At 70.4% G+C, this 55,188-nt stretch carries 56 protein-coding genes, 5 tRNA genes and 1 other RNA gene (1 of these 62 only partly in view); 39 read left to right on the plus strand and 23 right to left on the minus strand.

Going from position 1 to position 55,188, the window contains the following annotated elements:
* The first annotated feature begins 511 nt into the window (after positions 1-511).
* Positions 512-721 (plus strand): DUF6274 family protein, encoded by a 210-nt coding sequence (locus tag ACWFR3_RS15280; protein WP_453735038.1) that lies wholly within the window; start codon positions 512-514, stop codon positions 719-721.
* A gap of 561 nt (positions 722-1,282) precedes the next feature.
* Here the strand turns inward: ACWFR3_RS15280 and bldC are convergent.
* Complete coding sequence (bldC, locus tag ACWFR3_RS15285; protein WP_003949541.1) at positions 1,283-1,489, minus strand: developmental transcriptional regulator BldC; 207 nt, start codon at positions 1,487-1,489, stop codon at positions 1,283-1,285.
* Positions 1,490-2,011: 522 nt separating this feature from the next.
* Positions 2,012-2,890 carry a hypothetical protein gene (locus ACWFR3_RS15290; protein WP_453735039.1) on the minus strand — a complete coding sequence of 293 codons (879 nt, stop codon included), beginning with the start codon at positions 2,888-2,890 and terminating at the stop codon, positions 2,012-2,014.
* 244 nt (positions 2,891-3,134) lie between these two features.
* Here ACWFR3_RS15290 and ACWFR3_RS15295 point away from each other — a divergent pair, with 244 nt between their 5' ends.
* Both ACWFR3_RS15295 and ACWFR3_RS15300 read left to right on the plus strand, forming a co-directional pair.
* On the plus strand, positions 3,135-4,217 hold the full coding sequence (locus ACWFR3_RS15295) for a Leu/Phe/Val dehydrogenase (protein ID WP_453735040.1): 1,083 nt from the start codon (positions 3,135-3,137) through the stop codon (positions 4,215-4,217).
* Positions 4,218-4,507: 290 nt separating this feature from the next.
* Entirely contained in the window at positions 4,508-4,768 is a 261-nt protein-coding gene (locus ACWFR3_RS15300; protein WP_393395924.1) for a DUF3073 domain-containing protein, read from the plus strand.
* Positions 4,769-4,890: 122 nt separating this feature from the next.
* Here the strand turns inward: ACWFR3_RS15300 and purM are convergent, their stop codons facing one another.
* Together purM and purF are read right to left on the minus strand one after the other, a co-directional pair.
* Positions 4,891-5,985: a phosphoribosylformylglycinamidine cyclo-ligase gene (gene purM / locus ACWFR3_RS15305; RefSeq protein ID WP_453735041.1), complete on the minus strand. Its 1,095-nt coding sequence runs from the start codon at positions 5,983-5,985 to the stop codon at positions 4,891-4,893.
* A 37-nt stretch (positions 5,986-6,022) separates the two neighbouring features.
* Positions 6,023-7,549, minus strand: coding sequence for an amidophosphoribosyltransferase (purF, locus tag ACWFR3_RS15310; protein ID WP_453735042.1), 1,527 nt, complete (start codon positions 7,547-7,549; stop codon positions 6,023-6,025).
* 163 nt (positions 7,550-7,712) lie between these two features.
* Between purF and ACWFR3_RS15315 the strand changes: the two genes are divergently transcribed.
* The 3 genes from ACWFR3_RS15315 to ACWFR3_RS15325 all read left to right on the plus strand — a co-directional run bounded on the left by ACWFR3_RS15315 (position 7,713) and on the right by ACWFR3_RS15325 (position 10,811).
* Positions 7,713-7,814, plus strand: a complete 102-nt coding sequence (locus ACWFR3_RS15315; RefSeq protein WP_453735043.1) for a putative leader peptide — start codon at positions 7,713-7,715, stop codon at positions 7,812-7,814.
* Between the two features lie 79 nt (positions 7,815-7,893).
* On the plus strand, positions 7,894-9,312 hold the full coding sequence (locus ACWFR3_RS15320; protein ID WP_453735044.1) for a sulfatase family protein: 1,419 nt from the start codon (positions 7,894-7,896) through the stop codon (positions 9,310-9,312).
* Positions 9,313-9,485: 173 nt separating this feature from the next.
* On the plus strand, positions 9,486-10,811 hold the full coding sequence (locus ACWFR3_RS15325) for an LPXTG cell wall anchor domain-containing protein (protein ID WP_453735045.1): 1,326 nt from the start codon (positions 9,486-9,488) through the stop codon (positions 10,809-10,811).
* Here the strand turns inward: ACWFR3_RS15325 and ACWFR3_RS15330 are convergent.
* From ACWFR3_RS15330 to ACWFR3_RS15345, 4 genes are all read right to left on the minus strand, one after another.
* Entirely contained in the window at positions 10,762-11,583 is an 822-nt protein-coding gene (locus ACWFR3_RS15330; RefSeq protein WP_453735046.1) for an META domain-containing protein, read from the minus strand. The genes ACWFR3_RS15325 and ACWFR3_RS15330 overlap by 50 nt on opposite strands.
* Before the next feature lie 70 nt (positions 11,584-11,653).
* Positions 11,654-12,448, minus strand: coding sequence for a sterol carrier family protein (locus ACWFR3_RS15335; protein WP_453735047.1), 795 nt, complete (start codon positions 12,446-12,448; stop codon positions 11,654-11,656).
* Between the two features lie 9 nt (positions 12,449-12,457).
* Positions 12,458-13,096 (minus strand): TetR/AcrR family transcriptional regulator, encoded by a 639-nt coding sequence (locus tag ACWFR3_RS15340; RefSeq protein ID WP_453735048.1) that lies wholly within the window; start codon positions 13,094-13,096, stop codon positions 12,458-12,460.
* A 5-nt stretch (positions 13,097-13,101) separates the two neighbouring features.
* Positions 13,102-13,938 (minus strand): M23 family metallopeptidase, encoded by an 837-nt coding sequence (locus ACWFR3_RS15345; RefSeq protein WP_453735049.1) that lies wholly within the window; start codon positions 13,936-13,938, stop codon positions 13,102-13,104.
* A gap of 95 nt (positions 13,939-14,033) precedes the next feature.
* On the opposite strand from ACWFR3_RS15345, the gene ACWFR3_RS15350 reads away from it, so the two are divergent.
* Entirely contained in the window at positions 14,034-14,630 is a 597-nt protein-coding gene (locus ACWFR3_RS15350; RefSeq protein WP_453735050.1) for a Uma2 family endonuclease, read from the plus strand.
* A 67-nt stretch (positions 14,631-14,697) separates the two neighbouring features.
* On the opposite strand, the gene purL is transcribed toward ACWFR3_RS15350, so the two are convergent.
* From purL to purS, 3 genes are read right to left on the minus strand one after another with little or no spacing between them, the layout of a single operon-like run.
* Positions 14,698-16,947 carry a phosphoribosylformylglycinamidine synthase subunit PurL gene (purL, locus tag ACWFR3_RS15355; RefSeq protein WP_453735051.1) on the minus strand — a complete coding sequence of 750 codons (2,250 nt, stop codon included), beginning with the start codon at positions 16,945-16,947 and terminating at the stop codon, positions 14,698-14,700.
* Positions 16,947-17,627, minus strand: coding sequence for a phosphoribosylformylglycinamidine synthase subunit PurQ (gene purQ, locus ACWFR3_RS15360; protein WP_453735052.1), 681 nt, complete (start codon positions 17,625-17,627; stop codon positions 16,947-16,949). Before purQ ends, purL begins: the two co-directional genes overlap by 1 nt.
* The gene (purS, locus tag ACWFR3_RS15365; RefSeq protein WP_135332092.1) at positions 17,624-17,875 is read right to left on the minus strand and encodes a phosphoribosylformylglycinamidine synthase subunit PurS; all 252 of its coding nucleotides are present in this window, start codon (positions 17,873-17,875) and stop codon (positions 17,624-17,626) included. Before purS ends, purQ begins: the two co-directional genes overlap by 4 nt.
* Before the next feature lie 346 nt (positions 17,876-18,221).
* Between purS and ACWFR3_RS15370 the strand changes: the two genes are divergently transcribed.
* The 8 genes from ACWFR3_RS15370 to ACWFR3_RS15405 all read left to right on the plus strand — a co-directional run bounded on the left by ACWFR3_RS15370 (position 18,222) and on the right by ACWFR3_RS15405 (position 22,779).
* Positions 18,222-18,539 (plus strand): histone-like nucleoid-structuring protein Lsr2, encoded by a 318-nt coding sequence (locus tag ACWFR3_RS15370; RefSeq protein WP_453735053.1) that lies wholly within the window; start codon positions 18,222-18,224, stop codon positions 18,537-18,539.
* 135 nt (positions 18,540-18,674) lie between these two features.
* Positions 18,675-18,746 (plus strand) — tRNA-Gly (locus ACWFR3_RS15375).
* A gap of 79 nt (positions 18,747-18,825) precedes the next feature.
* Positions 18,826-18,901, plus strand: a tRNA-Gly gene (locus ACWFR3_RS15380).
* Positions 18,902-19,038: 137 nt separating this feature from the next.
* Positions 19,039-20,001, plus strand: a complete 963-nt coding sequence (locus tag ACWFR3_RS15385) for an ABC transporter ATP-binding protein (protein WP_453735054.1) — start codon at positions 19,039-19,041, stop codon at positions 19,999-20,001.
* Positions 19,998-20,789, plus strand: coding sequence for an ABC transporter permease (locus ACWFR3_RS15390; RefSeq protein WP_453735055.1), 792 nt, complete (start codon positions 19,998-20,000; stop codon positions 20,787-20,789). The genes ACWFR3_RS15385 and ACWFR3_RS15390 overlap by 4 nt, the downstream gene beginning before the upstream one ends.
* A 14-nt stretch (positions 20,790-20,803) precedes the next feature.
* Positions 20,804-22,075 carry a sensor histidine kinase gene (locus ACWFR3_RS15395; protein ID WP_453735056.1) on the plus strand — a complete coding sequence of 424 codons (1,272 nt, stop codon included), beginning with the start codon at positions 20,804-20,806 and terminating at the stop codon, positions 22,073-22,075.
* Positions 22,072-22,680: a response regulator gene (locus ACWFR3_RS15400; RefSeq protein WP_453735057.1), complete on the plus strand. Its 609-nt coding sequence runs from the start codon at positions 22,072-22,074 to the stop codon at positions 22,678-22,680. The genes ACWFR3_RS15395 and ACWFR3_RS15400 overlap by 4 nt, the downstream gene beginning before the upstream one ends.
* Positions 22,681-22,703: 23 nt before the next feature.
* Positions 22,704-22,779, plus strand: a tRNA-Gly gene (locus ACWFR3_RS15405).
* A gap of 56 nt (positions 22,780-22,835) precedes the next feature.
* On the opposite strand, the gene ACWFR3_RS15410 is transcribed toward ACWFR3_RS15405, so the two are convergent.
* The 6 genes from ACWFR3_RS15410 to ffs form a co-directional block, all read right to left on the minus strand.
* Entirely contained in the window at positions 22,836-23,735 is a 900-nt protein-coding gene (locus ACWFR3_RS15410) for a phosphoribosylaminoimidazolesuccinocarboxamide synthase (protein WP_453735058.1), read from the minus strand.
* Positions 23,736-23,830: 95 nt separating this feature from the next.
* A complete protein-coding gene (locus tag ACWFR3_RS15415) occupies positions 23,831-25,324 on the minus strand; it encodes a N,N-dimethylformamidase beta subunit family domain-containing protein (protein WP_453735059.1) in 1,494 nt (497 codons plus the stop codon).
* Between the two features lie 287 nt (positions 25,325-25,611).
* Positions 25,612-27,450 (minus strand): hypothetical protein, encoded by a 1,839-nt coding sequence (locus ACWFR3_RS15420; RefSeq protein ID WP_453735060.1) that lies wholly within the window; start codon positions 27,448-27,450, stop codon positions 25,612-25,614.
* Between the two features lie 452 nt (positions 27,451-27,902).
* Positions 27,903-29,186 (minus strand): phosphoribosylamine--glycine ligase, encoded by a 1,284-nt coding sequence (gene purD / locus ACWFR3_RS15425; protein ID WP_453735061.1) that lies wholly within the window; start codon positions 29,184-29,186, stop codon positions 27,903-27,905.
* A 395-nt stretch (positions 29,187-29,581) separates the two neighbouring features.
* Positions 29,582-31,879 carry a DNA polymerase III subunit gamma and tau gene (locus tag ACWFR3_RS15430; RefSeq protein WP_453735062.1) on the minus strand — a complete coding sequence of 766 codons (2,298 nt, stop codon included), beginning with the start codon at positions 31,877-31,879 and terminating at the stop codon, positions 29,582-29,584.
* A 44-nt stretch (positions 31,880-31,923) separates the two neighbouring features.
* Positions 31,924-32,022, minus strand: an RNA gene (gene ffs, locus ACWFR3_RS15435) — signal recognition particle sRNA small type.
* A gap of 142 nt (positions 32,023-32,164) precedes the next feature.
* On the opposite strand from ffs, the gene ACWFR3_RS15440 reads away from it, so the two are divergent.
* Positions 32,165-32,252 (plus strand) — tRNA-Ser (locus tag ACWFR3_RS15440).
* A 96-nt stretch (positions 32,253-32,348) separates the two neighbouring features.
* Positions 32,349-33,701: a sensor histidine kinase gene (locus tag ACWFR3_RS15445; RefSeq protein ID WP_453735063.1), complete on the plus strand. Its 1,353-nt coding sequence runs from the start codon at positions 32,349-32,351 to the stop codon at positions 33,699-33,701.
* Here the strand turns inward: ACWFR3_RS15445 and ACWFR3_RS15450 are convergent.
* Positions 33,652-34,905: a PucR family transcriptional regulator gene (locus ACWFR3_RS15450; RefSeq protein ID WP_453735064.1), complete on the minus strand. Its 1,254-nt coding sequence runs from the start codon at positions 34,903-34,905 to the stop codon at positions 33,652-33,654. The two genes, ACWFR3_RS15445 and ACWFR3_RS15450, sit on opposite strands and share 50 nt — an antisense overlap.
* A 125-nt stretch (positions 34,906-35,030) precedes the next feature.
* On the opposite strand from ACWFR3_RS15450, the gene ACWFR3_RS15455 reads away from it, so the two are divergent.
* Both ACWFR3_RS15455 and ACWFR3_RS15460 read left to right on the plus strand, forming a co-directional pair.
* Complete coding sequence (locus ACWFR3_RS15455) at positions 35,031-35,912, plus strand: SGNH/GDSL hydrolase family protein (RefSeq protein ID WP_453735065.1); 882 nt, start codon at positions 35,031-35,033, stop codon at positions 35,910-35,912.
* Between the two features lie 40 nt (positions 35,913-35,952).
* Positions 35,953-36,891 (plus strand): LysR family transcriptional regulator, encoded by a 939-nt coding sequence (locus ACWFR3_RS15460; RefSeq protein ID WP_453735066.1) that lies wholly within the window; start codon positions 35,953-35,955, stop codon positions 36,889-36,891.
* Here ACWFR3_RS15460 and ACWFR3_RS15465 read toward each other — a convergent pair.
* Positions 36,840-37,394 (minus strand): GNAT family N-acetyltransferase, encoded by a 555-nt coding sequence (locus ACWFR3_RS15465; RefSeq protein ID WP_453735067.1) that lies wholly within the window; start codon positions 37,392-37,394, stop codon positions 36,840-36,842. The two genes, ACWFR3_RS15460 and ACWFR3_RS15465, sit on opposite strands and share 52 nt — an antisense overlap.
* 99 nt (positions 37,395-37,493) lie before the next feature.
* Between ACWFR3_RS15465 and ACWFR3_RS15470 the strand changes: the two genes are divergently transcribed.
* The 5 genes from ACWFR3_RS15470 to ACWFR3_RS15490 all read left to right on the plus strand — a co-directional run bounded on the left by ACWFR3_RS15470 (position 37,494) and on the right by ACWFR3_RS15490 (position 40,472).
* A complete protein-coding gene (locus ACWFR3_RS15470; protein ID WP_453735068.1) occupies positions 37,494-37,748 on the plus strand; it encodes a hypothetical protein in 255 nt (84 codons plus the stop codon).
* A gap of 11 nt (positions 37,749-37,759) precedes the next feature.
* The gene (locus ACWFR3_RS15475; protein ID WP_453735069.1) at positions 37,760-38,950 is read left to right on the plus strand and encodes an SPFH domain-containing protein; all 1,191 of its coding nucleotides are present in this window, start codon (positions 37,760-37,762) and stop codon (positions 38,948-38,950) included.
* A 96-nt stretch (positions 38,951-39,046) separates the two neighbouring features.
* Positions 39,047-39,631: an HhH-GPD-type base excision DNA repair protein gene (locus tag ACWFR3_RS15480; protein ID WP_453735070.1), complete on the plus strand. Its 585-nt coding sequence runs from the start codon at positions 39,047-39,049 to the stop codon at positions 39,629-39,631.
* Positions 39,632-39,942: 311 nt separating this feature from the next.
* The gene (locus ACWFR3_RS15485; RefSeq protein ID WP_453735071.1) at positions 39,943-40,260 is read left to right on the plus strand and encodes a hypothetical protein; all 318 of its coding nucleotides are present in this window, start codon (positions 39,943-39,945) and stop codon (positions 40,258-40,260) included.
* Positions 40,261-40,322: 62 nt separating this feature from the next.
* Positions 40,323-40,472 carry a hypothetical protein gene (locus ACWFR3_RS15490; protein ID WP_453735072.1) on the plus strand — a complete coding sequence of 50 codons (150 nt, stop codon included), beginning with the start codon at positions 40,323-40,325 and terminating at the stop codon, positions 40,470-40,472.
* A 34-nt stretch (positions 40,473-40,506) separates the two neighbouring features.
* Here ACWFR3_RS15490 and ACWFR3_RS15495 read toward each other — a convergent pair whose 3' ends face one another.
* On the minus strand, positions 40,507-42,021 hold the full coding sequence (locus ACWFR3_RS15495) for a helicase HerA-like domain-containing protein (protein ID WP_453735073.1): 1,515 nt from the start codon (positions 42,019-42,021) through the stop codon (positions 40,507-40,509).
* 267 nt (positions 42,022-42,288) lie between these two features.
* Here ACWFR3_RS15495 and ACWFR3_RS15500 point away from each other — a divergent pair, with 267 nt between their 5' ends.
* Both ACWFR3_RS15500 and ACWFR3_RS15505 read left to right on the plus strand, forming a co-directional pair.
* Complete coding sequence (locus ACWFR3_RS15500) at positions 42,289-42,585, plus strand: type II toxin-antitoxin system VapB family antitoxin (RefSeq protein WP_003955420.1); 297 nt, start codon at positions 42,289-42,291, stop codon at positions 42,583-42,585.
* A gap of 121 nt (positions 42,586-42,706) precedes the next feature.
* Complete coding sequence (locus tag ACWFR3_RS15505) at positions 42,707-43,363, plus strand: LytR C-terminal domain-containing protein (protein ID WP_453735074.1); 657 nt, start codon at positions 42,707-42,709, stop codon at positions 43,361-43,363.
* Positions 43,364-43,377: 14 nt separating this feature from the next.
* On the opposite strand, the gene upp is transcribed toward ACWFR3_RS15505, so the two are convergent.
* Entirely contained in the window at positions 43,378-44,013 is a 636-nt protein-coding gene (upp, locus tag ACWFR3_RS15510; RefSeq protein ID WP_160505979.1) for a uracil phosphoribosyltransferase, read from the minus strand.
* Positions 44,014-44,163: 150 nt separating this feature from the next.
* On the opposite strand from upp, the gene ACWFR3_RS15515 reads away from it, so the two are divergent.
* From ACWFR3_RS15515 to ACWFR3_RS15555, 9 genes are all read left to right on the plus strand, one after another.
* The gene (locus tag ACWFR3_RS15515) at positions 44,164-44,349 is read left to right on the plus strand and encodes a hypothetical protein (protein ID WP_453735075.1); all 186 of its coding nucleotides are present in this window, start codon (positions 44,164-44,166) and stop codon (positions 44,347-44,349) included.
* 205 nt (positions 44,350-44,554) lie between these two features.
* Entirely contained in the window at positions 44,555-45,124 is a 570-nt protein-coding gene (locus ACWFR3_RS15520) for a tRNA adenosine deaminase-associated protein (RefSeq protein WP_453735166.1), read from the plus strand.
* Between the two features lie 113 nt (positions 45,125-45,237).
* Positions 45,238-45,669: a tRNA adenosine(34) deaminase TadA gene (gene tadA, locus ACWFR3_RS15525; RefSeq protein ID WP_453735167.1), complete on the plus strand. Its 432-nt coding sequence runs from the start codon at positions 45,238-45,240 to the stop codon at positions 45,667-45,669.
* A 102-nt stretch (positions 45,670-45,771) separates the two neighbouring features.
* A tRNA-Ser gene (locus tag ACWFR3_RS15530) sits at positions 45,772-45,856 on the plus strand.
* Between the two features lie 423 nt (positions 45,857-46,279).
* On the plus strand, positions 46,280-46,459 hold the full coding sequence (locus ACWFR3_RS15535) for a hypothetical protein (protein WP_190082868.1): 180 nt from the start codon (positions 46,280-46,282) through the stop codon (positions 46,457-46,459).
* Between the two features lie 49 nt (positions 46,460-46,508).
* Positions 46,509-46,802 carry a Dabb family protein gene (locus ACWFR3_RS15540; protein ID WP_453735076.1) on the plus strand — a complete coding sequence of 98 codons (294 nt, stop codon included), beginning with the start codon at positions 46,509-46,511 and terminating at the stop codon, positions 46,800-46,802.
* A 256-nt stretch (positions 46,803-47,058) separates the two neighbouring features.
* Entirely contained in the window at positions 47,059-47,940 is an 882-nt protein-coding gene (locus ACWFR3_RS15545) for a SigB/SigF/SigG family RNA polymerase sigma factor (RefSeq protein ID WP_453735077.1), read from the plus strand.
* Positions 47,941-48,185: 245 nt separating this feature from the next.
* A complete protein-coding gene (locus ACWFR3_RS15550; protein ID WP_453735078.1) occupies positions 48,186-49,049 on the plus strand; it encodes an RNA polymerase sigma factor SigF in 864 nt (287 codons plus the stop codon).
* 90 nt (positions 49,050-49,139) lie between these two features.
* Positions 49,140-49,907 (plus strand): hypothetical protein, encoded by a 768-nt coding sequence (locus ACWFR3_RS15555; protein ID WP_453735079.1) that lies wholly within the window; start codon positions 49,140-49,142, stop codon positions 49,905-49,907.
* Between the two features lie 89 nt (positions 49,908-49,996).
* On the opposite strand, the gene ACWFR3_RS15560 is transcribed toward ACWFR3_RS15555, so the two are convergent.
* Positions 49,997-50,197 (minus strand): hypothetical protein, encoded by a 201-nt coding sequence (locus ACWFR3_RS15560; RefSeq protein WP_453735080.1) that lies wholly within the window; start codon positions 50,195-50,197, stop codon positions 49,997-49,999.
* A gap of 172 nt (positions 50,198-50,369) precedes the next feature.
* Here ACWFR3_RS15560 and ACWFR3_RS15565 point away from each other — a divergent pair, with 172 nt between their 5' ends.
* The 4 genes from ACWFR3_RS15565 (at position 50,370) to ACWFR3_RS15580 (ending at position 54,882) form a co-directional block, all read left to right on the plus strand.
* The gene (locus ACWFR3_RS15565) at positions 50,370-50,849 is read left to right on the plus strand and encodes a MarR family winged helix-turn-helix transcriptional regulator (RefSeq protein ID WP_453735081.1); all 480 of its coding nucleotides are present in this window, start codon (positions 50,370-50,372) and stop codon (positions 50,847-50,849) included.
* Positions 50,850-50,863: 14 nt separating this feature from the next.
* A complete protein-coding gene (locus tag ACWFR3_RS15570) occupies positions 50,864-53,401 on the plus strand; it encodes an MFS transporter (RefSeq protein WP_453735082.1) in 2,538 nt (845 codons plus the stop codon).
* Between the two features lie 173 nt (positions 53,402-53,574).
* On the plus strand, positions 53,575-54,393 hold the full coding sequence (locus tag ACWFR3_RS15575; protein ID WP_453735083.1) for a YceI family protein: 819 nt from the start codon (positions 53,575-53,577) through the stop codon (positions 54,391-54,393).
* 27 nt (positions 54,394-54,420) lie between these two features.
* Positions 54,421-54,882, plus strand: a complete 462-nt coding sequence (locus tag ACWFR3_RS15580; RefSeq protein WP_453735084.1) for a PPOX class F420-dependent oxidoreductase — start codon at positions 54,421-54,423, stop codon at positions 54,880-54,882.
* Between the two features lie 18 nt (positions 54,883-54,900).
* Here the strand turns inward: ACWFR3_RS15580 and ACWFR3_RS15585 are convergent, their stop codons facing one another.
* Positions 54,901-55,188, minus strand: partial view of a TetR/AcrR family transcriptional regulator gene (locus ACWFR3_RS15585; protein ID WP_453735085.1) — the 3' end only. It continues 495 nt past the right edge of the window; the window shows 288 of its 783 coding nt (coding positions 496-783); its start codon lies off the right edge, out of view; the stop codon is at positions 54,901-54,903.

A 55,188-nucleotide genomic window follows, 5' to 3' on the forward strand; every position in this document is an offset into this window, starting at 1 on the left:
CTCGAAAGAGTGCGGCCCCTCTTGCGTGGCACAGCCACTCCCGGAGGCCGCGCCCGCGGCGCAGCCGCAATCAGACACAGCAAATCCCGTCAGGACCGCAGCAGCACAAGGGCCGCACTCGCAAGAGTGCGGCCCCTCTTGCGTGGCACCTCCGGCTCCCCCGCCCGCCCGCCACCCTGTCGAGGCGGAGGCCGCGCCCGCGGCGAAGCCGCAATCAGACACAGCAAATCCCGCCAGGACCGCAGCAACACAAGGGCCGCACTCGCAAGAGTGCGGCCCTTCCCGCGTTGCCCTCCCCCGCCCGCCACCCCGTCGAGATGCTCGCCACCCCGTCAAGGTGGAGGCCGCGCCCGCGGCGAAGCCGCAAGTTTCTCCGCCCTGTCGAGTGCCGCTTCCGGCGTTCCACCCCCGCAGCCCCTTCCCCTGCCCCGCGTCTTGACTGCGTCACATTCCGCCGGTACCCAGACAGCAGGGAGCGGGGCGGGACCGGTTCCTCATCTGGAGGTGGCGTATGACGGCTTCGGCGGCATCCGCACGGCACGAGACACGCGCTCTGCTCCGCGCCCACCTCTCCGCGGCGACGAGCTACCGCCACCTGACCCGGCACTGCCCCATCTGCCACCGCCTGGAGCGCCTGGCCCTGGAGACCTCTCCGGGCGCTCAGAGCGGCTGTGAGGGCGACTGGGAGAGCGGCGAGGACGAAAGTCCCCCGAACGCGTGACCAAAGCCGACCCGGGGGCCACCTCGGTGGTGGCAGGGTGAGGGGTAGGCCCCCGGGCCTGCGGAGCCAACTCCCCCGCTTGGTCCGGAATCTCCTCTAACTCAGAGACATCGGGGGCAACAAGGTTCACGGCGTGTGACGGGTGTCACCGAACTTCTTTTGGAAACCCCGGAACTTACACCCGTCTTACAACCAGTCAATTTAATATGTGCAATTGCACCGCCCCGCAGCCGCCCCGCACAGCGTCCGCCCGGACGCGACAAGGCCGGCGCGGGGGTCGCGCCACAGCCTCCCCACAGCGTGACGACAGCACCCCCCAGAGACCAACAAGCCCGCTCACAGCGGCACTCACCAGCGCTCATCCGTGGGCGCACAAAAAAGATCGCGCTGGACCCGGCGGAGTCCAGCGCGATCTCGAACGACTCACCCATGAGGCTCAGGCGTGGGACCCGTTGGGGCGGGACCCGCGTCGCATGTAGCTAAAAATCGGACGTTGCGGCCGGATTGGGGGACCCAGCAGCGGTCGTGCGTTTCGTCCGGGTACTGCGGTTATGCGGTAGTTCAGGCCTCGCTGCGCTGCTGCGGGATACCCGCGAGCAGTGCGCGGACCTCAGCCTCGCGGTAACGGCGATGGCCGCCGAGCGTGCGAATCGACGTGAGCTTGCCAGCCTTGGCCCAGCGCGTCACCGTCTTGGGGTCGACGCGGAACATCGTGGCAACCTCAGCCGGGGTCAGCAGCGGCTCGGCATCAGGGGTGCGAGCGGTCATGAGCGGCCTCCTCGGAGAACCGAACCTTCTCGGTTCATTCCTCTAAATTCTGCACCTTGACCCGCGTTGCCCGAAATGGCGGACGCGAGTCGAGTCGGTTATAGGACGAACGGCTTGTCCTCGGCACTACAACTACACCATCCGTCCAGCCACGTCGGCCAAACCGATGGAATTGCCCTCCCAGGTGTCTATCAGCGACGGAAGCCGATGGACCATGCCATAGCGGACAGTCACGCCACAGTGACGATCAGTCACAGAGCGATCAGGAGTCAACAGACCCCCCATAGCGTGCAATGCTGAGTATTCCGCCCAGACATGGACGGAAGGAGCCCTCCCCGGACTCCTTGTCCTATTTTGGCACGAGGGTGGGTGTTGGGCGCAAGGGCGCAGTAAGTGCGGTCCGTCACGCTTGACACAAAAGCCCGGATCGGGACCAACGTCCCGTGTAGGCGCCGCGTATGGATGACGGGACGACCCACGGGATGCCGATCCAGGGGGAGCGACGAACGGCCCGGCTGACGCTCAGTTCGAGAACTGACGGTCCCGGACCGCCTTCCATCGCTCCATGAGCCTCGCATACGCCTCGCCGGCCCCCTCGCCGTCGCCGTCGCGCAGCGCCTCGATTCCTTCCGCGACATCCGCCGCCGAGTGGTCCTCGTCGAGCTGCTCCTCGGACAGGGCGTGCACGAGCCCGCCGTAGTCGAGCTCGACCAGGGAGCGCGGATGGAACTCCTCCAGCCACCGGCCCACGTCCATGAGCCCGTCGACGAGCGGCCCGTCGTCGATCGTGTCCCGCAGCGTCCTGAGCCCGCGGGCCACCCGGCGCCGCGCCTGCACCATCGGCGTGCGGTAGCGCAGGACGGGCGCGCAGGCCACCGTCTCGCCGTCCTCGCGCCCCTCCTCGTATCCCTCGTACCCCTTCTCGAACTGACGCTCCTCGTCCGAGACGAGCACGAACCAGTTCAGCGGCACCTGCCACGTGGACGTACGGATCCAGGGGCGCGCGTCGGGGTTGCGGGCAAGCCATTGTTCGTAGTCCGCGGCCGTCTGGCGGCGCACCACCGGCGGCAGGACCGCGTCGAGGACCGGCGGGGGCAGCTGCCCGGCCAGATCCCCCAGGGCCTGCCAGCCGCGCAGCCGGGTGCGCCAGGGGCAGACGCACACCACCCCGTCGGCCTCCACCACGAACGCGTCGCTGCTCTCGTGCACCGGCACGGGGACGGGCGGCGTGGGCAGCAAGTCCGCCAGGGAACGGCGGAGTTCGTCCTGGTACGAGGGGCGGTCGGCGCGACGCGCGTAGCGCGCCCAGTGGCCGCGCTCGGGCTCCGGGAAGGCGGCGAGCGGCTCATAGACGCGCAAGTAGGACGCGTACGGGACAACCAATGAAGACACCTTGGGCACGGCTGCTCCCTCCCCCGCCTACCGGCTGGAAAACACTGCAAATCGTGTCACGACCGAACCCGCGGCCGAACCCGTGCCCGAACCCATGGCCGAACTCCATCGTGCTTCCAGCGCGACAGGAGAGGGTGATCCTCGGCACTGCGCGGTCAGCGGGTTCTCCCAGGCTCTAGTCTCATGCCCAACGGGCCCCGCCACCCGCACGGGCGCCCGCCTAACCGCCGCCACTTGACCGGGAGTCACCACCGTGACCGAAGCAGACAACGGCGTCCTGCACACCCTGTTCCACTCGGACCAGGGAGGCCATGAGCAAGTAGTGCTCTGCCAGGACCGTGCCAGCGGCCTCAAGGCCGTCATCGCCATCCACTCCACCGCCCTGGGCCCCGCCCTCGGCGGCACCCGCTTCTATCCGTACGCGAGCGAGGAAGCCGCCGTCGCTGACGCGCTGAACCTCGCGCGCGGGATGTCGTACAAGAACGCCATGGCCGGTCTCGACCACGGCGGCGGCAAGGCCGTGATCATCGGCGATCCGGAGCAGATCAAGAGCGAGGAGCTCCTGCTCGCCTACGGCCGCTTCGTGGCCTCGGTCGGCGGTCGCTACGTGACGGCGTGCGACGTCGGTACGTACGTCGCGGACATGGACGTCGTCGCGCGCGAATGCCGCTGGACGACCGGACGCTCCCCCGAGAACGGCGGCGCGGGCGACTCGTCCGTGCTCACCGCCTTCGGTGTCTTCCAGGGCATGCGCGCATCGGCCGACCACCTGTGGGGCGACCCGTCGCTGCGCGGCCGCAAGGTCGGCGTCGCGGGCGTCGGCAAGGTCGGCCACCACCTCGTGGAGCACCTCCTGTCGGACGGCGCCGAGGTCGTGATCACGGATGTACGGGAGGAGTCCGTGCGCCGCGTCATCCACAAGCACCCGTCCGTGACGGCCGTCGCCGACACCGAGGCCCTGATCCGGGTCGAGGGCCTGGACGTGTACGCCCCCTGCGCGCTCGGCGGCGCCCTGAACGACGACTCCGTGCCGGTGCTCACCGCGAAGGTGGTCTGCGGCGCCGCCAACAACCAGCTCGCGCACCCGGGTGTGGAGAAGGACCTCGCCGACCGCGGGATCCTCTACGCGCCCGACTACGTGGTGAACGCCGGCGGCGTGATCCAGGTCGCCGACGAGCTGCACGGCTTCGACTTCGACCGGTGCAAGGCGAAGGCGTCAAAGATCTTCGACACCACTCTCGCCATATTCGCTCGCGCAAAGGTGGATGGCATTCCGCCGGCCGCCGCAGCCGACAGGATCGCCGAGCAGAGGATGGCGGAGGCCCGCCGCCCCTGACCCCGCGAGTGCCGCGAAAGGGCCCCGCCGACGTGCGCGAGAGACAAGACTCACCCCCGTCGGCGGGTCGCCCGGCAAGAAGAGGTTAAAATCGCAGTTGACCAGCGAGGACGGGGCTCCTCGCGGGTTGTGCGCCGAGGCGCGTCCTGCGGGCGACGTACCGTATGGCCGCAGGAGCAGGTACCGTGGAAGCCCTACGGACCGGCCTCTCCACGGAGAGCCCGTTCCTGATCATGAACGCGTGTCAAGACTCTGGGGTCACCAAGCCCCATATCCGAGGGGGTCGAGCCATGGGGCGCGGCCGGGCAAAGGCCAAGCAGACGAAGGTCGCCCGCCAGCTGAAGTACAGCAGCGGCGGGACTGACCTCTCGCGTCTGGCCAATGAGCTGGGCGCTTCGACTTCGCAACAGCCGCCGAACAGCGAGCCGTTCGAAGACGACGACGAGGAAGAAGACGACCCGTACGCCCAGTACGCGGATCGCTATAACGACGACGATGACGAGGACTCTTCCGACGAGTCCGGTTCTTCGCCGCAGCGCCGCGGCGCTTGACCTCGTTGCATTCGCAGCACTTGCAGTATTCGCAGTTCTCGTAGCAACTGCACTTCACCCGGTCCGGGGTGGTCGTCACGCCGGACCGGGTTTTGTGCTGCTCTCGCAAGCGGCTCACCGGCCTACTTGGAGTAGTCACCGATCAGTGCCGCGCCGTCGGTGTGGTCGCCGCGCTCGGTGATCTCACCGGCGATCCAGGCGTCCACGCCGCGGTCCGCGAGGGTCGTGAGGGCCGCGTCCGCGGACTCCTCGGGGACGATCGCCATCATGCCGACGCCCATGTTCAGCGTCTTCTCCAGCTCCAGACGCTCGACCTCACCGGCCTTGCCGACCACGTCGAAGATCGCGCCGGGCGTCCACGTCTCGCGGTCGACGATCGCGTGCAGGCCGTCCGGGATGACCCGGCCCAGGTTGGCCGCGAGGCCGCCGCCCGTGATGTGGCTGAAGGCGTGGACGTCCGTGGTGCGGGTGAGCGCCAGGCAGTCCAGGGAGTAGATCTTGGTGGGCTCCAGGAGCTCCTCGCCGAGCGTGCGGCCGAACTCCTCGACCTGACGGTCCAGGGACCATCCCGCGCGGTCGAAGACCACGTGCCGGACGAGCGAGTACCCGTTCGAGTGAAGACCGGAGGACGCCATGGCGATCACCGCGTCACCCTTACGAATGCGATCGGGGCCGAGCACACGGTCGGCCTCGACCGCGCCCGTGCCGGCGCCCGCGACGTCGAAGTCGTCCGGGCCGAGGAGGCCGGGGTGCTCGGCCGTCTCGCCGCCGATGAGGGCGCAGCCCGCGAGGACACAGCCCTCGGCGATGCCCTTCACGATGGCCGCGACGCGCTCGGGGTGGACCTTGCCGACGCAGATGTAGTCGGTCATGAAGAGCGGCTCGGCGCCGCACACCACGATGTCGTCCATGACCATCGCGACCAGGTCGTGCCCGATGGTGTCGTACACGCCGAGCTGGCGGGCGATGTCGACCTTCGTGCCGACACCGTCGGTGGCGGAGGCGAGCAGGGGGCGCTCGAAGCGCTTGAGGGCGGAGGCGTCGAAGAGTCCGGCGAAGCCGCCGATGCCGCCGAGGACCTCGGGGCGCTTCGTCTTCTTCACCCACTCCTTCATCAGCTCGACGGCGCGGTCGCCCGCTTCGATGTCTACGCCGGCGGCCGCGTAGCTGGCACCAGTGCCCGTGTGCGGAGCACGCTCAAAAGGCTCAGTAGGCATGGGGGATGAGAGCTTTCGTGTCGTTACTACGGGTGGCTTACGGGCGACGGATCGCGTCGGCCGCAGCGGTGGACGCCGGACCGGCGGCCAGCTCCGTCTCCAGGAGCTGCTTGCCGAGCAGCTCGGGGTCGGGGAGATCCATCGGGTACACGCCGTCGAAGCAGGCGCGGCAGAGGTTCGGCTTGTCGATGGTGGTGGCCTCGATCATGCCGTCGATGGAGATGTACGAGAGCGAGTCGGCGCCCATGGAGGTGGCGATCTCGTCGATCGTCATGCCGTTGGCGATCAGCTCGGCGCGGGTCGCGAAGTCGATGCCGAAGAAGCAGGGCCACTTAACGGGCGGGGACGAGATCCGGATGTGGATCTCGGCGGCGCCGGCCTCGCGGAGCATCTTGACCAGGGCGCGCTGGGTGTTGCCGCGCACGATCGAGTCGTCGACGACGACCAGACGCTTGCCCTTGATGACTTCCTTGAGGGGGTTCAGCTTCAGACGGATGCCGAGCTGGCGGATCGTCTGCGAGGGCTGGATGAACGTACGGCCGACGTAGGCGTTCTTCACCAGACCGGCGCCGAAGGGGATGCCGGAGGCTTCCGCGTAACCGATCGCGGCGGGCGTTCCGGACTCCGGGGTCGCTATGACGAGGTCGGCCTCGACGGGGGCTTCCTCGGCCAGTTTCCGGCCCATTTCGACCCGCGAGAGGTAGACGTTCCGGCCGGCGATGTCGGTGTCGGGGCGCGCCAGATAGACGTACTCGAAGACACAGCCCTTGGGCTTCGCTTCCGCGAATCGGGACGTTCGCAGTCCGTTCTCGTCGACCGCGATGAACTCGCCGGGCTCGACCTCGCGGACGAAGCTGGCGCCGCAGATGTCGAGCGCCGCGGACTCCGATGCGACGACCCAGCCGCGCTCCAGGCGGCCGAGGACCAGCGGGCGGATGCCCTGCGGGTCACGCGCCGCGTACAGCGTGTTCTCGTTCATGAAGACGAGGGAGAAGGCGCCCTGCACGTCCGGGAGGACCTTTATGGCGGCTTCTTCGATGGTCAGCGGCTTGCCGTCGTCGTCCACCTGGCCCGCGAGGAGAGCCGTCACCAGGTCGGTGTCGTTGGTCGCCGCGACCTGGGTCGCGCGGCCGTTCTCCTTGGGCAGCTCGGCGACCAGCTCGGCGAGCTGGGCCGTGTTGACGAGGTTGCCGTTGTGCCCGAGCGCGATGGAGCCGTGCGCGGTGGCACGGAACGTCGGCTGGGCGTTCTCCCAGACAGATGCCCCGGTGGTCGAGTAGCGGGCGTGACCGACCGCGATATGACCCTGGAGCGAGCTGAGGGAGGTTTCGTCGAAGACCTGGGAAACGAGCCCCATGTCCTTGAAGACAAGGATCTGGGAGCCGTTGCTGACCGCGATTCCCGCGGACTCCTGGCCTCGATGCTGTAGGGCGTACAGCCCGAAGTAAGTGAGCTTGGCGACCTCTTCACCCGGAGCCCAGACACCGAAGACGCCGCAAGCGTCCTGGGGGCCTTTCTCGCCGGGGAGCAGATCATGATTGAGTCGACCGTCACCACGTGGCACGACACCGAGTGTAGGCGAGATCGACCACTGGTCCGAATTGGGGATACGGGCCCCGCACGGAGCGTGATGACACCGCCGGGGCGTGCGTGGAGTGCTACGCCCTTGTGAACAGGTGAGCGGAAGCGTTGACAGGGGCGGACGGGTCCCGTGAAGCTCCTGGTCCATGCCCCTGCACCCCCTCGGTGACCCCTCGGTCACCCTTGTGGAGCGCCGCCACGTCGACCTCGTCCGTGTCGCGAGCGCGATCTGTCGCAGCGCTGTCTGAGCTCACTCTCCGTCCCACTTCTTTCCGACTCCGGGTATGTGTCGCTGCCGTGCGCCGTGCCCTTTTCAGGAGCGCCGCCATGTCCTCGTACGACCAGTCCGCTCTGTCCCGACGCGCCTTCGGGGGTGCCGTGGGAGCCGGTGCCGCCGCCGCGGTGGGGCTGCCCGCCACCGCCGAGGCCCGGGAGCGGCCCTTCCGCGCCGCCCCGCACCGCGGCGGCGCCAAGCGGCCCAACATCCTGTTCATCCTCGGCGACGACCTGGGCTGGGCCGATCTCTCCTCCTACGGGGCGCCGCACATCAAGACCCCGAACCTGGACCGCCTGGCCCGCCAGGGCGTGCGCTTCACCGACGCCTACTCCGGGTCCGCGACCTGCTCGCCGACCCGCTTCAGCCTCTACACGGGGCGCTTTCCGGGGCGTACGAAGGGCGGGCTCGCGGAGCCGATCGCGGACAAGTCCGCGGGCCTTGAGCCGACGCATCCCACGCTGGCCTCGCTCCTGAAGGGCGCCGGGTACTCGACCGCGCTCATCGGCAAGTGGCACTGCGGCCATCTGCCGGACTACTCGCCCACGAAGTCGGGCTGGGACGAGTTCTTCGGGAACTTCGGCGGGGCTCTGGAGTACTACTCGAAGCTGGGGCTCGGCGGTGAGTACGACCTCTACAAGGGCGATGTCCGGGAGGGCGACGCCGAGTACAAGGACCTGCGCTACTACACGCGGATCCTGACCGAGCGGGCGAGCGAGTACGTGCGGCGCGACCACGGCGACAAGCCCTGGCTGCTCAACCTGAACTTCACCACCCCGCACTGGCCGTGGATAGCCGACGGGGACACCGAGGAGAGCGCCGAGATCGTACGGAGGATCAGGGCGGGCGAGAAGGGCGCGCTCTGGCACCAGGACGGCGGCTCCGTCGAGAAGTACACGGAGATGGTGCAGGACCTGGATCGGTCGGTCGGCGAGGTGCTCAAGGCCCTGAAGAAGTCCGGGCAGGAGAAGGACACCCTGGTCTTCTTCGCCTCCGACAACGGCGGTGAGCGCTTCTCGTACAACTGGCCCCTCTCGGGCAACAAGGCCTCGCTCCAGGAGGGCGGCATCCGGGTGCCGACCATCGTCCGGTGGCCCGCGCGGCTCGACGGCGGGCAGGTCAGCCACGAGCCCGTGTTCACGCCGGACTGGACGGCGACGCTCCTGGAGATCGGCGGGGCCCGGCCCAGTCCCGCGTACAAGCTCGACGGGACCAGCCTCGCGCCCTACCTGCTCAAGGGCGAGGAGCTCGCGGAGCGGGAGCTGTTCTGGCGGGTGCGCGGGGAGCGTGCGCTGCGGCGCGGGGACTGGAAGTACTACCGGGGCAAGGGCGGCGACGACCAGCTGTTCAACCTGGCCGCGGACCAGCGGGAGCAGGCGGACCGGGCGGCGGGTGAGCCGGAGCTGCTGGCGGAGCTGAAGGCGGCGTGGGAGAAGACGGACAAGGGGTTGCTGCCGTATCCGACTGCCTGAGCTGTCGTACCCGACTGCCTGAGCTGTCGTACTCCGCTGCCTGAACTGAGCCTTAAGCGCGGCCTAAGAAGCCCTCCGAGGGGTTCGCGCGGGCCGATGTGATCGCTAGCGTGCCTCGCGCGCGCCCCAGTTGATCTCCAGGTCCGCGCGATCCCCCACCCGGAAGGTCCCCCATGAAGCCGTCCCCGCGCCTCTGCCTCATACCGGCCGCCGTGGCCGCCGCACTGACCGCTGCCGCCGCCGCTCCCGCGCCCGCCGCCGACGAGCCGGAGCGGCGCGTCCAGGTCGCCATGGTCAACTTCACGGACAGCCGGATCCCGGACGCGGGCAAGCTCGAAACCGCCCTGAAGGACAACTACTTCGGCGGCAAAAGCTCCCTCACCTCGTACTACAACGAGGTCACCGGCGGCGCGACCACCTTCAAGGCCGCCGGGGGCGACGGGGTCACCGGTCCCGTCGACATCGATCTCGCGGCCACCGGCTGCGACACCGGCAAGATCAACGACCTGACCCGCAAGGCGCTCGCCGCGAAGGGCGTCCCCGAGGACAGTTACGACCACCTGTCGCTCGTCTTCCCCTCGGAGAAGGCCGGCTGCGACTGGCTCGCGCTCGGCACCGTCGGCGGCGGCACCACCTGGATGCCCATCGGCGCCGACGCCGAGATGTCGATGACGGCCCTGGTCCACGAGTTCGGCCACAACTTCGGCTACAGCCACCACATGCGCCTGCGCTGCCCCGATGGCGACCTCGGCGAGGGCTGCAAGGAGGACGGCACCAGCCACAAGACCCCGATGGGCGGCGGCGGGTGGGAGGCCGGGCTCACCTCGCCCGAGCTGCTGCACAACAAGTGGCTGACGGGCGGGGAGGTCGCGAAGGTCGGCAAGTCCGCTACGTACGACCTGCGTCCGCTGTACGGGAGCGGCAGCGGGGTGCGTGCCATCGACATCCCGCTGGGCGACGACCGCCTGGTCGTGGAGCTGCGGCACAAGTCGGGCACCGTGGACGGCGAGATCCAGGGCGTGCACGCCTACCGGGTGCCGGACGGGGACTACGCGAAGTCGGCGCTCATCGACCCGACCCCGGACGCCGACGAGTCCACCGGCGGCGACGCCCCGGCCGACACGGACGCGCTCAAGACGGGGGCGACGCTGACGGACGAGGCCCGCGAGGTCGAGGTCGAGGTCGTGAAGGCGGGGGCCGATGCGGCGACGGTGAAGGTGAGCCTGGACGGGGTGGCGGCGCCGGCGGCCCCGGCGAAGGCGGCCGATCCCGTACAGAAGAAGCCCGCGGAAGAAGCCCCCAACGACGCACGCCCCGAAGGCAACGCCACCGAACTCGCCGAGACCGGCGGCGATTCCGACACCACGCTCGCCTACTCCATCGGCGGCGGCCTGATGCTCGCCTTCGGCGGCGCGTTCCTGCTGAAGTCCCGCACCCGCCGGACCGCCGCTACTTCTGCTTCGCCTGCTTCTCCTGCTTCAGGTCGGCATTCGCGCTGACGACCGTGCCGTCCTCGGCGGTGAGCGAGAGCCCGTCGTGGCTCAGCTGGTAGCTCACCTTGCCGTCGAACAGCTTGAGGAGCTTCTTCTCGGTCTCCCCCTCGGCTCCCTGGCACATCATCCGGGTGGTCCGGGGGGCGCCGAGGGTGATCTGCCCGTCCTTCACCTCGGCCTTGGCGGTGACGCTGTTGCAGCCGAGCTTGCCGCGGACCATGCCGTCCTTGCCGAAGGTCAGATGGGCCTTGCCGTCCACTTCCTTCGCCAGGGGTGCCGTGGCCTTGCGGTCGCCGATGGCGCTTACGTTCCACTTCGTGCCCGTCAGCGGGGCGTCCGGCTTCGAGGTGAGGGCCACGCGGTCTCCCTTGTCCGTGGTGAGCGTCAGCTTGTCGCCGTCGACCGCGGCCTTCAGCTCGCCCTTGCCGATGGCGCCCTTGAGCGCGTCCTCGAAGTCCAGCTTGTCGCAGCCCCTCTTCGTGGAAAGGGCATTGGCGAAGTCGACGGAGTCGCCGTCGAGGGACACGTCCGCGGTGAAGCCGTTACAGCCGTAGTTGCCCTCGGCCTTGCCCTTGTCGCCGATCTTTACGTACGCATCGCCGGGGGCCTGCTGCTTCTTGCCGTTCACCGTGACGCTCTCGACGCTCCAGTGGACGCCGGTGAGGTTCGGTCGGGACCCGACGGACCCGCTGCCGGATCCGGTCTCGGTGCCGCACGCGGTGAGCATGCCCGCGGCGGCCAGGGCCATGACGGTCGGAGTCAGTCGTTGCTTCTGCATGCCGCTGTGACGGGACAAGTGGGTGATCTGGTTCCCCTCGGCTCCCCGACCGGGCTTCATTGGGCCCCGGCTAGCTCATGACCGGAAGCAGCTCCGCCAGATCCGCCCGCTCCCCGCTCGCGCTGACCTTCGCGCCGTCGAGCGCCGTCTTCCAGTCCGTACGCCCGGTCGCGAGGCGGATCCAGGTGAGCGGATCGGTCTCGACGACGTTCGGCGGGGTGCCGCGGGTGTGCCGGGGGCCTTCCACGCACTGGACCACGGCGAACGGCGGGACCCTGACCTCGACCGCGCCGCCCGGAGCCTTCACCGCGAGGGCGTCGGCGAGCAGCCGGGTGCAGGCGGCGAGAGCCTGGCGGTCGTACGGGATGTCCAGGCCCGGCACCGCGTCGTTCAGGTCGTCGGTGTGGACGATGAGTTCGACGGTCCGGGTGACCAGGAAGTCGTCCAGGGTCATCGCGCCGAACCGCGTGGGCATGAGGCGCCCCTGCGTGAAGTCGGGCAGGGCCTCCTCGAAGGCGGCCAGCGTGCGCGCGTACAGCTCGTCCAGGTTCTCCTGCGCGGCGAAGGCACGCGACGCCTCGTCGACCTGCTGGGCAGCCGAGGCGGTGGCGAACGGCCAGTCGAGCAGCGCCACTTCACGGGCAGGCGGCTCCGGCATGGCGAGGAAGCGGGTGGCGCCGCCGAGCCCCATCGTGAGGTGCGCGGCGAGTTCGCGGACGGTCCAGCTGCCGAGCCGGGTCGGCAGGGCGAGCTGCCCGGGCTCCAGGGCGCCGACCGCTTCCCGTACGTTGCCGAACTGGGCGAGCACGGCGGTGCGGATCTTGGCGGGGTCGTACGAACGGGTGCGCTTCTTGGCCGGTGGCATGGGCCGAGCCTAATTCTTCCCGGGGTACCCCTGGAGACCCTTTTCCACCTGGTCGAAGACCCGCTCGGCAGCGACGGCGCAGTCCTTCGCGATCTCCTCCACCGGGTCGCCGTCGAGCGTGCGCCGGTGGTTCTCGACGATGAGCGCGTTGCGGGCGCCGATGAGCTGCGCGGCGGCGACGCGGGCGAGGAGCATGTCGCCGGTCTCCTCGGCGAGGGCGTCCGCGAGGAGCTGGACGCCGCGCATGTGGAAGCTCACCATGCGGTGCGCGAGGGTCGGCGTCTCGCTGATGAGCTGGCGCACCTTGAGGGCGCGCGGGTCGCCGGCGAGGCCGATCGAGGGGTCGCGCCCGTTGATCTGCTCAAGGAACTGTCCGCGCATCGCGGTGACCGCGGACTCCCCCGGCTGCCGCTCGCGCACGGCGCGGGCCGCGTCGCCGACGTGCTCCTCCATCGGGCTGACGATCACGCCTTCCTTGGTGCCGAAGTAGTTGAAGACGGTCATCTTCGACACGTCGGCGGCCTCGGCGATCTCCGCCACGGACACGTGGTCGAAGCCCCGCTCCGAGCAGAGGTCCACCGCCGCCCGCCAGATCCGTGAGGCCGTCTGCTTCTTCTTGCGCGCGCGCAGCCCCAGCTCGTCAGTCATGCAGGTCACGGTACCGGGACGGCCTCTTCCCCCACCGTGAACGTCTCGCCGTTCGCGGGCACCCCGACCCCCCGCCAGCGGAACGGCACACCCCGCGCGGTGCCGAGGTCAGGGCCGTCCATCAGCTGGAAGTGCACGTGGGGTTCGGTGGAGTTGCCGGAGTTCCCGCAGCGGCCGATGACCTGCCCGGACGTGACCTTGTCCCCGGCCCGGACCGCGAGCGACCCGCGCCGGACGTGCGCGTACAGGGCGTACGTCCCCTCGCCGAGGTCGAGCACGATGTGGTTGCCGACGATGCGGCGGGCCCCGCCAAGGGTCCGGACGATGCCCTCGACGATCATCAGGTAGACCAGTGCGACCAGGGAGTCGCGGCTGAGGTGGTCGCGCTGGCGGTCCTCCGCGTGTACGACGGTGGCGTCGGCGACGGCGAGGAGCGGGGCCCCGAAGGCGGGGAAGGCGTTGTTGCGCCGCGCGATCGGCCACAGCCAGGCGAAGGCAGGGCGTACCCCGTCCCCGGGCTCGGCCACGATGTCGATGGCGTAGGTCTGCCCGAGGGTGTGCGTGCCGTGGCTCGGCACCTTGTCGGCGGGGCTGTTCATGGCGGACCAGCGGCCGGTGACGGGCGGGGCGGTCTCCAGGGGGGCCGGGGACGCGGTGCGGGCCCGGTCGGTCCGTGCCCGGTGCCGCGCAAGGCTGATCCCGATCGCTCCGAGCAGCGGTATCCAGCCCGCCCAGTACGGATACGGCAGCTCCACGAAGAACCCGGCGATCACGTCGGCGAAGAAGACCAGCCAGAGAAGGTACTGAAGCCATGTGACGGCCCGGCGCTGACGTACGGACATGATGCTCTCCCCCTCGTACGGGTGAACGATCACCGAACACCCCCGGCACTGCTGGTCAGCGGCAACACTGGCCGTCGCCCAGGGAGGAGTGCAACATGCCGGTCATGGCCGAGCACACGTCTCAGATTTCGGTGGAGGAGTTCGAGCAACTCGCACGATTCGCCGAGAAGCAGTTCGAGGCCGTCAGGTTGGAGTTCGTCAACGGGCGGATCGGCGTCAAGAACGTGCCGGACGGGGATCACGTCGAGATCGTGACGTGGCTGCAGAAGCAGTGCATGCAGCACCGGCCGGGCCTGGGCTTGTACAGCGCGGGGCACGGGTTGACGATCGGGACGTACCGCAACGGCCGTGCTCGCCCGGACAGCTCGCTCGCTCCCAAAGGCTATTTCAGGGGCCGCCGCGACTGGGCCGACGCCAGCGGTGTGCTCATGACGGTCGAGGTCACCTCGTACGACACCGACACGCACCGTCGCGACCGCGAGGAGAAGCCCGTCGCCTACGCGGCGGCCGGGATTCCGGTGTACCTGCTCATCGACCGCGAGTTCTGCAAGGTGGTGGTCCACAGCAGGCCCGACGCCGAGACCAGCTCCTACACCGATGTCCACGAGATGCGGCTGGGAGCCGCCGTGGACCTGCCGGACCCGGTCGGCTTCAAGCTCGACACCGCCGAACTGCTCGACTACCTCGGCTGACGAACGCTGAAGGCCCCATCCGATCTCTCATCGGGTGGGGCCTTCAGTCACGTACGAGCTGAGCCGCTCAGGCGAAGAGCCCCGGCAGAGTCCCCTCGTGCGCCTCACGGATCTCGCTCAGCGGCAGCGTGAACTCGCCCTGCAGCTCCACCGCGTCACCGTCGACCACACCGACGCGCGTCGCGGGAAGGCCCCGCGCCCCGCACATGTCGGTGAAGCGCAGCTCCTCGGAGCGGGGGACGGAGACGACCGCCCGGCCCGCCGACTCACTGAACAGCAGGGTGAACGCGTCCAGGCCGTCCGGGACGACGAGGCGCGCGCCCTTGCCGCCGCGGAGGCAGGACTCGGCGACGGCCTGCGCGAGGCCACCGTCAGAGAGGTCGTGCGCGGCGTCGATCATGCCGTCGCGCGAGCCCGAGATGAGGATCTCGGCGAGCAGCCGCTCGCGCTCCAGGTCGACCTTCGGGGGAAGCCCGCCGAGGTGGTCGTGGACGACCTGCGACCAGGCCGAGCCGCCGAACTCCTCGGTGGTGTCACCGAGGAGGTACAGCAGCTGGCCCTCTTCGGCGAAGGCGATCGGCGTGCGGCGCGCCACGTCGTCGATCACGCCGAGGACTGAGACGACCGGCGTCGGGTGGATCGCCGCCTCGCCCGTCTGGTTGTAGAGCGAGACATTGCCGCCGGTCACCGGGGTGCCCAGGATCTGGCAGGCGTCGGCGAGACCACGGGTGGTCTCGGCGAACTGCCACATGACGTCCGGGTCCTCGGGCGAACCGAAGTTCAGGCAGTCCGAGACGGCGAGCGGCTTGGCACCCGTCGCGGCGACGTTGCGGTACGCCTCCGACAGGGCCAGCTGCGCACCCGCGTACGGGTCGAGCTTGGAGTAGCGGCCGTTGCCGTCGTTGGCGAGGGCGACACCGAGGCCGGTCTCCTCGTCGATGCGGACCATGCCGGAGTCCTCGGGCTGCGCGAGCACCGTGTTGCCCTGCACGAAACGGTCGTACTGATCCGTCACCCACGCCTTGGAGGCCTGGTTCGGGGAGGCGATGACCGCAAGGACCTGGTCCCGAAGTTCCTTCGAGTCCGCCGGGCGTGCCAGCTTGCCGGCGTCGTCCGCCTGAAGCGCGTCCTGCCACTTCGGCCGCGCGTAGGGACGCTCGTAGACCGGGCCGTCGTGGGCGACGGTGCGCGGATCGAGGTCGACGATCTTTTCGCCGTGCCAGAAGATCTCCAGGCGGTCGCCGTCCGTCACCTCACCGACGACGGTGGCGATGACGTCCCACTTCTCGCAGATCGCGAGGAAGCGCTCGACCTTCTCGGGCTCGACGACCGCGCACATGCGCTCCTGCGACTCACTCATGAGGATCTCCTCGGGAGTGAGCGTGGAGTCGCGCAGCGGTACGTCGTCCAGCTCGACGCGCATGCCGCCGGAGCCGTTCGACGCGAGCTCCGAGGTCGCGCAGGAGAGGCCCGCCGCGCCCAGGTCCTGGATGCCGACGACGAGCTTCTCGGCGAAGGCCTCCAGGGTGCACTCGATGAGGAGCTTCTCCTGGAAGGGGTCGCCGACCTGCACGGCCGGACGCTTCGACGGCTTGGTGTCGTCGAAGGTCTCGGAGGCGAGGATCGAGGCGCCGCCGATGCCGTCGCCGCCGGTCCGGGCCCCGTAGAGGATGACCTTGTTGCCGGGGCCGCTGGCCTTGGCGAGGTGGATGTCCTCGTGCCGCATGACGCCGATGGCACCGGCGTTGACCAGCGGGTTGCCCTGGTAGCAGGCGTCGAAGACGAGCTCTCCGCCGATGTTCGGCAGGCCCAGGCAGTTGCCGTAGCCGCCGATGCCCGCGACGACGCCGGGCAGGACGCGCCGGGTGTCGGGGTGGTCGGCGGCGCCCATCCGCAGCGGGTCCACGACCGCGACCGGGCGCGCGCCCATCGCGATGATGTCGCGGACGATGCCGCCGACACCGGTGGCCGCGCCCTGGTAGGGCTCGACGTACGAGGGGTGGTTGTGCGACTCGACCTTGAAGGTGACCGCGTATCCGTTGCCGACGTCGACGACACCGGCGTTCTCGCCGATGCCGACGAGCATGGCGTCGTTCTCGGGGGCCTTCTCGCCGAACTGGCGCAGGTGGACCTTGCTGCTCTTGTACGAACAGTGCTCGGACCACATGACGGAGTACATGGCGAGCTCGGCGCCGGTGGGACGGCGGCCCAGGATCTCGCGTACGCGGGCGTACTCGTCTTCCTTCAGGCCCAGTTCGGCCCAGGGCAGCTTGACCTCGGGGGTCTCGGCGGCGTGCTTGACGGTGTCCAGAGTCATCAGACGTTGACCAGCTTCTTCAGGATCGAGGTGAAGAATCCCAGGCCGTCCGTGCCACCGGTCCCGACCAGCGGCTCGACGGCGTGCTCGGGGTGCGGCATGAGGCCGACGACGTTGCCCGCCTCGTTGGTGATGCCGGCGATGTCACGGAGCGAGCCGTTGGGGTTGCCGTCCAGGTACCGGAAGGCGACGCGCCCCTCGGCCTCCAGCATGTCCAGGGTCCGCTCGTCGGCGGTGTACTTGCCGTCGATGTTCTTGAGCGGGATGCGGATCTCCTGGCCGGCTTCGTAGTCGGCGGTCCAGGCGGTCCGGTCGCTCTCCACGCGCAGCTTCTGCTCGCGGCAGATGAAGTGCAGGTGGTCGTTGCGCAGCATCGCGCCCGGCAGCAGGTGCGACTCGGTAAGGACCTGGAAGCCGTTGCAGATACCGAGAACCGGCATACCGGCCTTCGCCTGCTCGATGACCGACTCCATGACGGGCGAAAACCGTGAAATGGCCCCGGCACGGAGATAGTCGCCGTACGAGAATCCGCCGGGAAGGACCACGGCGTCGACCTGCTTCAGGTCCTTGTCCCGGTGCCAGAGCGGCACGGCTTCGGCGCCGGCCACGCGAACGGCGCGCTGGGTGTCGCGGTCGTCGAGCGTTCCGGGGAAAGTGACGACTCCGATTCGAGCAGTCACTTCTCTTCCTCCACCTTTACGAAGAAGTCTTCGATCACGGTGTTGGCGAGGAAGGTTTCCGCCATCTCGTGGATACGGGCGAGGGCGGCGTCATCGACGGGCCCGTCCACCTCGAGTTCGAAGCGCTTTCCCTGACGTACGTCGGCGATCCCCTTGAAACCGAGGCGCGGCAGTGCACGCTGCACCGCCTGGCCCTGAGGGTCGAGGATCTCCGGCTTGAGCATGACGTCGACTACGACGCGTGCCACTGGCACTCCCGGTGTTGTGGTGCTGGCTGAGCGGTCCCTTCAGACTACCCGCACAAAAATTCTACTCGCGTAGATTCGTAGAAACCTACGTGAGGACGGTCACGTTCCCACCCCTACTCGCGTATCGAACGGGGCACCTTCGCGAAAAATCCAGGAAAAGATCACGCAACACCATTGCGTCCGGACACGCGGGCGGATTTAGTCGGGCTTCACAATGCAATGCCAGGCACTGTACAAAGGAAAAGGCATTAGCCGATGCTTTGCACAAAACAGTGCCCCATAACAGCCGGACAGTCGGCATCACCGCACGTCAACGCGGTAGAGCCGCACGAAGGGACCGATATTCGTGGCGCAGCGTGTCGTAGTCACTCTCTCTGACGACATCGACGGCGGGGATGCGGCGGAGACGGTCGCCTTCGGTCTTGACGGCAAGTCGTACGAGATCGACCTCAATCAAACCAATGCCAAGAAACTGCGCAAGGCACTTGCCCCGTACCTCGACGCGGCCCGCAAGCAGTCGAAGTCCGGCAAGGCCTTCAAGCACACGACGGTGGCGGCGAACCCGGCGGCCGTGCGCGCCTGGGCCCGCTCGCACCAGATGGACGTGCCGCCGCGCGGCCGCATCCCCAAGAAGGTCTACGAGGCTTTCGAGGCGGCGAACTGACCTCGGCCGACGCCTGGCAGACGCCCGGCCAGGAGGGCCCCTCGGCAACCGACTTGACCTGCACCCCCGCTGGTCGGCTAGAGTTTGGAACACGCCGAGGGGCAAGGCCGAAAGGCCCGAACCTCACGGAGTCTTGCGGGTGTAGTTCAGTAGTAGAACATCCCCCTTCCAGGGGGAAGGCGCAGTGTGCAATTCCTGTCACCCGCTCCGCATCGCCGACCAGGCACTCTTTCGAGTGCGGTAGGCTGATGCTCGCGCCGATCAGTGAGAGCTGGTCGGAGGCAATGCGAACGTAGCTCAGTTGGTAGAGCGCAACCTTGCCAAGGTTGAGGTCGCGAGTTCGAACCTCGTCGTTCGCTCCATTGAAGAAGGCCCCGGTCATCGCGACCGGGGCCTTCTTCTTGTGCGGGTCCCCGGTGCGACCGCTTCTGACATTTGTCATGCGAGCCGGTGACAGCGCGCACTGCTCCGGCGCCCGGCGGCGGGGGACGCTTCTTTCATGACTGACCAAGTGATCGACGTGACCGATCTGCGGCGCGTGTACGGGGGCGGTTTCGAGGCGGTCCGGGGAGTCTCGTTCTCCGTCGGACGAGGTGAGCTCTTCGCACTGCTCGGGACGAACGGCGCGGGAAAGACCTCGACCCTCGAACTCCTCGAAGGACTCGCCGCACCCGCCGGGGGGCGGGTGCGGGTACTCGGACACGATCCGTACGCCGAACGCGGCGACGTCCGCCACCGGATCGGCGTGATGCTCCAGGAGGGCGGATTTCCCTCGGAACTGACGGTCGCGGAGACCGTGCAGATGTGGGCGGGGTGCACGAGCGGCGCCCGTCCGGTGGGAGAAGCCCTGGAGATCGTGGGGCTCGCCAAGCGGGCGGGCGTCCGCGTGAAGATGCTGTCCGGGGGTGAGAAGCGGCGGCTCGATCTCGCGACGGCGCTCATCGGAAAGCCCGAAGTGCTCTTCCTCGACGAACCGACGACCGGGCTCGACGCCGAAGGGCGCCGCGAGACCTGGGAGTTGGTACGGGCCCTGCGCGACAGCGGCACGACCGTGCTGCTCACCACGCACTACCTCGAAGAGGCCGAGAACCTCGCCGACCGGCTCGCGATCATGCACGAGGGGCGCATCGCGGCTTCCGGACGGGTCGCCGACGTGGTGGCCGAGCAGCCCTCGCACGTCTCCTTCGAACTGCCCACCGGCTACTTCGTCGGGGATCTGCCGCCGCTCGCCGAGCTCGGCGTGAGCGAGCACGAGGTGATCGGCGGCCGGGTCCGGCTGCGTACGCACGAATTGCAGCGGGCGGCGACGGGGCTGCTCCTGTGGGCGCGGGACGCCGACGTCTCGCTGGGCCGGCTCGACGTGCGCGCGGCTTCGCTGGAGGAGGCGTTCCTGCGGATCGCGCGGGATGCCGAAGGTGCGGCTGGTGTGGCTGATGTTGTGCAGAAGGAGACGGTGGCATGAGTACGACGACGATGAGCCCGGCGGCGACGACTCCCGCGGGGCGGATGTGGTCACTCGCGCGGGCCGAGCTGACGCTGCTCGGGCGCGCCAAGGGGACGTTGGTCGCGGCGCTGTTCGTGCCGCTCGCGATGCCGTTCAGCCTGAGTCAGGTCACGGAGGGCATGGACCTGAAGGCCCACGGGCTCTCGGTCGGCTCCGTCGTGGTGCCCGGCGCCATCGGGTTCTCGCTGCTCTTCGCCGTCTACTCCGCGCTGACCACCGTCTTCGCCGCACGGCGCGAGGAACTGGTGCTCAAGCGGCTGCGCACCGGCGAGCTGCGGGACCCGGAGATCCTTGCCGGAGCCGCGCTGCCCTCGGTCGCGATCGGCCTGACGCAGTGCGTCGTCCTCGCGATCGGCTGTTCGGTACTCCTCGATGCCGGTGCGCCGAGCGCGCCCCATCTCGCCGTGATCGGCGTGCTGCTCGGTCTGGTGATGTTTTCCGCCCTCGCCGCGGTCACCGCAAGCTTCAGCAGGTCCGTGGAGTCCGCTCAGGTCATGTCCATGCCTCTGGCGTTCGCGTCGATGTTCGGCTCGGGCCTCTTCATCCCGTTCGAGGTCATGCCGGACAAGGTCGCCGCGGTCTGCGAGCTGCTTCCGCTCTCGCCGGTGATCGAGCTGGTCCGCGGCGGCTGGACCGGTGATCTGTCCGGGGGCGAGACCGTGAGCGCCCTGGTCACCGCGGTGGCCTGGACCGTGGTCTCGGTGTTTGCTGTACGCCGGTGGTTCCGCTGGGAACCGCGGCGCTGAGGAAGGGGTCAACCGTGGTCAGTGGCGTGGTGCGGGGGTGGTGGAAGCAGGAGTGGCGTGACCGGAACAAGATCGAGAAGGTCGAGTTCCAGAGCATGGTCATGTGGCACGTCGTGCCGTGGTTCTTCTTCCTCAGCTGGGCGTCGCTGCCGCTTGGCCTGGGCATGAAGCACGAGGCGCTGCCGCTGATCCTGGGCTGGACGCTGATCGTGGTGGCCGCCCTGCAGTGCGTGCAGGTCAACCGCTCGCTGCGCCGGTCCGTCGACCACTACCTGAAGCGCGCGGAGCTGCCGCGCCGCGATCTCGCCGTGGCGGCCGGCCTCATGGTCGTCGGCTTCGGGCTCGCTCTCGCCCTGACGGCGTCCGACGGCGTCGAGGACAAGGTGATCGGCTTCCCGATACTGTTCCTCGCCGTTCCCTACGGCCAGGCGCTCGCCTTCGCCGTGCCGGTCCGCCGCTTCCTCCTCCAGTTCGCCGCGATCGATGTGCTGCTCGTGGGGGCGTTCGCCGCCGTCGGGGTGCGCGGTGGGGAGCTTGCCGGACTCGCCGTGATCATCGTCGTCGCCGCCCTCCTGACCCTGCTGACCTCACGCTGCGGCGCCTGGACGCTCGCCGTGATGTGGGAGGGCGACCGCGCCCGCGAGGTCGAGGCACGGCTCGCGGTGGCCGAGGAGCGGCTGCGGTTCGGGCGGGACCTGCACGACGTGATGGGGCGCAATCTGGCGGTCATCGCGCTGAAGAGCGAGCTGGCGGTGCAGCTCGCCAGGCGGGGGCGGCCCGAGGCGGTCGACCAGATGGTCGAGGTGCAGCGGATCGCGCAGGAGTCGCAGCGGGAGGTACGGGAAGTGGTGCGGGGATACCGGGAGGCCGACCTCGCGGTCGAACTCGCCGGTGCGCAAGGGGTTCTTGAGGCAGCGGGGATCGACTGCCGGGTGTCCGGGTCGTCGGCGGGGCTGCCGGTTTCGGTGCAGTCGGCTCTGGGGTGGGTCGTACGGGAGGCGACCACCAATGTGCTGCGGCACGGGGACGCGCAGCGGTGCGACATCGCTCTGACGGTCACCGAGGAACGTACGACGTTGACGATCGAGAACGACGGGGTGCCCGAGGTCGTCCCGCAGAGCTCTGGTTCCGGCCTTGCCGGGCTCCGGGAGCGGTTGGCCATGGTGGACGGGTCGCTGGAGGTCACGTCCGGCGGCGGCAGCTTCCGGCTGGCCGCGGAGGTGCCGCTGCCCCGCTCGCGGAAGCAGGCCACGGGCGCGCGGGAGCCGGAAGAGGTGGGGCTGTGAGCCTGCGCGTACTGCTCGCCGATGACGAGCACCTCATCCGCGGCGCGCTCGCCGCGCTCCTCGCCCTTGAGGACGATCTTGTCGTGGTCGCCGAGGCCGCCACGGGGCCCGAGGCGCTCGCCATGGCCAGGGCCCACCGGCCCGATGTGGCCGTGCTCGATCTGGAGATGCCGGGCGCCGACGGTGTGAGTGTGGCCACATCGCTGCGCGACGAACTGCCGGACTGCCGCACCATGATCGTGACGAGTCACGGCAGACCGGGGCATCTCAAACGGGCGCTCGCGGTGGGGGTCCGGGGCTTCGTGCCGAAGACAGTGAGCGCGCAGCGCCTCGCCGAGATCATCCGTACCGTTCACGCAGGTAACCGCTATGTGGACCCGGAGTTGGCCGCCGACGCGATCTCCGCCGGGGATTCACCGCTGACCGCTCGTGAGGCGGAAGTGCTCGAACTGGCCGCCGACGGCGCGCCCGTCGCGGAGATCGCCGAGCGGGCCGCGCTGTCCCAGGGGACCGTCCGCAACTACCTCTCGTCGGCCGTCATGAAGACGGGGGCGGAGAACCGTCATGCCGCGGTGCGTCTCGCACGCGAGCGAGGTTGGGTATAGTTGGCGTCGCGCTTCGGCGCAGCGCGGACGTAGCTCAGTTGGTAGAGCGCAACCTTGCCAAGGTTGAGGTCGCCAGTTCGAACCTGGTCGTCCGCTCCACGTGAAGAACCCCCGGTGCCTCTCGGCGCCGGGGGTTCTTCCGTCTGTGCCTGCCGTTATTGCCAGGGCAGTCCCGTCAGGCGCTCGTACGCCTCGATGTACTTGGCGCGGGTGGCGTCCACCACGTCCTGCGGGAGCGGGGGCGGCGGCTGCTCGCTCTTGCGGTCCCAGCCGGAGGCCGGCGAGGTCAGCCAGTCGCGGACGAACTGCTTGTCGAACGACGGCTGGGCATGGCCCGGCTCCCAGCTGTCGGCGGGCCAGAAGCGGGACGAGTCCGGGGTCAGGACCTCGTCGGCGATCACGAGGTCATCGCCGTCGAAGCCGAACTCGAACTTCGTGTCGGCGAGGATCACGCCACGCTCGCGGGCGATGTCACGGGCCCGGCCGTAGACCGCGAGGGTCGCCTGGCGCAGCTGGGCCGCCGTCTCGGCGCCCACCTGGCGGGCCACTTCTTCGTAGCTCACGTTCTCGTCGTGCTCGCCGACCTCCGCCTTCGTGGCGGGCGTGAAGATCGGTCCGGGCAGCTCCGAGCCGTCGCTCAGGCCGTCGGGCAGCGCGAGGCCGCAGACGGTGCGCGATTCGTTGTACTCCAGCAGGCCCGAGCCGGTCAGATAGCCGCGGGCGACGCACTCGACCGGGACCATCTGGAGGGACTTGCAGACCGTGGTGCGGCCCTCCCACTCGGCGGGGGCGCCGGGCGGGACGTCGGTGGAGATGACGTGGTTCGGGACGAGGTCGGCGAGCTGGTCGAACCACCACAGGGAGAGCTGCGTGAGGACCCTGCCCTTGTCGGGGATCTCCGTGGGCAGCACCCAGTCGTAGGCGGACATGCGGTCGCTGGCGACCATCACGAGGTCGCCCGCCTCGTTGCGGTACAGGTCGCGCACCTTGCCGGTGTGCACATGCACCAGGCCCGGCACCTGAAGCGGCTCGGGCTTTTCTACGAATCCGGACACGGTTCCTCCCCGTGGTTCTGACTGAATGCTGCTGATTCTCCCGCATGGGGAGAGGGCTCGCGGCCAGGGGGGATACCGGTGAGCGTCGCCGGGCGTCAGTCGTGTTTGCAGATGCGGTCCAGGAGATTGGCCGTGGCGCGTTGGACGCGGGTGTCCACATGGCCGGGGCGGTCGAGCGCCGGTGACCAGGCGAAGGTGCCGGAGGCGAAGACCAGGGCGCCGGAGGGGGCGCGGTAGAGGGACGACTCCTGGTGGCGCTTCACGCCGTCGGAGTCCTCGTACGGAGAGTGGGCGAGGAGGATGCGGCTCTGGTGCTCCGGGAGCGCGGTGCGCGGGAAATAGCGGTCGGCCTCGCCCGCGACCAGGCCGTCGATCTCGTCCCCTTCGTGGGCGCCGGTCGCGTCCCACAGCCAGTGGTCGGCGTTGCGCACGACGAGGGGGGCGGGGTCGGGGACCCGGCCCGCGTACTGGATGCCGAGAAGCTGCTGTTCGGCCTTGTCCTGCTCCCGCCAGAGGGCCGGTTTGCCGGGGCCGTGGCGCTTGCGGCAGGTGAGCAGGCGGTCCGCCACGCCGGACGGGGAGGGGCCCAACTCCACCTGCCAGTACATGGTGTTGGCGGAGAGGAAGACGAGGGATGTGCCGTGCTCGCGGGCCTGCTCCGTGGTGCGGCGCATGTTCGACGACCAGTACTCGTCGTGGCCCGGGAAGACCAGGCCTCGGTAGCGGGTCGGATCGATGCGGCCGGCGTGCAGGTCACGGGTGTCGGCGTACGCGAGGTCGTAGCCGTACCGCTCGGCCCAGCGGATGAAGTCGTAGGCGTGGCCGACATGCAGGGGCAGGCCCGCGCCCGCGTACGGACGGTCGAAGGAGACCGTGTGCGCGGCCTCGCCCTCGCCCAGGAGGCGGCCCTTCTCGTCCCACGCGTGGTAGAGGCTGGCGCCCGTGCGGCCGTCCTCGGGGTAGAGGTTGTAGGCCTGCCACGTGATGTCGGGCAGGAGCAGGAGCAGGTCGGCCCGGTGGTCGTCGCGGACCGTGAACGGGACGTGCGAGCGGTAGCCGTCGACCGTGGTGAGGACCGCCACGTACGCCCCGACGCTCCAGTAGCTCGGGATCTGCAGCCGCCAGGAGAGCCACCAGTGGTGGCAGGAGACCGTGCGGTCGGCGGTGAGCGGGGCCGGCTGGACGAGGCCGGAGAGGCGGGGGCTGGTGCTGATCTTGCTGGCGCCGTCGCCGCCGTAGTGCCCGATGCGGTAGATGTCGACGTAGAACTGCTGGGGCGGGTCCACCGTCACGTGGAAGTCGATCGCCTCGCCGGGGGCCGCGGCGCCGGTGGAGGCGAAGCCCTTGATCTGGCCGTGCACGTCATCGGCGGTGCGGGGGCCGTTCGTACGGACGGGCTTGCGGGGCGCGGGGATGTCCTGCGCGCCGGGGGACGCGGCCGGATCCACGTACCAGGGAACGACCTGGCCCGTGTCGTCGAAGTAGTGCTCGGCGCCTCGGAGCCAGGGCAGGGGCCCCTGCCCGAAGGGGTCGGTCACGGCGTGCGCCAGGGCGCCCGATTCCCACCTGCGGATCTGCTCCGACCCCATATGTGTACCCCTCCCTCACTGCTCCCCCGAGATTGCTCAGTGGTGGTGCTTTGTCCTGGTGTGGCGGTGGCGTCGCCCTCACATGGCGGCGCCGCCGACGGGTCCCCCGTATGGCGGACGATCCCAGCACATCACATTACGCACGCACTCCGTCACCGTTCGTCGCTAATCGACGAGAACGGAAGGAAGCGTTCCGCGGGCCGCGCGCTGGTTGGGGCGGGGGCGGGGGCAACTCGGGGTGTAAGTGGGGTGGATGGGGCCGGCGGGGGTTTCCCGGCTCGGACCGGTCAGACCAGGCGGACCGGCTTTTCCGGGCGGACGCCCAGGCGGGCCAGCCAGCCGCGCAGGGGGATGGGGTCGCCGTCCTCCACGAGGCTCAGGACGTGCGGTGTGAGGTCCTTCGCGCGCTCTCCGTCGATCAGGAGGGACGGGCCGTCCAGCCAGTCGAGGCCGGGGGCGGCGCCCGCCGTGTCCACGGCCGCGCAGCAGACGAGCGCCGTGACGTGGTCGGCGAGCAACTCCCGTCCCGTGCGCGGCGGCTGCAGCGGGAACAGCGGCAGCAGGCCGTCGTCCCAGAGGGCGTCGTCCGGGCCCTGTCCCGTGGGCGCGGGGCGGGGCGGGGCTGCGGCTTCCTCGCGGGCGAGCTCCGCGGTCAGGCCCGCGGCGAGGCGTCCGCCGGGGCCGTCCGTGGGCTCATCGGGATCCTCGGATTCCTCGGATTCCGCGAGGATGGCTTCGAGTTCGGCTTCGGGGTGGGCGGTCCCGGCTTCGACTTCGGCCTGGGCTTCGGTGAGGTCCGGCCGGGCGGGGCCGGGGTTCTCCGCCGTCAGGTGGTCCAGTACGCGACCAAGCGTCGGCCCCTCGGAGGCCGGCGTCCCCGAGCCGGCACTGTGGCTGACGCCCAGGGAGTCCAGTACGCGGTGGAGGCGGGCGGCGTCCATGCGCCACTTCCGGTCGACGACCTCGTCCGGATACTCCTGCCACGCCACCGGCGCCCAGTCCGGCGTCTGCTCGGCGGGACCGCCGTGGAAGAGCCGGGCCGCGAGCAGTGAGGCCGCCTCGTCCACCGAACCCGGCTCCTCCAGGAGGTCACAGGCGGGGCGCTCGCCAAGACGGGAGGTGAACCCCTCGGCGAGCCGGTCCCTGCGGGAGAGCTCGGTGAGGGCGGAGACGACACCCGCGTCGAGGCGCGACGGCCAGCGGCCCATCCGCCACGCGGGAAGCGCGACCTTGGTCAGGAGCCGGTCCCATCCGGCATACGCCAGGCCCACCTGCTCCTGGGCGACGATCCGCACGCCGTAATCCACGGCCTGGGCGCGCTCGGCGGCGGCCGCCGCCACCCCGCGCTCCATCTCACCGGCATGCCCCCGGCAGCTGCGCAGCAGCAGCCGCGTCACCCAGCCGACACCGCCGAGCACCGTGCGCACGAGCGGACCGCGCCCCGGTGCGGCGCTGACCGCGACCGCCGCGTCGAGCCCGCGGATGAAACGCCGGGCCGCGGCTATGTCGGGATGCGCCGAGGGGCCCGTGCCCGCAACGACAGGGGCGAGCACCGCACGCAGCTCGCCGACCCGCATCCACCACAGGAACGGCGAGCCGATGACCAGCACCGGAGCGACGGGCGGCTGGCGGCGGGGGCCGGGGCGTCCGTCCCGTACGCCATTGCCCCCGTCCTTCGCCGCTGCCGGGCCGGAGGTCTCCGCGGGCGGGCCGTGCGCCGGGTGGGTGCGGTCCTCCAGCCAGCTGTCGCAGTCCGGGGTGAGCGCTATCGCCGACGGCGCCGGTACGTCGAGGCGGTCGGCGAGGTCCCGCACCAGGCGGTACAGATCGGGGGCCGAGCTCTCGGTGATCGGGACCGTCGGGCTGAGGGCCGGCCTTGACCGGGCGACCACGAGCGCGACGGCCGCGGCGGCGAGCAGCACGAGGACGGCGACGGCGATCACGATGCCGCGCACGACACCCCAACTGCCGCCGCTCATATGGCCCGTGGCCCCGCCCGCGATCAGCACGACGGCGACGGCCGCTGGCAGCAGTGCGACGGCAAGGGCCCTGCTGCGGATGCGCAGCACGGCGAGCGCCTGGGAACGTGCGGACTGCACGCCCACTTCCACACCCGTACCTGACACGACCGATGTCACCCCCTGCTGCCCGTGCCGCCTGCTGCCCGGCCATGGGCCGGGACGGAGGGCGGACGGCAGCCGCCGATGGATTTGCTCACTCCCCCACTGTGGCACCCGCCACCGACATCGCAATGCCGGTGGTCTGTTTGGCTCTGGGCACCTGAACCGCTTGCGCCGCACCCTAGTTGGGGTGCCGGGCATCGTCAGCCGGATGGGCCAGCGGTCACTCGATCGAATGGCTTTGGGCAGAGGTGGAGGAGGGCGGCAAGGCGGTGGCGAGACGGTGGCGAGACGCGCAGGCCCCGGATCCGGGGTCGGATCCGGGGCCTGTCAGCCTTCGGCGGGCAGCGCGCGTGAGGCGCGCCAGGCGCGTGAGGCGCGCCAGGCGCGTGAGGCGCGCCAGGCGCGTGAGGCGCGCCAGGCGCGTGAGGCGCGCCAGGCGCGTGAGGCGGCCTCGTTTACGCCTCAGCCGCCTTCGCCGCCGCGTCCGCCGCGTCCGCCGCCGCCTTCGCCGCGATGTCCGTGCGGTGCTGGGAGCCGTCCAGGCGGATGCGGGACAGCGCCGCGTACGCGCGCTCGCGCGCCGCGGTCAGATCCGTGCCGGTCGCCGTCACGGAGAGCACACGGCCGCCCGCGCTGACCACGGCGTCGCCGTCACTCTTCGTCCCGGCGTGCAGGACGTACGCGTCCGGGGCATCCTGTGCCGCGACGTCGCCGAGCCCCTCGATGGGGTCGCCGGTGCGCGGTGTCTCCGGGTAGTTGTGCGAGGCGATGACCACGGTCACCGCGGCGTCGTCGCTCCAGCGCAGCGGCGGGAGGTCGATGAGCGTGCCGTTCGCGGCGGCCAGCAGGACTCCGGCGAGCGGGGTCTTCAGGCGGGCGAGGACGACCTGCGTCTCGGGGTCGCCGAAGCGGGCGTTGAACTCGATGACACGGACGCCGCGGCTGGTGATGGCCAGGCCCGCGTACAGCAGCCCCGAGAACGGGGTGCCGCGTCGCCGCAGCTCGTCGACGGTGGGCTGGAGCACGCTCTCCATGACCTCGTCGACCAGCTTCGGGTCGGCCCACGGAAGGGGCGAGTACGCGCCCATGCCGCCGGTGTTCGGCCCTTCGTCCCCGTCGAGCGCGCGCTTGAAGTCCTGCGCGGGCTGGAGCGGGACGACGGTGACGCCGTCCGTGATGGCGAAGAGGGAGACCTCGGGGCCGTCGAGGAACTCCTCGATGACCACGCGGTCGCAGGCCAGGGCGTGGGCGCGGGCGGCCTCGATGTCGTCGGTCACGACGACGCCCTTGCCGGCGGCGAGGCCGTCGTCCTTGACGACGTACGGCGCTCCGAAGGCGTCGAGGGCCTTGTCGATCTCTTCCGCGGTCGTGCAGACGTAGGAGCGGGCGGTGGGCACCTGGGCGCCCGCCATCACGTCCTTGGCGAAGGCCTTGGAGCCCTCCAGCTGGGCGGCCTCTTCCGAGGGCCCGAAGCAGGGGATGCCGGCTTCGCGTACGGCGTCGGCGACTCCGGCGACCAGGGGCGCCTCCGGGCCCACGATCACCAGTCCTGCGCCGAGGGTGGTGGCGAGGGCGGCCACCGCGCTGCCGTCGAGGGCGTCGACCGGGTGCAGCTCGGCCACGTCCGCGATGCCGGCGTTGCCGGGGGCGCAGTACAGGGCGGAGACGTCGGGGTCGAGGGACAGAGAGCGGCACAGGGCGTGTTCGCGGGCACCACTGCCGATGACGAGGACCTTCACGGGCGTCAGCCTAGCTGGCGCGGGCCAGTGCGTTCGTACAGGAGCCCCAGCTCCAGCGCCCTCGCCGCTTGTACGTTCCTCCAGCCTCGGCCGCTTGACCCGCACTCCTCGGCTGCGCGCATCCGCTTCCACACTGGGCCCGCACCAGGGGCGCCCGGCTCGCGCCCCGCGCGATGGTTGCCGCGCCTTCGTCTGCGGGACGACTCCACACTGGCCCGCCGCTCCGCGGCGGATCTTTCCCGCCCACCCACCCGATTGCCCCGTGTTGGTGCTGCGGGGTGAACGGGTGGGTGGGCGGGGAGCATCCGCCGCGAAGCGGCGGGCCAGAGCGGGCACGACCCGCAGACGGCGACGCGACCGGGGCGGGGCGGAGCGGCTCCGCCCTGGCCCGGCGGTCAGGGTTCGTTGTTGTATTCCTCGACGATCGTCGCGCCCAGTTCACGGACGATCAGGTCGTGGCCGGACAGGGCCGACTCGACGAGGTCGGGGTCGTCGTCCGCCGGGATGTCGTCCTCCGCGGAGACATGCTCCGGGGCGCGGCGTTCCGGAGCGGGCGCGGGAGCCGGGGCCGGCGCCCTGTTCGCGGCGGGCGGCGGGGTCGGCTGCGACTGCTGCTGCGGGGCCGGGCGCGAGGGAGCCTGTGCGCCGCCCCCGAAGTTGCCGGCGGCGGGCGGCGGCGCCGAGCCGCCCGAGGGGTCGACGATCGCCTCGACCTTCCACTGCACCCCGAACTGCTCCGACAACGCCTGCCGCAGCACGTCCTCGCTGCCGCTGCTCGCGAAGTTGTCCCGCGCTCCCGCGTTGACGAAGCCGATCTGCAGTGTCGTCCCGTCGAAGCCCGCCACCTGGGCGTTCTGGCTCAGCAGGATCCAGGTGAAGCGGCGGCGGCCCTTCACGGCGTCGAGGATGTTCGGCCACAACGTACGCGGATCGGGTCCGCCCACCGGAGCCGCCTGGGCCGGGGCAGCGGCCGGAGCCGGAGCCGGAGACGGTGCCGGGGATGCCGCCGGAGCGGGCGCCGCCTGCGCGGGCTGCTGCGGGGCGGAGGCACCGCCACCCGCTGCCGCGGCCGTGGGCCAGCCGCCGGGGCGCGGGGCCGCAGCCTCCGGAGGCGGGGTGGCAGCGGCAGGGGCAGGGGCCTTCGCCGGGCCGCTGCCCGGCGCCGAAGCCGTGGGCCACCCACCGGGACGCCGCTCACCGGACGGCGACAGCGCGGCAGCCGGGGCCGGGGTCGGAGACGGAGCGGGAGCCGGAGCAGCCTGCGCCGGTGGTGCCGCCTCCACAGGCGGAGCAGCCTGCGGGGCGGCCTGCGGAACAGCCGGAGAAGCGGGCTCCTGAGAGGCCGGAGCAGCCCCCTGCCCCCCGCCCCGCACAGCCGCCCGCGCCGCTGCGGCCCCGCCGCCCGGCGCGACCTGCGGCTCGGCAGGACCCGGCGGCGGTACGGCCGCCCCGGGCTGCCGCGCACCCGCATGAGCCTCGGGGCCCGGCGCGTACGCCATCGCGGGGCCGCCGCCCTGGCCGCCCGCCATGAAGTTCCCGCCACGCTCCAGCCGGTCGAGGCGGGCCATGAGCGAGCGCTCGTCGTCGTACGCCGCCGGAAGCAGCACGCGCGCGCAGATCAGCTCCAGCTGCAGCCGGGGCGAAGTCGCGCCCCGCATCTCCATGAGGCCTTCGTTCACGAGGTCGGCCGCGCGGCTGAGCTCGGCGCCGCCGAAGACGCCCGCCTGCGCCTGCATCCGCTCCACGACGTCCGACGGGGCGTCGATGAGCCCCTTCTCGGCCGCGTCCGGAACCGCCGCAAGGATCACCAGATCCCGCAGCCGCTCAAGGAGGTCGGCGACGAAGCGCCGCGGGTCGTTCCCACCCTCGATGACGCTGTCCACGATCTCGAAGGCAGCCGCCCCGTCCCCCGACGCGAAGGCCTCCACCACGGAGTCGAGCAGCGACCCGTCCGTGTAACCCAGAAGGGACGTCGCCATGGCATACGTCACACCGTCCGTCGCCGCGGAGGCGAGGAGCTGGTCCATGACGGACATGGAGTCACGCACGGACCCGGCGCCGGCCCGCACGACCAGCGGGAACACACCCTCCTCGACGGTCATCTGCTCCCGGCCGCACACGTCGGCCAGATACTGCCGAAGCGTCCCGGGCGGCACGAGGCGGAAGGGATAGTGGTGCGTACGCGAGCGGATCGTCCCGATGACCTTCTCGGGCTCCGTCGTCGCGAAGATGAACTTGAGGTGCTCCGGCGGCTCCTCGACCACCTTCAGGAGGGCGTTGAAGCCCGCCGGGGTGACCATGTGGGCCTCGTCGATGATGTAGATCTTGTACCGACTGCTCGCCGGGCCGAAGAAGGCCTTCTCGCGCAGGTCACGGGCGTCGTCCACGCCACCGTGCGAAGCCGCGTCGATCTCGATGACGTCGATCGAACCGGGGCCGTTCCTCGCCAGGTCCTGGCAGGACTGGCACTCGCCGCAGGGCGTGGGAGTGGGACCTTGCTCACAGTTGAGACAGCGGGCCAGGATGCGCGCGCTGGTCGTCTTGCCGCAGCCGCGCGGACCACTGAACAGGTAGGCGTGATTGACCCGGTTGTTGCGCAGCGCCTGCTGCAACGGGTCGGTTACATGCTCCTGCCCGATGACCTCGGCGAACGACTCCGGGCGATAGCGGCGGTACAACGCGAGAGACGACACGCATACGAGGTTAATGGCGACCACTGACAACCTGGACCGCCCCAACGCAAAGCGCCCCCCACGCACCCGCCAGAGCCAACCTACCCTTGCTGCCTTCCGGCCCTGGGGGAGTTCAGTCAGATAGCGCCACGTGAGGGGCTGAGCCCCACCCTAGCCGATCCCGGGGGCCGGAAGCGACGCCGGACCCGACCTCGATCCCCGCCCCCGGAAGAGCGAAGGACGATCTTGGCGTCCGCAGCGGATCGTGTTCGCGAGCACTCCCCAACGTCTTGTATTGTTTGCGGCGGAGGATTCGCCTAGTGGCCTAGGGCGCACGCTTGGAAAGCGTGTTGGGGGCAACCCCTCACGAGTTCGAATCTCGTATCCTCCGCCATTGCTCTCACCGGGCAATACGACGAAGGCCCCCGCTGCTCGCAGCGGGGGCCTTCGTCGTTGGTGCGCGGACGGCACCGGCTCCTATCCTCGCCGGGTGAGTACCACCAGTCGCACCCGCCACTTCCGGAACACGGTCAGCAACTGGGCGCTCCTGCCCTCCGGCGACGGCGGTATGGCACAGAGACTCCGGACTCCGCCCGTACCGAGCTCGCCCGGCCTTTCGCCGCGCGCCGCGGACGTGATCCTCGTGGTTGTCGCGCTGGTGCCCGCGCTGATCAGCAATATCCAGAACCCCTACATAGGCCCGGCCGCCCAGTGGGTGAACCTGCTGCTCGCCGCGGTGAGCCCGCTGCCGCTGCTCGTGCGGCGCCGGGCCCCCGAACTCGTACTCGCCGCCGGGCTGCTCGCCAAGGTCCTCCAGATCTCGCCCTTCGTGACGCCCCTCGCCTACTACGCGGTGGGCGCCTACCGCGGGCCGCACAGCCGCCGGGCCGCCTGGGCCTCCGCGGGTATCGGCCTCGTGGTGCTCGCGCCCCGGGACGCGGCGGCGTGGACCAGCTTCCGGACGCTGGTGCTCTGGTTCTCGGTGAACTTCGTCCTCTCCTGCCTGGTACCGCTGCTCCTCGGGCTCTACATGGGCCAGCGGCGGGCCGTCGTCGCCGGTCTCGTCGAACGGGCGGAGCGCGCCGAGCGGGAACAGCGGCTCGTCGCCGAAGCAGCGCGGGAGGAGGAGCGCCGGCGTATCGCGGGCGAGATGCACGACGTGGTCTCCCACCAGGTCAGCCTGATCGTCGTGCACGCCAACGCGCTCAGTGCCGTCGCCCACGACCCGCAGGTGACGGGCGAGACCGCGGAGATCATCCGGACCGCCGGGCGGCGGGCGCTCACCGAGCTCCGCGAGATGCTGGGGCTGCTCAGGAACAGCCCGGACGCCGGGGCCGACGCCGCGGAGGAGGAGTCGGACGGTGCGTCGGGCGAGCAGCGGCCCGTGCCCGGCACGACCGTCGACAGGATCACCGAGCTTGCCGACGGCTCCCGGGCCGCCGGGCTGCCCGTCACCGTGCTCGTCGAGGGCGAGCCGCAGCCGCTGGCGGAGCCGGTCGAGCGTGCCGCGCACCGCGTCGTACAGGAGGCTCTGACCAACGTGCACAAGCATGCGCCCGGTGCCACGACGCGGATTCATCTCGCGTTCGACCCGCGAACCGTGCGGGTGCGGATCGTCAACGGCCCGTCCGAGGGGCCCGCGGAAGCGGCTGCCGACGGTGCGCCGCTGCTGCCCAGCGGTGGACACGGGCTCATCGGTCTGACGGAGCGGGTCCGCCTGGCCGGAGGCACCATCGAGTCCGGGCCCACCGGTGACGGCGGCTTCCGGATCGATGCCGCGCTGCCCATCGCCGTTAAGCCTTTCCCGCCGCGTCGTACGCCGTCAGCGCCGCCCGCAGCGTGAGCAGGTCCGTGTGGGCGGTGAGGTCCAGGCCCGTCAGGGCGGCGATGCGGCGCAGCCGGTAGTCGACCGTGTTGGGGTGTACGTGCAGGCGGGAGGCTGTTTCGCGGCGGTCCAGGTTCGACGCGAAGTACGTGCGCAGCGTGGCCGGCAGGTCCGGCCCCTCCGCCAACGGGGAGAGCAGCGCGGCCAGGTGGGCGCGGGCGGGGCTCGCTCGGGTGAGCTGGTAGTCGAGGAGCAGCGACGTCAGGGGGTAGACGCCCGGCGGCCGTCCCGTGCCCGTCGCCGTGTCGCGCAGCTCGGTGGCCAGGCGGACCGCCTGCGGGACGTCGGCAGGCGTGCTCGCGGCGACGCCCGCGGTCAGGGGCACTCCGCTGACGGTGATGAGGGATGCCGTCAGCCGCTCCAGGCGGGCCCGCTCGGCGTCCGGCGCCCGGTCCGGTGCCGTGTCGGACGGGATGAGCGCGAGGCCCTCGTCGGCGGACAGGCGGGAGAGGACGGGGTGGCCGAGGGCGCGGTCGAGTTCCGTACGCAGGCGTCTGATCTTGCGCCGGGATGCCACGGTGGCGTCGACGTCCTCGCGGTCCTCGTCGGGGTGGCGGCCGATGGTGAAGGCGAGCGCCAGATAGCAGGGCGGGAGGCGTATCCCCAGGTGCGCGGAGTCCAGTTGCGCTCCTGCGCCGTCGAGTTGAGCGCCTCCGCCGCCCAGTTGCGCGCCTCCGCCGTCGAGCAGGGCGGACAGGACGGTGTGCCGGGCCGCGTCGCGTTCGCCGATCAGTGACTGGCTCTCCTCCACGTATCCCGCGGTGACGGCGGCCGTGATCTCGCGCAGGCAATCGAGCAGGAGCCGGTGGGCCTCGATCAGTTCGTACGGTTCGGCCGTCGCCGTCACCTCCTCGACGCAGATGCGGGCCCCGTAGTGATAGGCGCTGACGACGGCCTCCACGGGGAGGCGTTCCTCCGCTCGCCGGGCCGCCGAGACGCGCACCTTCTCCAGGAACTCCGGGGGCGGCATGCGTTCCGTGCGCAGCACTTCGGCAAAGGCGCGGATGGTCATGCCGACGATGGTCCGTACGTCGCCGTGCAGTTCCTCGGCGGGCAGCCGTCCGTAGACCGGCAGGTCGTCCGCGATGCGCCGGGTGACCCTCGCGGCGAGGCCCGGTACGTCGGCGATGAGGAAGCGGCCCACGCTTTTGTCACCGGTCACAACTGACCCCTCGGAAAGTCTGGTCGCGCGCCCACAACACAGGGGCCGGGATGGCCCGGATCATAAGGGCGTCCGTTACCGCCGGTACACCCCCGCGCTTCCCCGCACCCCACCCAGGAGAGCCCGTGCGCCCCACACGCGCCCGCACCACCACCGCAGTCATGGCCGCCGCCCTGTCCGCCTGCGTCGCCTTCGGAGCAACTCCGGCCGGCGCCGCGCCCTCGAAGACCACCGCACCCTCGAAGGCCGACGAGCCACTCGAATACGTCGCCATCGGTGACTCGTTCGCCGCCGGGCCCCTCATCCCCGACCAGAACCAGCTGTCCTGTCTGCGCTCCGCCCGCAACTACCCGGCCGTCGCCGCCGAGGCGCTCGGCGCGCGGCTCACCGACGTCAGCTGCTCGGGCGCGAAGGTGAGCGACTTCTCCGGCCGCCAGTTCGGCCTGCTCCCGCCCCAGTACGAGGCGCTCAAGCCGAGCACCGACCTGGTGACCGTGACCATCGGCGGCAACGACGTCAGCCTCGTCGCGACGGCCCTCGGCTGCGTCAATCTCCTGCCGAAGCCCACGGGCATCTCCTGTGCCGACACCGCCGCGAGCAAGGGCGACCCCACCGCGAAGGCCATCGACGCCTGGAGCGCCACCTTCGGCAAGGCGCTCGACGAGGTGCACCGCCGGGCACCGAACGCGCGGATCGTCGTGGCGGGGTACGCCACCTACATCCGCGAGGACGGCTGCTGGCCCACCCAGCCCATCTGGGACAAGGACGGCAACTACCTCCAGGCGCGCGTGAACCAGCTCAACGGCGTGCTCGCGCGGCAGAGCAGGGCCCACCACGCCACCTACGTCGACACCGCAGCCGTCAGCGCCGGTCACGACACCTGCGCCGCACCGTCCGAGCGCTACATCGAGGGTCTGGTGCCCACCAGCGTCGCGGCGCCGCTGCACCCCAACGCGCGGGGTATGGCCGCCTTCGGGGCGGCCGTCGCCCGGGCGGCCCGCCGTTAGTCGTACGTAACGATTCCAGGGCGTAGTTAAGCTGGACTGCATGCTTGATACGCGGCGCATGCAAGTCCTCCGGGCGGTGGTCACCAGCGGCTCCGTGACCGCCGCCGCGCGGAACCTCGGGTACACGCCCTCCGCGGTGAGCCAGCAGATGGCGGCCCTGGAGAAAGAGGCGGGCATCGCGCTCCTCGAGCGCACCGGGCGCGGGGTGCGGCCGACGGACGCCGGGCGGCTGCTCACCGAGTACGCGGTCACGATCGGCAGGCAGCTCGCCGAGGCGGAGACCGCGCTCGCCGGGCTGCGGGCCGGGCGGACGGGCCGGGTCTCGATGCGGTACTTCACCACGTCCGGGGCGAGGCTCGTCGCCCCGGCGCTCGCCGCGCTGCGGCGCGCACAGCCCGGCGTACAGGTCGAGTTGAAGCTTGCCGACCCCGACGATCCGCTGCCGCAGGTACGGGACCGGCAGGCGGATCTCGCGCTCGTGGTCAGGCCGCAGGGCCAACTGGGCGTGGACGGCGTCCGCTTCGAGCACCTCCTGGACGACCGGTACCACGCGGTGCTTCCCGCGGGGCATCCGCTCGCGGCCAGGCGGCTGCTCGACATGACGGACCTGGCCGACGAGCCGTGGGTGGCCAGCGAGTCGCCCGGCCCCTGTCTTGACCCCATCCTGGAGGCGTGCGGCGCCGCCGGTTTCAGCCCGGACTTCGTGGTGGAGAGCGGGGACTACGCCACGGCGCAGGGGTTCGTCGCCGCGGGCCTCGGCGTCAGTCTCGTACCGGAACTCGGCCTCGACGCGCCGCACTCCGGCGTCGTCGTCCGTGAGGTCCGCAACCCGGTGCCGGTCCGGTCGGTCTACGCGGCGGTGCGGGGTCCCGCGCCCGACCGCCCGGCGGTGCGGGGTCTGCTCGACGCGCTGCGGGACGCGGCGGCTCAGACCGGCGCGACCGGTTCCGGCCCCGACTCGGGCTCCGGAGCCGCGTAACACCGCACGGTGACCGTCTGGAGCGGGCTCCAGTGCTGCTCGCCCGTGCCGAGGAACCGCCAGCCCGTACGTTCGTAGAGCGCGGTCGCCGAAGTGTCGGACTCGACGACGTCCAGGACCGGCTGCAGCCCAAGGTCCCCGGCCTCGGCCGCGACCCGCGCGAGGAGCCGCGCCCCGAGCCCGTGCCCGCGGGCGCCCGGCGCGACGAACAGGCGGCTGACCACGGCGGTCCCGTCGACCGGCACGCCCTCGCGCCTGCTCCACAGCACGGGCGCCACATCGTCCGCGCCGCTGCGGCAGAGCGCCACGTGCCCGGTCACCCGCCCGTCGAGTTCGGCGACCCATACGCCGACGAGCGATCCCCCGGTCAGCCAACCGGCGGGATCATCGGGCCAGTTGGTGGGATAGCCGTCGGCCTCGTGCACTTGGGCGAGCGCTTCCACGCAGGCGGGAAGGTCGGGGTCGGTGCGGGGGCGTACGCGGACGGCCGTGGCTTGACTCATCCCTCCATCCTCCCCCGCACGCAGAGGCCTTTCCCGCGCTCCTGACGCTATGGTCAGGTTTCAGACAGAGCCTGCATGACATGGGGGAGGCGGCCGCCAATGGCGCCGGATGAGGCTGTGATCGGCTGTACCGGTGAACTCGTCATCGGTACGCGCGGATCCGCGGGGCCCGGAGAGGTCCTGGTGCGGATCCGAGGGGGTTCCGAGACATTTCTCGCCTGGTCCGACGAGCCGCTGCCGTACGGCGCCGCCGTGCTCGTGATCGAGTCGCGCGGCAGCCGTCAGGTCGATGTCATCAAGTGGGCGGACCCGTTGGACGCGTTGGCCGGCGACGCTGCCGGCGACGCCGGTTGAGGAGTCGATCGATGTTCGGTTACCGCGTTCCCGCCCCTGACGAGGCGATGCTGATCTCCGGTGGCAGGCGAGGCCTCGGAGGCGCCCCGTTCCGCGTGGTGACGGGGCACGGCAAGTTCGTGCTGCCCGTCTTCCGCAAGACCCGCTTCCTCACGCTGTCCATGTGCGAGGCGGAAGTCGTCGAGCACTGCGTGACCCGGCAGGGCATCGCCCTGAAGGTGCGGGCCGTGATCGCCTTCAAGGTCGGCAACGACACGGAGAGCATCGTCAACGCCGGCCAGCGCTTCCTCTCCGACCAGGACCAGATGTCCGTCCTGACCGGCCGCATCTTCGCCGGTCATCTGCGGTCCATCATCGGCTCGATGACCGTCGAGGAGATCGTCACCGAGCGCCAGAAGCTCGCCACCGAGGTCCTGGACACCTCGAAGTCCGAGATGGCGAAGATCGGCCTGCACGTGGACTCGCTGCAGATCCAGTCGATCGACGACGGCGACACGGGCTACATCGACGCCATGTCCGCCCCGCACAAGGCAGCCATCCAGCGCCAGGCGCAGATCGCCCAGGCGCAGGCGACGCAGGCCGCCGCCGAGGCCGAGCAGGAGGCGGCGCGGAACCAGGCGGAGTACGCGCGGCAGACCGCCATCGTGAAGGCCCAGTACTCCGCCGAGGTCGAGCAGGCCCAGGCCAAGGCCGCCCAGGCGGGGCCGCTCGCGGAGGCGCACGCGCAGCAGGAGGTGCTCGACGCTCGCACCGAACTGGCCGAGCGTGCGGCCCAGTTGCGCCAGCAGCAGCTGGTCGCCGAGGTGGTCAAGCCCGCCGAGGCGGACGCCGAGCGCATCCGGGTCCTCGCCCTCGCCGAGGCCGAGCGGATGAAGATCCAGGCGGAGGCGGCGGCGTCGTACGACCGTGTCGCGCTCGACCGGATGCTGATCGACCAGCTGCCGCTGATCGTGAAGGAGGCGGCGACCGGCCTCTCCGGTGCCAACGTCAACGTGCTGAACGGCGCGGACGGGCTCGGCGAGATCGCGGCCGGGCTCGTCGGGCAGGGTCTGACGATCCTGGACTCGGTACGCAACAACCTCGGTACGCCCGCGGGGCAGGGCGAGGGGAAGCCCGCGGACCTCAAGCGGTACCTGGGTGCGCCGGGCAACCGCGGGCAGGCGGACGGTGCCAGGAGCGACGGGCCCGTGGAGATCCAGTAGCCGTACGGCGGCGGGCCACTGTCGTGCGTGCGGTCTTCCTGCCGTACGCACGACCCCTGCCGTGCGCGGCCCCGCCCCGCGGGGGAAGATCGCCCCATGGACGTCACCCTGCACCTGGCACAGCAGCCGGAAGCCGACGAGCTCCTCGGCCGCAGCCCGCTGGCCGCGCTCGTCGGGATGCTGCTCGACCAGCAGGTACCGATGGAGTGGGCGTTCGCGGGCCCGCACACGATCGCGCGGCGGCTGAACGCGGACGATCTCGACGCGCACGAGATCGCGGCGTACGACCCCGAGGAGTTCGCCGCGCTGCTCTCGGCCAAACCCGCGGTGCACCGCTATCCGGCGTCGATGGCCAAGCGGATCCAGCAGCTGTGCGGGTACCTGGTGGAGCACTACGACGGTGACCCCGCCGCCCTGTGGGAGGGGGCCGCCTCCGGCAAGGATCTTTTGAAGCGCCTGGGCGACCTGCCGGGCTTCGGCAAGCAGAAGTCCCAGATCTTCCTGGCCCTGCTCGGCAAGCAGCTTGGCGTACGGCCTGCCGGTTGGCGGGAGGCCGCGGGGGCGTACGGCGAGGCCGACGCGTATCGCTCGGTCGCGGACATCACTGGGCCCGAGTCTCTTCAGCGGGTCCGCGCCCATAAGCAGCAGCTCAAAGCCGCGGCCAAGTCCGCCCCCAAGTAATTCCTGCCGGGCGCCAACACCCCGAACAAGCCTTTCCCACCCACCCACCCGTTCACCCCGCATCCATGCCTGAACGAACCCAGCGGCGACGGGGGCGGGGTCAGGGGCGAGGGCAGGGGGGGTGGGGGTGGGGGCAGAGGCAGGGGTGGAAGTGAGGGCCGGGGTGGACGCGGGGGCAGAGGCAGGGGTGGAAGTGAGGACCGGGGTGGACGCGGGGGCAGGAGTGGCGGTGGGAGGCATTCCTAGGCCAACTGGGCCAATCTCGGTGCGAGGCAACACCAAGCGGGTCCCGTCGGGGGACATGGTTTCTCATGAGCCGCGCCGCGTCGCCCCGACCCGCGTGGCTGCGAGCTGCCCTCATCCTGCTGGCGCTCCTGGGTACCGTCCTCGCCCCCGCGGCCCCCGCCGAAGCCGCCCCCGCCCCGCCCCCCGCGGCCGTATCCACCGAGCCGAGCGGCGAGGCCCATCAGGACACCGCCGACAGCGCACTCCGCGTACCCACCAAGCGCCCCGTCCCCCACGCCACCCCGGCCGTACGCCGCCCCCGCGCCGCACGCCGCAGCCGCCCCCGCCCCGCCCGTAGCCGCACGCACCTCCCCGCCCCGCGCTCCGTCGTCCTGCGCTGCTGACAGTCCCGCCCGGACTGACCGCCACCCCCCATCGAGCAGCAGCGAACCGAGGACAGACACTCATGCCCATCGACCCGTACGCGGCCCTGCACGCCCTCCTGCGCGCCGAAGCCGTGCGCAACGCGCCCAGCCCCGCTCCCGCCCCCGTCAAGGCGCAGACCGAGGACGAGGAGGACCACCACCAGGAGAAGCCCGGCCAGGCCGACCGCTGACCCCTGCCGGCGCAGACGCGGACGCCCGTCGGCCTCAGCGTCTGCGCCGGGCCGTTCCGAACACCGACCGCGAGATCTCCCGCCCGAGCTGCGTACCCAGCGACCGCGCGAGGGACTTGAAGATCCCGCTCCCGACCACCTGGTCCACCACGGAGCCCCGCGCCTCTTCCTTGCCCGCGGGCTTCTGAGCCTCCGCGGGCGCCGCAACAGCCGCTTCCGCCTCCGCCTGCCGCGCCGTCAGCTTCTCGTACGCCGACTCGCGGTCCACGGCCTCCGCGTAACGGCCGTACAGCAGCGACCCCTTCACCGCCCCGTCGAGCGCCCCGGCCTCCACCGGACCCATCAGCGACTCCGGTGCCCGCAGCCGCGTGACGGCCACCGGCGTGGGCGCGCCCTTCTCGCTCAGCACGGTGATCACCGCCTCGCCCGTACCGATCGCCGTCAGCTGCTCCGCCAGGTCGTACGCCGAATGCGGGAAGGTCCGTACGGTCGCTTTCAGCGCCTTCTCGTCGTCCGGGGTGAAGGCCCGCAGCGCGTGCTGGACCCGGTTGCCCAGCTGGGCGAGCACATCAGCCGGTACGTCCTTCGGCGTCTGCGTCACGAAGAAGACGCCGATGCCCTTCGAGCGGATGAGCCGCACGGTCTGCGTGATCGATTCCAGGAACGCCTTCGACGCCCCGCTGAAGAGCAGATGCGCCTCGTCGAAGAAGAAGACGAGCTTCGGCTTCTCCACGTCGCCCACCTCGGGCAGGTCGTTGTAGAGATCGGCGAGGAGCCACATCAGGAACGTAGAGAAGAGCTGCGGCTTGTCCTGCACGGCGGGCAGTTCGAGCACCGACACCAGGCCCCGGCCGTCCGGCGCGGCCCGCAGGAACTCGCTCGTGTCGAACTCCGGCTCCCCGAAGAAGTCCCCCATGCCCTGCGCCTCGAAGGCGGTGAGCGCCCGCAGGATGACGCCCGCGGTGACCGTGGAGAGCCCGCCGATCCCCTTGAGCTCGGGCTTTCCCTCGTCCGACGTCAGGAACGTCACCACGGCCCGCAGGTCCTTCAGGTCGACCAGTTCCAGCCCTTTTTGGTCGGCGTAATGAAAGATCAGGCCGAGCGACTGCTCCTGGGTCTGGTTGAGCTGGAGCACCTTCGAGAGCAGTACGGGACCGAAGCTCGTGATCGTGGCCCGCACCGGAATCCCGGTCCCGATCCCGCCCAGCGCGTAGAACTCACTGGGAAAGCCCGTCGCCTCCCACGTCTGCCCGACCTCACGCGCCCGCTCGGCGACCTTCTCGCCGTCCTCTCCCGGCGCCGAGATCCCGGAGACGTCCCCCTTGATGTCGGCGAGGAACACCGGCACGCCCTGCGCGGCCAACTGCTCGGCGATGAGCTGGAGGGTCTTCGTCTTGCCCGTGCCGGTCGCCCCGGCCACGAGCCCGTGCCGGTTGAGCATGGCGAGGGGGATGCGGATCTGGGCTTCGGGCAGGCACTGCCCGTCCCACAGGAGCGCGCCGAGATCGAGCGCGGGCCCGTCAAAGGCGTACCCGGAGACGATCTCCATGGCCCCCTGCGGCAGAGCCGCGCCTCCGCCACTCACTCCCACCTCACCGGAACCGTCCCCTCCGGCCGTCAGCCCCGTGCCGGACGTTGACTCGTTAGAGGGGTTCGCACCCTCCGTCGTGGACGGCATCGGCCGGTCGTCGCTCACTTCTGCCCCTGTTCCCGGCTCGGGTCTTTCCGAAATGCCCTCATTTACGGCGTCATTTCCCAGACTCGCACTCCGTCGCCATGGCTGCGCCCGGAGAGCCTTGCCCGGTAGGCTTTCCGTGTGATCTTCAAGCGCATCGGAAACGGCCGGCCGTACCCCGACCACGGCCGGGAAAGCACCCGGCAGTGGGCGGACGTCGCGCCGCGCCCGGTCCGCCTCGATCAGCTCGTGACGACCAAGGGCCAGCTGGACCTAGAGACGCTCCTCGCGGAGGACTCGACGTTCTACGGCGACCTCTTCGCGCACGTGGTGAAGTGGCAGGGCGACCTCTACCTCGAAGACGGACTGCACCGCGCGGTCCGCGCGGCGCTCCAGCAGCGCCAGGTGCTGCACGCCCGCGTCCTCGAACTGGGCTGACCCGCTGACGTCAGCGGCAGCGCCGGACACCCACGCCTTCATTGGCCCTTTTGGGTTGGACTGAGCCCGAGTCAATGATCATTTAGTAGGCATCACGGCGTCGTCGCACTACGCTGCGCCCATGAGCATGCTCACTCCCCCCGGCATGGGCGGCAAGTACCGCATCACGGGATCCAAATATCCCCGTATGCGCCGCAACCGTGGCCGCCGCCGGCTCGTGCTCGCGGTGGTCGCATCCGTCGTCGCGGTAGGCCTGATCGGCTGGGGAACCCTGCAGCTCATCGACGTCTTCACGGGCGGCGACAAGGCCACGGCGGCGAGCTCGCGCGGCGACTGCGCGGCCAAGCAGTCCGGCTCCGGCCCCTCGGCGAAGCCGGCCGCTCCCAAGGCCCTCCCCAAGCCGGGCGAGGTCAAGGTCAACGTCTTCAACGCCACGCCCCGCGGGGGCCTCGCCAAGGACGTCGCGGCCGAGCTCAAGAAGCGCGGCTTCACCGTCGGCAAGGTGGACAACGCCCCCAAGGAGTACGACAAGAAGGTCAAGGGCACCGGGATACTGCTCGGCCCCAAGTCCGCCACGGAGACCGCGCTGCCGGTGCTCGGCACGCAGCTCGCGGGCGCCGAGAGCCGCACGGACGCCCGCAAGGGCGGCGAGGTGGACCTCATCCTGGGCACGAAGTTCAAGGACCTGGCAAAGAAAGAGGACGCCGACAAGGCTCTGGCGGTACTCGCCAAACCCAAGCCGACGCCCTCGCCGTCCAACGGCCAGAAGGACTGCTGAGCCTTCCCTCTGCCCTACTCCGCGGTCCCGTACATCCGGTCGCCCGCGTCGCCGAGGCCCGGCACGATGTAGCCGTTCTCGTTGAGCCGCTCGTCGACCGAAGCCGTCACGACCGTCACCGGCGTGCCCGCGAGCTCGCGCTCCATGACCTCGACGCCCTCGGGGGCGGCGAGCAGCACCACGGCGGTGACGTCGTCCGCGCCGCGCTTGATCAGTTCCTGGATGGCCGCGACGAGCGTGCCGCCGGTGGCCAGCATCGGGTCGAGGACGTACACCTGGCGGCCGGAGAGGTCCTCGGGCATGCGGGTCGCGTACGTCGACGCCTGGAGCGTCTCCTCGTCGCGGATCATCCCGAGGAAGCCCACCTCGGCGGTCGGCAGGAGCCGCACCATGCCGTCCAGCATGCCGAGCCCGGCGCGCAGGATCGGCACGACGAGGGGGCGCGGGTGGGACAGCTTGACGCCGGTCGTCGGGGTGACCGGGGTCTCGATGTCGACCTGCTCCGTGCGCACGTCCCGGGTGGCCTCGTACGCGAGCAGGGTGACCAGCTCGTCGGCGAGGCGCCGGAAGGTAGGGGAGTCGGTGCGCTTGTCGCGCAGAGTGGTGAGTTTGTGCGCCACCAGCGGGTGGTCGACGACGTGGATCCGCATGTCTTCAACAGTAACCGCGCCGGGAACCCCCCGGACTCCCCCCGTGACCGGCCGCTCCCGCCCCGCCCCGGGCCCTCCCGAACACCCCGCGCTCGCATCAAACCCGCCGTTCGGGGGAAAGTGGACGTACGACCTGGGGTGGTGATTCCCATGCCCGACAGAGAGCCGGGCGGCCGGGAGACGGACCGCGAGACCGAAGCCGAGCGCCGGCGCCGACGCGCCCAGTTCCTGCACGAGAGGGCCGAGGCGCTCGAACTCCGCGACCGTGTGAAGCCGCGCCGCGCCCGAGCGGCACGCATGCGTCAGCAGATGCGTATGCGCACGTTCCGCTGGTAGCGGCCACCTCTCACGCAGGCGTCGGGGAGGTGTCCGTGCAAAGCGACGCGGACACAGCGGGCGGAAGACCTCTCCTCGGGCCGTGGTTTCTGCCACGATTCCGAGTGGGCGGGGCTTGGAACAGCAATTCCCCCGCTCCCCGAACTCGCCGGGGGGACACCCGAACCGTCAACCGGCACTGTCTATGACCAGTGGGAGAGTCACGGTGTACTTCGCCGCACTGCTCGCGCGCACCGAAGACGGGTGGGAAGCGAGCGACACGGAGCTCGACGATGTGGAGAGCCTGTCGGATCTGACCGACCTGGCCCGTGAGGCCACGGCCGGCAGCGCTGAGGACGACACCGTCCTCGTTTTCATCGAACAGGAGGACGCCTGGTTCGGCGTCGTCCGTGTCGACGGTGAGGAGGACCCTCGTATCTACGTCTCGGACGCGGCCGCGGCCGCCCGGAGTTCGTACGGCGAGATCCTGCTCACCGACGAGATGCTCGGCCGTGAGCCGGGCGACGACCCGGGTGTCGACCTGGACGCCCTCGACCTGGACGGCACGGAGGACGGCGAACCGGCCGAATCCGACGCCGCCCCCGATTCCGCCGCCGACGACGACACGGGGGACGCCGCGGACGACGCGGTGCCCGCGGGCCCCCTCGGCGACCCGGAGCTCCTGACCGACCTCGGCGTGCCCGAGAAGGAGCTGCTCGGCCTGGAGCCCGGCGACGCCCTCAGCGACATCGCCGAGATCCTCGGGGCGGCGGAGGTGCTCGAGACCGTCCGGTAGGGCCTGTCGTCACGCGCGGGGACCGATAGGTTCCCGGTGTGACCGACCGGAACGCCCCCGCCCCCCCAACCGAATCCGAGCCCGATCCCGTACGCGATCGCTGGCGGGCGCCCATGCGGCTCGCCCTGGCCGAGGCCGAACTGGCCGTCCGGGGCGGCGATGTGCCCGTCGGCGCCGTCGTGCTGTCCCCGGACGGCACGACGGTGCTCGCGGCGGGCCACAACGAACGCGAGGCGACCGGCGACCCGACGGCGCACGCGGAGGTGCTTGCCGTCCGCAGGGCCGCCGCAGCGCTCGGCGAGTGGCGGCTGACCGGCTGCACGCTGGTGGTGACCCTGGAGCCGTGCACGATGTGCGCGGGCGCGCTCGTCCAGTCCCGGATCGACCGGGTCGTCTACGGAGCACGTGACGAGAAGGCGGGCGCCGCGGGCTCCGTCTGGGACGTCGTACGCGACAGAAGGCTCAATCACCGCCCCGAGGTGATCCAGGGCGTCCTCGCGCAGGAGACCGCGGAGCTGCTCACCCGCTTCTTCCGGGGGCGCTGAGCGGCTCCTGCACGGGCGCCGAGCCGCTTCACGGCGGGCGCCCGGACCCCGTCGGCCAAACGGATTTCTGACCACGGCCCTCTTTGGGCTAGAGTTCCTCTCGGTAGCGTGTCCGAGCGGCCGAAGGAGCTCGCCTCGAAAGCGAGTGTGGGGAAACTCACCGTGGGTTCAAATCCCACCGCTACCGCTCTTGAAACGAAGGCCCCGTCCGCGAGGACGGGGCCTTCGTCGTTCTCCGCCGCCACGGAACACGACAGAGCCCCGGCGCCGCGAAGGCACCGGGGCTCTGACCCGATAGGTCGGGGGAAGCGGCATCGGGGGGACAAGCCGCTCCCCCCGATGAGGACTGGAACCCTCAAGCCAACGCCGTCCTTCGGGGGAAGCAGACGGCGCGTGGCCCCGCAGTGGGGCCAGTCCCTTGCCCGCGGATTCCTGCCAGATCCGCTGGGGCACATCACCAATCCTGCCGCCCGCGCAACCGGGAACGGCCCGGCAAAGGGCCTCTGCTGCCGGGCCGTTGGTCCTTAAAGGTTCGGTGAGCACGTACCGGGTTAGACTCACGCCCGTCACAGGGGTCACAGAGCGCAGCGGGTAAGGGGAGGCCGGAAGCATGGCGGTGCAGTGGAAGAAAATCGGGCTCTTCGCGCTCGTCGTCTTCATGCTCTACGTGATCATCACTGACCCGGCCAAGGCCGCGGACTATGTGCAGATAGGCTTCGAAGCGGTTTCGGATGCCGCTCGGAGCATCGGCGATTTCATGACGTGGGTCGCCAACGGAGGCAAGGACTGAGCGGCTCGTCCCGCCGCCTTCCTCCTCTCCCCGCTTCTCTGGAGTGCGCATGATCCGCCATCTGGTCCTCTTCAAGCTCAACGACGGTGTTCAGCGCGACGAGCCGCGCGTCGTCGAGGGCGTCAAGGCCTTCCGCGCGCTCGGCGAGCAGATCCCGGACCTGGCGTTCTGGGAGTGCGACTGGAACATCACCGACCGGCCCATCGCGTACGACTTCGCCATCAACTCGGCGGTCGAGGACACCGATGCGCTGAAGCGGTACATCGAGCACCCCGCCCACCAGGCGGGCGTCGCCCTGTGGCGCGAGTTCGCCACGTGGGTGATCGCGGACTACGAGTTCTGAGCCACCCGGCCGCAGAGCCCCCGCGCAGCCCGTACAGCCCCGCACACAGCGGCCCCTCACCGGAACGGTGAGGGGCTTTTCTGCGTCTTATGGCACAACTTGCCCCTCAACACGTAGTTATCGGGTGCTTGCACACAGTGCACATGTCTTGTGATGCTATGACCGCTTTTGACGGATGAGTTGACCAGGGTCGGCTGATCTTGACTGAGCTCGACAGGACTTGATTGCGCTTGACCGAGAAGGGGTGGCGTTGACCGTGCCGGCCAGTACTGCGCCCGAAGCACCACCCGTGACCCCGCAGGCGGGCAGCCCCGGCGCCCCGAGCGCGCCCAGCCTCCCGGCCGCCACCAGCCCCGCCCCCAGCACCCCGAGCAGCAGGGGAGCCGACACCAGGGCCCTGACGCAGGTGCTCTTCGGCGAGCTCAAGGGGCTCGAGCCGGGCAGCCCCGAGCACGGCCGCGTCCGCGGTGCGCTCATCGAGGCGAATCTGCCGCTGGTGCGCTACGCCGCCGCCCGCTTCCGCAGCCGCAACGAGCCGATGGAGGACGTCGTCCAGGTCGGCACGATCGGTCTGATCAACGCCATCGACCGCTTCGATCCCGAGCGCGGCGTGCAGTTCCCGACCTTCGCGATGCCCACCGTGGTCGGCGAGATCAAGCGGTACTTCCGCGACAACGTACGAACGGTCCACGTGCCGCGCCGCCTTCACGAGCTCTGGGTGCAGGTGACCGGGGCGACCGAGGATCTCACCACGGCGTTCGGGCGCTCGCCCACGACCGGAGAGATCGCCGAGCGCCTGCGGATCACCGAGGAGGAGGTCCTGGCCTGTATCGAGGCCGGACGTTCGTACCACGCAACGTCGTTGGAGGCGGCCCAGGAGGGCGACGGCCTGCCCGGCCTGCTCGACCGGCTCGGTTATGAGGACCCGGCACTCGACGGCGTCGAGCACCGCGATCTCGTCCGGCATCTCCTCGTACAACTGCCCGAGCGCGAACAGCGCATCCTGCTTCTGCGCTACTACAGCAATCTGACGCAATCACAGATCAGCGCCGAATTGGGCGTTTCTCAGATGCATGTGTCAAGACTGCTGGCCAGAAGCTTCGCGCGACTTCGATCCGCAAACCGTATCGAGGCGTAACCGTATCGAGTGGACTGCTCTGTGAGCAGTTTCCGACGACTTCGCGAGCAGAAATGCCCCAGACCCCCTCTTTCCTGCATCGATGTCACCCTTCTTTGTCGACATGTAACTACAGCGTGTTGCCGACATGTGACATTCTGCTGGAACCGCGTTTGCCGGAGCCCCACGTCCGGTATTCAGGTGGAGGCTGCGTTCCTCCGACGGGAACGTGTCGCCGCGACCGTCCGCGACCCAAAGGGGGTGGCATGTCCGCAGACCAGGGCAGCTCGAAGGTGCTCACGCTCACCAAGAGCGAATCAGCGCCCGACGCGCTTGCGAGTCCCAGTGTTTCGGGGGCTTCAACAGGCGCCATCGACACCCGCACCCTGTCCCGCTCCCTGTTCCTGCGGCTCGCCGCACTCGACAAGGACAGCCCGGAGCGTGTCTACGTAAGGGACACGCTGATCGAGCTCAACCTCCCGCTCGTGCGGTATGCGGCAGCGCGCTTCCGCAGCCGGAACGAACCGATGGAGGACATCGTCCAGGTCGGCACGATCGGCCTGATCAAGGCGATCGACCGATTCGACTGCGAACGGGGCGTCGAATTCCCGACGTTCGCGATGCCGACCGTCGTCGGCGAGATCAAGCGCTTCTTCCGCGACACCAGTTGGTCGGTGCGTGTCCCGCGCCGCCTCCAGGAGCTGCGGCTCGCGCTGACCAAGACGAGCGACGAGCTGGCGCAGAAGCTGGACCGCTCGCCGACCGTGCCCGAACTCGCCAAGGCGCTCGGCGTTTCCGAGGAGGACGTGGTCGACGGCCTGGCCGTCGGGAACGCGTACACCGCCTCCTCGCTCGACTCCCCGGCCCTGGAGGACGACGGCGGCGAGGGCTCCCTCGCGGACCGTCTGGGGTACGAGGACAGCGCGCTCGAAGGCGTCGAGTACCGCGAGTCGCTCAAGCCGCTGCTCGCCAAGCTGCCGCCGCGCGAGCGCCGCATCATCATGCTGCGCTTCTTCGCGAACATGACGCAGTCGCAGATCGGCGAGGAGGTCGGCATCTCGCAGATGCACGTCTCGCGGCTGCTCACGCGGACGCTTTCGCAGCTGCGCGAAGGTCTCATCGCGGACTGATGTCGCGCCCCCTGCGGCTGAACGCGCCGCAGGGGGACCGGAGTTGCTGACGGGGTTCCTAATTGACGACCCGTCAGACACACTGGCGCGATGCGACGTGGCATACGGAACGTGCTGAGTGCGGGTACGGCTGCGCTGTGCCTGGGCGGGGTTCTTGCCGCCTGCGGCGGCGGGGACAGCGACGGCTATGTGGCCACGGGTCCCGCGGGCGCGGGGCCTCAGCGGGCTCCTGGTGAGGGTGTTGCCCCTACCGGAGAGGTAGAACTCGTGCCGTTGGGCGGCGAGTTGCCCTCCGGCGAAAAGGGCGGCGACAAGGGTGGCGGCTCCGAGCCGTCAGAGTCCGGCTCCGGCGGCTCCTCCGGCAAGCCTCCCGGCAGCAAGGCCGGTTCCGACTCCCCGGCCACCCCGGACAGCAGTGACTCCCCGAGTGACGGCGCCAAGCCCGTTCGTACGGAGAGCAGTTCGGGAAGTGGCTCTGCGGGGCGCCCTGAGGGCGGGGCCAGCACCTCTCCGTCCGCCCCCGGCGGTGACTCCAGCGCGAAGCCCAGCGGGCCCGCCAAGCTCAGCGTGGGCGATCCGGAGCGGAAGCCCGCGGACGAGCGCTGGTGCGAGAAAGTGACCGTCTCCTTCCGTAACACCGGGGGGTCGCCGGTGCGGTCCGGAACGGTCACCTTCGAGACTCACGTCATCGGTGCGCTTGGCGTGGACTGGGCCACGCTGGAATCCACGGAGAAACTGCCTGCGCCTATCGCGGCGGGCAAGACCGTCAAGAAGACCTGGCCCGTATGCGTGGACGCGTGGCGGGTGCCTATGGGGATGCATGTGGAGACGCAGGACGTCTCCGTCAAGTGGGAGTAGCGCGTCTTTTGCCTGCGGGTCCGCCGTGGCTGGTCGCGCAGTTCCCCGCGCCCCTAAAGCGCCCCTGCGGGCGCTCCTCGGGGCGGCTGTTACTTGAGGGCCAGCCAAGCCACCCCCGCCACCACCACGATCGCGAGTACGACGCCGATGATCAGGCCGATGCGCGGGCCCGCGGGGGCTGCCGCCGGCTGCTGGGCTCGGCCCTGGGGGGACTCGTCGACGAACGCGCGGAACATCTGCGTGCTGCCTGCGGGGTCGGGATTCTGGGGGCCCTGGGGGTTGTGTGCCATAGCGCAGGACCCTAGCGAACCATCGGGGGTCGGCCCAACCCCCGCTGACCACGGACTTTACGAGCGCGGTCCCAGAGCTTTGCCGACTCTTTAGGCGGTTGGTCCAGTTTTAGTTTGCCTGCGGCAACCAACCGTCTCTATCGTTGCCCTAAGCAACAACATAGGAGGTGTCGTGGCCGCGCAGCGTCATTACGAGGACCTGGCCCGACAGCTCAGCGCCATCGGTGCCGTGAAGCGCGGCCTCGGGAGAGGCTTGCCGCACGACTGCCCGGGCGGGTCCGCCGCCGTACTCATCCTGCTCGACCGGCACGGAGAGATGCGGATGAGCAGGCTCGCCGAGCTGCTCGCCGTGGACATGTCGGTGACAAGCCGGCACGTGGCCCACGTAGCCGAGAAGGAGTGGATCCTGCGGGATCCCGACCCCGCCGACAAGCGCTCCCGGATCCTGCGTCTCACGCCCGCGGGCAAGACCAAGGTCAATGAGCTGTCCGAGCTGTCCATCAGGACACTCACCCACTACTTGCATGACTGGTCGGACGAAGAAGTCGTCCAGCTCAGCACGCTGCTCGCGCGACTGCGCGACAGCTTCGGGGACTGCCGCGCGGCTTCGGCCCGGCTCCCGTTCGAAGAGACCACCCGTACACCCGCGTAATGAAGAGGAAGCCCATGGCAACAACCACACCATCCGGTGTGCGGGGCAGCCACGCCAAGCACGGAGCCGCGCACGACGCGAGTGCTCCGATGACGCACCGGCAGATCATGGAGGCCCTCTCCGGCCTCCTGCTCGGCATGTTCGTCGCGATCCTGTCGTCGACGATCGTCTCCAACGCCCTGCCCGAAATCATCGGCGACCTGGGCGGCGGCCAGTCCGCCTACACCTGGGTCGTCACCGCCTCGCTCCTGGCGATGACGGCGACCACGCCCCTGTGGGGCAAGCTGTCGGACCTCTTCAGCAAGAAGGCCCTGGTCCAGATAGCCCTGATCATCTACGTCGGCGGTTCCATCGTCGCGGGTCTCTCGCAGAGCCCCGAGATGCTGATCGCCTGTCGCGTCGTGCAGGGCATCGGCGTCGGCGGTCTCTCCGCCCTCGCGCAGATCGTGATGGCCGCGATGATCTCCCCGCGCGAGCGCGGCCGCTACTCCGGCTACCTCGGCGCGACCTTCGCCGTCGCCACCGTCGGCGGCCCGCTGCTCGGCGGCGTCATCACCGACACGTCGTGGCTCGGCTGGCGCTGGTGCTTCTACGTCGGCGTGCCCTTCGCGATCATCGCGCTGATCGTCCTGCAGAAGACCCTGAAGCTCCCCGTCGTGAAGCGGGACGTCAAGGTCGACTGGGGCGGCGCCTTCTTCATCACGGCGGCCGTCTGCCTGCTCCTGGTCTGGGTGACCTTCGCGGGTGACAAGTACGACTGGATGTCCTGGCAGACCGGCGCCATGGTCGGCGGTTCGATCGTCCTCGGCCTGCTCTTCCTGCTCGTCGAGTCCAAGGCGAGCGAGCCGATCATCCCGCTGCGCCTCTTCCGCAACCGCACCATCACCCTCGCCTCGCTCGCCTCGCTCTTCGTGGGTGTCGGCATGTTCGCGGGCACGGTGTTCTTCAGCCAGTACTTCCAGCTGGCGCGCGACAAGTCGCCGACGATGTCCGGTGTCATGACGATCCCGATGATCGGTGGCCTGTTCATCTCCTCGACGGTCTCGGGCCAGATCATCACCAAGACCGGCAAGTGGAAGGTCTGGCTGGTCTCCGGCGGCGCGCTCCTGACCGCGGGCCTGGGCCTGCTCGGCACGATGCGGTACGACACCGAGTACTGGCACATCGCGATCTTCATGGCGCTCATGGGTCTCGGCATCGGCATGATGATGCAGAACCTGGTGCTCGCCACGCAGAACCAGGTCGCTCCCGAGGACCTCGGCTCCGCGAGCTCGGTCGTCACCTTCTTCCGTTCCCTCGGTGGCGCCATGGGCGTCTCGGCGCTCGGCGCCGTGATGTCGACCCGCATCACCCACTACGTGAAGGACGGCCTCACCGCCCTCGGCCCCGACGCCGCGGCGATGGGCCACGGCGGCACGGGCGGCGGCGCCATCCCGGACCTGGACAAGCTCCCGGCCCCGTTCCGCACGGTCATGGAGAGCTCCTACGGGCACGGCATCGCCGACGTCTTCCTGATCGCCGCCCCGCTGGCGTTCCTCGCCTTCCTGATCACGATCTTCATCAAGGAGGTTCCGCTGCGTACGTCAGGCGGACTCGCCCAGGCCGCCGAGGCCTCCGAGGTCCCCGCGACCTCCCCCGCAGCCCCGGCGACGGCCGCAGCCGCGGCCACCGACGAGCAGCCGGTCCTGGCCTCCGTCGGCGCGCACACCGAGACGGGCCCCGAAGGCACGCAGAAGCTCGCGGCGGTGGCCTCGTCGGCCGCCGGTGAGGGCCCCCTGCAGACCATCGGCGGCGGAACCCCGGTCCACGGCTTCGTCCGCGGCGCGGAGAGCACCCCGGTCCCGCGGGCCGCGGTCACGCTGATCTCCCTCGCGGGACGCCAGCTGGGCCGTGCGGTCGCGCAGGGCGACGGTTCCTACGCGGTCGACGCCCCCGGCGCAGGATCGTACGTACTGATCGCCTCGGCCGACGGCTTCCAGCCGCAGGCATCCACGATCGTCGTCTCCGACGAGGCGCTGAACTACGACATCCTGCTGAGCGGCACGAGCGGCCTCAGCGGTGTCGTGCGGGCCTCCGACGGCAAGCTGCCGGTCTCCGGCGCGATGGTCATCGTGACCGACGTGCGCGGCGATGTCCTGGCCACCGGGCTCACCGGCGAGCAGGGCGAGTTCACCTTCGCCGAGCTGGTGCCCGGCCAGGTCACCATCGCGGTGAACGCCGCGGGCCACCGCCCGATGGCGCTGCCCGTCGAGGTCGGCGCGGTCGGCGTCACCCGGGTCGAGGTCGAGCTGAACGCCGGTTCGCAGGTGCTCGGCACCGTGCGCGCCAAGGGCGGTCCGCTGAACGACGCCCGCGTCACCCTGGTGGACGCGGCGGGCAACGTCGTCGCCACCGCGACCACCGGGTCCGACGGCGCGTACGCCTTCAGCGACCTGGACAGCGGCGAGTACACGGTCATCGCGACCGGTTACCCGCCGGTGGCGACGGGCCTGACCGTCGCCGGTGAAGGTGTCGGCGACCACGACATCGAACTCGCCCACCCCGGCGAGTAGTTACCCCCGGCCCGGGCACGCCCTTCGAGCGGATGAGCGTGCCCGGGCCGGTTGTGGAAGGGCCCCCGGACCGGCGGTGACGCATACGGCAGGGGACGGCCGTGTCACCGCCGCCGGGGGCCGCACACTTTCTTTTGAGCTTTGACTTTGAGCTTGGCAAGGAGCAAAACGGGATGGGACTCAGCGCTCGGATTCGGACGCGTGACGGGTGGGCGGTATCCCACGCCGTCGTCACCCTCACCGACATGACCGGCACGCAGGTGCTGCGCGCCGCGGCGGACCAGGAAGGCGCCGTGCGCGACGCGACGGACCTGGCCCCTGGCCCGTACACCGTGATCGTCACCGCGGTCGGCTACGCGCCCGTGGCCTCGACCGCCATGGTGACGGCGAGCGGCCGTGCCGAGGTCGGCAACATCGTCCTGGCCCGGCAGGGCGGCACCGAGCTGCCGCCGCCCGGCCCGTGGACCATCGACCCGGCGCACTCGACGGTGGGCGCGGTCGCCCAGCACCTGGGGATCACCAGCGTGCACGGCCGGTTCACCGAGTTCGGCGGGATCGTGGAGATCGCCGAGGACGTGGAGAAGTCGCGCGTCGAGGCGGTCATCAGGTCGGCGTCCATCGACACCGGCAACGGCATGCGGGACGGCCACCTGAAGTCGCCCGACTTCCTGGACGTCGAGCAGTACCCGGAGCTGACCTACCGCTCGACCGGCCTCACGCCCGCCGGATCGGACCGCTGGACGGTCCACGGCGAGCTCGGCATGCACGGTGTCGTACGCCCGGTCGACCTGGACCTGAGCTACCTCGGCACCGGCGCCGACCCCTGGGGCGGCACCCGCGCGGCCTTCCGGGCCACCGCCGAGCTGCGCCGGGAGGACTTCGCCATGAACTACAACCAGGTCGTCCAGGCGGGCATCTCGGCGATCGGTACGACCCTGCGGGTGGAGCTGGACATCCAGGCGGTCCAAGGGGACTCCCTCCCCCAGGTCTAGCGGAACGGGCGGGTCTAGGGTGCGGACATGGCACCCAACATTGCTACCAACACCACGGTCTCGATCGATGAGTTGCTCGACTTCGTCCGCCCCAGGCACCGCGCGATCCTGCTGACGGGCCGCGCGGACGGAACCCCGCAGGGATCCCCCCTGACCTGCGGGGTCGACGACTCCGGACGGATCGTGGTGTCCACGTATCCGGAGCGGGCCAAGACGCGCAATGCCAAGCGGAATCCGCGGGTCAGCATCATCGTCCTGAGCGACGAGTGGAACGGGCCGTGGGTGCAGATCGACGGCACGGCCGAGGTCATCGACTCCCCGGACTCGGTGGAGCCGCTCGTCGAGTACTTCCGCAACATCTCCGGCGAGCACCCGGACTGGGACGAGTACCGCGAGGCGATGGTGAAGCAGGGCAAGTCCATCATCCGGATCACTCCGGAGCGGTGGGGTCCGGTGGCCACCGGGGGTTTCCCGGCGGCGAAGGCCTAGGGGCGAGGCCGCGGGGGCCTACGGGCCCGGCTCGAGCATCGACTCGATGCCCGCGATCAGCAGGTCGAGGGCGACCTTGAAGTCGAGCTCCCACATCTCCTCCACCGTGGCCCCGCCCCGCGCCTCCAGCATGTCGGAGGCGCTGAGCAGGGTTTTCTCCACGCCGGGGTGGTCGCGGACCACGCCCATGGCCTCCGTGAAGTACTCCCCTGGAGTGAGCCCCGCCGCCGCGCAGCGCGCGATGTAGTGGCCCTGCACGGTCCCGAATCCGTACACGAACTGGAAGACCGCGGCGATCGCGCCGGC

It is taken from the genome of Streptomyces sp. NPDC055189 (assembly GCF_053606765.1).

Excerpts from the sequence above, each read along its gene's own strand:
- ACWFR3_RS15280 (WP_453735038.1), top strand. The coding sequence starts at position 512 with ATGACGGCTTCGGCGGCATCCGCACGGCACGAGACACGCGCTCTGCTC.
- bldC (WP_003949541.1), bottom strand. The coding sequence starts at position 1,489 with ATGACCGCTCGCACCCCTGATGCCGAGCCGCTGCTGACCCCGGCTGAG.
- ACWFR3_RS15300 (WP_393395924.1), top strand. The coding sequence starts at position 4,508 with ATGGGGCGCGGCCGGGCAAAGGCCAAGCAGACGAAGGTCGCCCGCCAG.
- purM (WP_453735041.1), bottom strand. The coding sequence starts at position 5,985 with ATGCCTACTGAGCCTTTTGAGCGTGCTCCGCACACGGGCACTGGTGCC.
- ACWFR3_RS15315 (WP_453735043.1), top strand. The coding sequence starts at position 7,713 with ATGCCCCTGCACCCCCTCGGTGACCCCTCGGTCACCCTTGTGGAGCGC.
- ACWFR3_RS15320 (WP_453735044.1), top strand. The coding sequence starts at position 7,894 with ATGTCCTCGTACGACCAGTCCGCTCTGTCCCGACGCGCCTTCGGGGGT.
- ACWFR3_RS15325 (WP_453735045.1), top strand. The coding sequence starts at position 9,486 with ATGAAGCCGTCCCCGCGCCTCTGCCTCATACCGGCCGCCGTGGCCGCC.
- ACWFR3_RS15330 (WP_453735046.1), bottom strand. The coding sequence starts at position 11,583 with ATGCAGAAGCAACGACTGACTCCGACCGTCATGGCCCTGGCCGCCGCG.
- ACWFR3_RS15335 (WP_453735047.1), bottom strand. The coding sequence starts at position 12,448 with ATGCCACCGGCCAAGAAGCGCACCCGTTCGTACGACCCCGCCAAGATC.
- ACWFR3_RS15340 (WP_453735048.1), bottom strand. The coding sequence starts at position 13,096 with ATGACTGACGAGCTGGGGCTGCGCGCGCGCAAGAAGAAGCAGACGGCC.
- ACWFR3_RS15345 (WP_453735049.1), bottom strand. The coding sequence starts at position 13,938 with ATGTCCGTACGTCAGCGCCGGGCCGTCACATGGCTTCAGTACCTTCTC.
- ACWFR3_RS15350 (WP_453735050.1), top strand. The coding sequence starts at position 14,034 with ATGCCGGTCATGGCCGAGCACACGTCTCAGATTTCGGTGGAGGAGTTC.
- purL (WP_453735051.1), bottom strand. The coding sequence starts at position 16,947 with ATGACTCTGGACACCGTCAAGCACGCCGCCGAGACCCCCGAGGTCAAG.
- ACWFR3_RS15385 (WP_453735054.1), top strand. The coding sequence starts at position 19,039 with ATGACTGACCAAGTGATCGACGTGACCGATCTGCGGCGCGTGTACGGG.
- ACWFR3_RS15390 (WP_453735055.1), top strand. The coding sequence starts at position 19,998 with ATGAGTACGACGACGATGAGCCCGGCGGCGACGACTCCCGCGGGGCGG.
- ACWFR3_RS15415 (WP_453735059.1), bottom strand. The coding sequence starts at position 25,324 with ATGGGGTCGGAGCAGATCCGCAGGTGGGAATCGGGCGCCCTGGCGCAC.
- ACWFR3_RS15460 (WP_453735066.1), top strand. The coding sequence starts at position 35,953 with ATGCTTGATACGCGGCGCATGCAAGTCCTCCGGGCGGTGGTCACCAGC.
- ACWFR3_RS15465 (WP_453735067.1), bottom strand. The coding sequence starts at position 37,394 with ATGAGTCAAGCCACGGCCGTCCGCGTACGCCCCCGCACCGACCCCGAC.
- ACWFR3_RS15470 (WP_453735068.1), top strand. The coding sequence starts at position 37,494 with ATGGCGCCGGATGAGGCTGTGATCGGCTGTACCGGTGAACTCGTCATC.
- ACWFR3_RS15475 (WP_453735069.1), top strand. The coding sequence starts at position 37,760 with ATGTTCGGTTACCGCGTTCCCGCCCCTGACGAGGCGATGCTGATCTCC.
- ACWFR3_RS15480 (WP_453735070.1), top strand. The coding sequence starts at position 39,047 with ATGGACGTCACCCTGCACCTGGCACAGCAGCCGGAAGCCGACGAGCTC.
- ACWFR3_RS15485 (WP_453735071.1), top strand. The coding sequence starts at position 39,943 with ATGAGCCGCGCCGCGTCGCCCCGACCCGCGTGGCTGCGAGCTGCCCTC.
- ACWFR3_RS15490 (WP_453735072.1), top strand. The coding sequence starts at position 40,323 with ATGCCCATCGACCCGTACGCGGCCCTGCACGCCCTCCTGCGCGCCGAA.
- ACWFR3_RS15495 (WP_453735073.1), bottom strand. The coding sequence starts at position 42,021 with ATGGAGATCGTCTCCGGGTACGCCTTTGACGGGCCCGCGCTCGATCTC.
- ACWFR3_RS15505 (WP_453735074.1), top strand. The coding sequence starts at position 42,707 with ATGAGCATGCTCACTCCCCCCGGCATGGGCGGCAAGTACCGCATCACG.
- upp (WP_160505979.1), bottom strand. The coding sequence starts at position 44,013 with ATGCGGATCCACGTCGTCGACCACCCGCTGGTGGCGCACAAACTCACC.
- ACWFR3_RS15515 (WP_453735075.1), top strand. The coding sequence starts at position 44,164 with ATGCCCGACAGAGAGCCGGGCGGCCGGGAGACGGACCGCGAGACCGAA.
- tadA (WP_453735167.1), top strand. The coding sequence starts at position 45,238 with ATGCGGCTCGCCCTGGCCGAGGCCGAACTGGCCGTCCGGGGCGGCGAT.
- ACWFR3_RS15535 (WP_190082868.1), top strand. The coding sequence starts at position 46,280 with ATGGCGGTGCAGTGGAAGAAAATCGGGCTCTTCGCGCTCGTCGTCTTC.
- ACWFR3_RS15540 (WP_453735076.1), top strand. The coding sequence starts at position 46,509 with ATGATCCGCCATCTGGTCCTCTTCAAGCTCAACGACGGTGTTCAGCGC.
- ACWFR3_RS15550 (WP_453735078.1), top strand. The coding sequence starts at position 48,186 with ATGTCCGCAGACCAGGGCAGCTCGAAGGTGCTCACGCTCACCAAGAGC.
- ACWFR3_RS15555 (WP_453735079.1), top strand. The coding sequence starts at position 49,140 with ATGCGACGTGGCATACGGAACGTGCTGAGTGCGGGTACGGCTGCGCTG.
- ACWFR3_RS15560 (WP_453735080.1), bottom strand. The coding sequence starts at position 50,197 with ATGGCACACAACCCCCAGGGCCCCCAGAATCCCGACCCCGCAGGCAGC.
- ACWFR3_RS15570 (WP_453735082.1), top strand. The coding sequence starts at position 50,864 with ATGGCAACAACCACACCATCCGGTGTGCGGGGCAGCCACGCCAAGCAC.
- ACWFR3_RS15575 (WP_453735083.1), top strand. The coding sequence starts at position 53,575 with ATGGGACTCAGCGCTCGGATTCGGACGCGTGACGGGTGGGCGGTATCC.
- ACWFR3_RS15580 (WP_453735084.1), top strand. The coding sequence starts at position 54,421 with ATGGCACCCAACATTGCTACCAACACCACGGTCTCGATCGATGAGTTG.